46 protein-coding genes and 1 pseudogene (1 of these 47 running past the window's edge) are annotated in these 57,671 nt (G+C 61.1%); 27 read left to right on the top strand and 20 right to left on the bottom strand.

The genetic code is table 11. The features are described 5' to 3' along the window. Positions 1-1,811, bottom strand: the 5' portion of a protein-coding gene (locus BM317_RS24740; RefSeq protein ID WP_092476601.1) for an efflux RND transporter permease subunit. It extends 1,270 nt beyond the left edge of the window; 1,811 of the gene's 3,081 nt are visible here — the first part of the coding sequence; the start codon lies at positions 1,809-1,811; the stop codon falls past the left edge of the window. Next, positions 1,808-2,917 carry an efflux RND transporter periplasmic adaptor subunit gene (locus BM317_RS24735; RefSeq protein ID WP_092164740.1) on the bottom strand — a complete coding sequence of 370 codons (1,110 nt, stop codon included), beginning with the start codon at positions 2,915-2,917 and terminating at the stop codon, positions 1,808-1,810. The genes BM317_RS24740 and BM317_RS24735 overlap by 4 nt, the downstream gene beginning before the upstream one ends. A gap of 219 nt (positions 2,918-3,136) precedes the next feature. Between BM317_RS24735 and BM317_RS24730 the strand changes: the two genes are divergently transcribed. Together BM317_RS24730 and BM317_RS24725 are read left to right on the top strand one after the other, a co-directional pair. Beyond that, positions 3,137-4,600, top strand: a complete 1,464-nt coding sequence (locus BM317_RS24730) for an efflux transporter outer membrane subunit (protein ID WP_092476599.1) — start codon at positions 3,137-3,139, stop codon at positions 4,598-4,600. Positions 4,601-4,733: 133 nt separating this feature from the next. Next, positions 4,734-5,519: an SDR family NAD(P)-dependent oxidoreductase gene (locus BM317_RS24725; protein ID WP_092164744.1), complete on the top strand. Its 786-nt coding sequence runs from the start codon at positions 4,734-4,736 to the stop codon at positions 5,517-5,519. 57 nt (positions 5,520-5,576) lie between these two features. On the opposite strand, the pseudogene BM317_RS24720 reads toward BM317_RS24725, so the two are convergent. The 4 genes and pseudogenes from BM317_RS24720 to BM317_RS24705 all read right to left on the bottom strand — a co-directional run. Then, positions 5,577-6,386, bottom strand: a pseudogene (locus BM317_RS24720) (OmpP1/FadL family transporter); the annotation flags it as partial. Beyond that, positions 6,367-6,840: an acyl-CoA thioesterase domain-containing protein gene (locus BM317_RS24715; protein ID WP_256574232.1), complete on the bottom strand. Its 474-nt coding sequence runs from the start codon at positions 6,838-6,840 to the stop codon at positions 6,367-6,369. The gene BM317_RS24715 and the pseudogene BM317_RS24720, both read right to left, overlap by 20 nt. Positions 6,841-7,041: 201 nt before the next feature. Continuing rightward, positions 7,042-7,662, bottom strand: coding sequence for a TetR/AcrR family transcriptional regulator (locus tag BM317_RS24710; RefSeq protein ID WP_092164746.1), 621 nt, complete (start codon positions 7,660-7,662; stop codon positions 7,042-7,044). Positions 7,663-7,787: 125 nt separating this feature from the next. Beyond that, positions 7,788-8,213, bottom strand: coding sequence for a VOC family protein (locus BM317_RS24705; RefSeq protein WP_092164748.1), 426 nt, complete (start codon positions 8,211-8,213; stop codon positions 7,788-7,790). Between the two features lie 366 nt (positions 8,214-8,579). Between BM317_RS24705 and BM317_RS24700 the strand changes: the two genes are divergently transcribed. The 7 genes from BM317_RS24700 (at position 8,580) to BM317_RS24670 (ending at position 20,129) form a co-directional block, all read left to right on the top strand. After that, entirely contained in the window at positions 8,580-9,341 is a 762-nt protein-coding gene (locus tag BM317_RS24700) for a substrate-binding periplasmic protein (protein ID WP_092164750.1), read from the top strand. 145 nt (positions 9,342-9,486) lie between these two features. After that, a complete protein-coding gene (gene mexE, locus BM317_RS24695) occupies positions 9,487-10,740 on the top strand; it encodes a multidrug efflux RND transporter periplasmic adaptor subunit MexE (RefSeq protein WP_092164752.1) in 1,254 nt (417 codons plus the stop codon). 15 nt (positions 10,741-10,755) lie between these two features. Then, positions 10,756-13,935, top strand: coding sequence for an efflux RND transporter permease subunit (locus BM317_RS24690; protein WP_092164754.1), 3,180 nt, complete (start codon positions 10,756-10,758; stop codon positions 13,933-13,935). Then, a complete protein-coding gene (locus tag BM317_RS24685) occupies positions 13,932-15,353 on the top strand; it encodes an efflux transporter outer membrane subunit (protein WP_092164756.1) in 1,422 nt (473 codons plus the stop codon). Before BM317_RS24690 ends, BM317_RS24685 begins: the two co-directional genes overlap by 4 nt. A 299-nt stretch (positions 15,354-15,652) precedes the next feature. Further along, complete coding sequence (locus BM317_RS24680; RefSeq protein WP_092164758.1) at positions 15,653-16,711, top strand: tetratricopeptide repeat protein; 1,059 nt, start codon at positions 15,653-15,655, stop codon at positions 16,709-16,711. 248 nt (positions 16,712-16,959) lie between these two features. Further along, positions 16,960-18,462 carry an ATPase domain-containing protein gene (locus BM317_RS24675; RefSeq protein WP_092164760.1) on the top strand — a complete coding sequence of 501 codons (1,503 nt, stop codon included), beginning with the start codon at positions 16,960-16,962 and terminating at the stop codon, positions 18,460-18,462. After that, complete coding sequence (locus BM317_RS24670; RefSeq protein ID WP_092164762.1) at positions 18,459-20,129, top strand: response regulator; 1,671 nt, start codon at positions 18,459-18,461, stop codon at positions 20,127-20,129. Before BM317_RS24675 ends, BM317_RS24670 begins: the two co-directional genes overlap by 4 nt. Positions 20,130-20,354: 225 nt before the next feature. Here the strand turns inward: BM317_RS24670 and BM317_RS24665 are convergent, their stop codons facing one another. From BM317_RS24665 to BM317_RS24645, 5 genes are read right to left on the bottom strand one after another with little or no spacing between them, the layout of a single operon-like run. After that, entirely contained in the window at positions 20,355-20,732 is a 378-nt protein-coding gene (locus BM317_RS24665) for a response regulator (protein WP_060742522.1), read from the bottom strand. Beyond that, a complete protein-coding gene (locus BM317_RS24660; RefSeq protein ID WP_092164764.1) occupies positions 20,725-22,005 on the bottom strand; it encodes a hybrid sensor histidine kinase/response regulator in 1,281 nt (426 codons plus the stop codon). The genes BM317_RS24665 and BM317_RS24660 overlap by 8 nt, the downstream gene beginning before the upstream one ends. Positions 22,006-22,010: 5 nt before the next feature. After that, a complete protein-coding gene (locus BM317_RS24655; RefSeq protein ID WP_060742524.1) occupies positions 22,011-22,598 on the bottom strand; it encodes a chemotaxis protein CheB in 588 nt (195 codons plus the stop codon). Continuing rightward, positions 22,595-23,410, bottom strand: coding sequence for a CheR family methyltransferase (locus BM317_RS24650; protein ID WP_092164766.1), 816 nt, complete (start codon positions 23,408-23,410; stop codon positions 22,595-22,597). The genes BM317_RS24655 and BM317_RS24650 overlap by 4 nt, the downstream gene beginning before the upstream one ends. Then, complete coding sequence (locus BM317_RS24645) at positions 23,410-26,895, bottom strand: response regulator (RefSeq protein WP_092164767.1); 3,486 nt, start codon at positions 26,893-26,895, stop codon at positions 23,410-23,412. The genes BM317_RS24650 and BM317_RS24645 overlap by 1 nt, the downstream gene beginning before the upstream one ends. Positions 26,896-27,147: 252 nt before the next feature. On the opposite strand from BM317_RS24645, the gene BM317_RS24640 reads away from it, so the two are divergent. The 10 genes from BM317_RS24640 to BM317_RS24595 all read left to right on the top strand — a co-directional run bounded on the left by BM317_RS24640 (position 27,148) and on the right by BM317_RS24595 (position 38,804). Next, a complete protein-coding gene (locus BM317_RS24640; RefSeq protein ID WP_092164768.1) occupies positions 27,148-27,528 on the top strand; it encodes a response regulator in 381 nt (126 codons plus the stop codon). Positions 27,529-27,605: 77 nt separating this feature from the next. Further along, positions 27,606-28,889, top strand: a complete 1,284-nt coding sequence (locus BM317_RS24635; RefSeq protein WP_092476596.1) for a glycosyltransferase — start codon at positions 27,606-27,608, stop codon at positions 28,887-28,889. 70 nt (positions 28,890-28,959) lie between these two features. Next, positions 28,960-29,865 (top strand): AraC family transcriptional regulator, encoded by a 906-nt coding sequence (locus tag BM317_RS24630; protein ID WP_092164770.1) that lies wholly within the window; start codon positions 28,960-28,962, stop codon positions 29,863-29,865. A 307-nt stretch (positions 29,866-30,172) separates the two neighbouring features. Further along, complete coding sequence (locus tag BM317_RS24625; protein WP_092476594.1) at positions 30,173-31,483, top strand: ABC transporter substrate-binding protein; 1,311 nt, start codon at positions 30,173-30,175, stop codon at positions 31,481-31,483. A 150-nt stretch (positions 31,484-31,633) separates the two neighbouring features. Beyond that, entirely contained in the window at positions 31,634-32,569 is a 936-nt protein-coding gene (locus BM317_RS24620; RefSeq protein WP_053184628.1) for a carbohydrate ABC transporter permease, read from the top strand. A gap of 10 nt (positions 32,570-32,579) precedes the next feature. Further along, positions 32,580-33,410, top strand: a complete 831-nt coding sequence (locus BM317_RS24615) for a carbohydrate ABC transporter permease (RefSeq protein WP_060742531.1) — start codon at positions 32,580-32,582, stop codon at positions 33,408-33,410. 138 nt (positions 33,411-33,548) lie between these two features. Then, on the top strand, positions 33,549-34,652 hold the full coding sequence (locus tag BM317_RS24610) for an ABC transporter ATP-binding protein (protein ID WP_060742532.1): 1,104 nt from the start codon (positions 33,549-33,551) through the stop codon (positions 34,650-34,652). A gap of 15 nt (positions 34,653-34,667) precedes the next feature. Next, a complete protein-coding gene (locus BM317_RS24605; RefSeq protein ID WP_092476593.1) occupies positions 34,668-36,149 on the top strand; it encodes a mannitol dehydrogenase family protein in 1,482 nt (493 codons plus the stop codon). A 216-nt stretch (positions 36,150-36,365) separates the two neighbouring features. Next, entirely contained in the window at positions 36,366-37,853 is a 1,488-nt protein-coding gene (gene xylB, locus BM317_RS24600) for a xylulokinase (protein WP_092476591.1), read from the top strand. A gap of 12 nt (positions 37,854-37,865) precedes the next feature. Continuing rightward, positions 37,866-38,804, top strand: a complete 939-nt coding sequence (locus BM317_RS24595; protein WP_092476589.1) for a carbohydrate kinase family protein — start codon at positions 37,866-37,868, stop codon at positions 38,802-38,804. Between the two features lie 84 nt (positions 38,805-38,888). Here BM317_RS24595 and BM317_RS24590 read toward each other — a convergent pair whose 3' ends face one another. From BM317_RS24590 to BM317_RS24575, 4 genes are all read right to left on the bottom strand, one after another. Next, the gene (locus BM317_RS24590) at positions 38,889-39,170 is read right to left on the bottom strand and encodes a DUF1652 domain-containing protein (RefSeq protein WP_060742536.1); all 282 of its coding nucleotides are present in this window, start codon (positions 39,168-39,170) and stop codon (positions 38,889-38,891) included. 379 nt (positions 39,171-39,549) lie between these two features. After that, the gene (gene ilvA, locus BM317_RS24585) at positions 39,550-40,557 is read right to left on the bottom strand and encodes a threonine ammonia-lyase, biosynthetic (RefSeq protein ID WP_092164776.1); all 1,008 of its coding nucleotides are present in this window, start codon (positions 40,555-40,557) and stop codon (positions 39,550-39,552) included. Between the two features lie 304 nt (positions 40,558-40,861). Beyond that, entirely contained in the window at positions 40,862-42,010 is a 1,149-nt protein-coding gene (locus BM317_RS24580; RefSeq protein ID WP_092164777.1) for a PQQ-dependent sugar dehydrogenase, read from the bottom strand. A 47-nt stretch (positions 42,011-42,057) separates the two neighbouring features. After that, positions 42,058-42,399 (bottom strand): hypothetical protein, encoded by a 342-nt coding sequence (locus tag BM317_RS24575; protein ID WP_092476587.1) that lies wholly within the window; start codon positions 42,397-42,399, stop codon positions 42,058-42,060. Positions 42,400-42,598: 199 nt separating this feature from the next. Between BM317_RS24575 and BM317_RS24570 the strand changes: the two genes are divergently transcribed. After that, a complete protein-coding gene (locus BM317_RS24570; RefSeq protein WP_092164779.1) occupies positions 42,599-43,489 on the top strand; it encodes a non-homologous end joining protein Ku in 891 nt (296 codons plus the stop codon). 33 nt (positions 43,490-43,522) lie between these two features. Beyond that, positions 43,523-45,511 carry a DNA ligase D gene (gene ligD / locus BM317_RS24565; protein WP_092164780.1) on the top strand — a complete coding sequence of 663 codons (1,989 nt, stop codon included), beginning with the start codon at positions 43,523-43,525 and terminating at the stop codon, positions 45,509-45,511. A 15-nt stretch (positions 45,512-45,526) separates the two neighbouring features. On the opposite strand, the gene lpxO is transcribed toward ligD, so the two are convergent. Further along, the gene (gene lpxO / locus BM317_RS24560; RefSeq protein WP_092164781.1) at positions 45,527-46,426 is read right to left on the bottom strand and encodes a lipid A hydroxylase LpxO; all 900 of its coding nucleotides are present in this window, start codon (positions 46,424-46,426) and stop codon (positions 45,527-45,529) included. A 404-nt stretch (positions 46,427-46,830) separates the two neighbouring features. Here lpxO and BM317_RS24555 point away from each other — a divergent pair, with 404 nt between their 5' ends. Together BM317_RS24555 and BM317_RS24550 are read left to right on the top strand one after the other, a co-directional pair. Then, positions 46,831-48,420 carry an ABC-F family ATPase gene (locus BM317_RS24555; RefSeq protein ID WP_003181279.1) on the top strand — a complete coding sequence of 530 codons (1,590 nt, stop codon included), beginning with the start codon at positions 46,831-46,833 and terminating at the stop codon, positions 48,418-48,420. 246 nt (positions 48,421-48,666) lie between these two features. Further along, on the top strand, positions 48,667-49,860 hold the full coding sequence (locus BM317_RS24550) for an MFS transporter (RefSeq protein ID WP_092164782.1): 1,194 nt from the start codon (positions 48,667-48,669) through the stop codon (positions 49,858-49,860). Here the strand turns inward: BM317_RS24550 and BM317_RS24545 are convergent. Both BM317_RS24545 and BM317_RS24540 read right to left on the bottom strand, forming a co-directional pair. Further along, on the bottom strand, positions 49,854-50,891 hold the full coding sequence (locus tag BM317_RS24545; RefSeq protein WP_060742543.1) for an alpha/beta hydrolase family protein: 1,038 nt from the start codon (positions 50,889-50,891) through the stop codon (positions 49,854-49,856). The two genes, BM317_RS24550 and BM317_RS24545, sit on opposite strands and share 7 nt — an antisense overlap. A gap of 184 nt (positions 50,892-51,075) precedes the next feature. After that, on the bottom strand, positions 51,076-51,684 hold the full coding sequence (locus BM317_RS24540) for an FMN-dependent NADH-azoreductase (RefSeq protein ID WP_092164783.1): 609 nt from the start codon (positions 51,682-51,684) through the stop codon (positions 51,076-51,078). 129 nt (positions 51,685-51,813) lie between these two features. On the opposite strand from BM317_RS24540, the gene BM317_RS24535 reads away from it, so the two are divergent. Beyond that, complete coding sequence (locus BM317_RS24535; protein WP_092164794.1) at positions 51,814-52,722, top strand: LysR substrate-binding domain-containing protein; 909 nt, start codon at positions 51,814-51,816, stop codon at positions 52,720-52,722. Further along, positions 52,719-53,069, top strand: coding sequence for an MmcQ/YjbR family DNA-binding protein (locus BM317_RS24530; RefSeq protein WP_092476585.1), 351 nt, complete (start codon positions 52,719-52,721; stop codon positions 53,067-53,069). Before BM317_RS24535 ends, BM317_RS24530 begins: the two co-directional genes overlap by 4 nt. Before the next feature lie 66 nt (positions 53,070-53,135). On the opposite strand, the gene BM317_RS24525 is transcribed toward BM317_RS24530, so the two are convergent. Then, entirely contained in the window at positions 53,136-53,558 is a 423-nt protein-coding gene (locus BM317_RS24525) for a DUF1294 domain-containing protein (protein ID WP_092164795.1), read from the bottom strand. After that, positions 53,555-54,385, bottom strand: coding sequence for an undecaprenyl-diphosphate phosphatase (locus tag BM317_RS24520; RefSeq protein WP_092476583.1), 831 nt, complete (start codon positions 54,383-54,385; stop codon positions 53,555-53,557). The genes BM317_RS24525 and BM317_RS24520 overlap by 4 nt, the downstream gene beginning before the upstream one ends. 273 nt (positions 54,386-54,658) lie before the next feature. On the opposite strand from BM317_RS24520, the gene BM317_RS24515 reads away from it, so the two are divergent. Both BM317_RS24515 and BM317_RS24510 read left to right on the top strand, forming a co-directional pair. Then, the gene (locus BM317_RS24515) at positions 54,659-56,293 is read left to right on the top strand and encodes a methyl-accepting chemotaxis protein (RefSeq protein WP_092476582.1); all 1,635 of its coding nucleotides are present in this window, start codon (positions 54,659-54,661) and stop codon (positions 56,291-56,293) included. A 94-nt stretch (positions 56,294-56,387) separates the two neighbouring features. Beyond that, positions 56,388-57,419, top strand: a complete 1,032-nt coding sequence (locus BM317_RS24510) for an IS110 family RNA-guided transposase (protein WP_092475404.1) — start codon at positions 56,388-56,390, stop codon at positions 57,417-57,419. The last annotated feature ends 252 nt before the right edge of the window (positions 57,420-57,671 follow it).

The following is a 57,671-nucleotide window of genomic DNA, read 5'->3' as shown; positions in this document are numbered from 1 at the left end:
AAGCGCGGTGCGCCCTGCCCTATATAAGCCGTGACGATTTTGGCTTGCTCCTGTTTCTGCAGCCACGCCTCAACCTTGGCGGTGGCGGCGCTGGTCTGCTCGATGGAGGTGCCATAGGGCATTTGTACTTCGATCATGACCTCGGGACGGTCCGACGTCGGGAAGAACTGCTTCTTGACCTGGCCCATGCCCAGGATGGCGACCACAAACAGTGTGATGACGGTGCCGGCCACCAGCCATTTGCGGGCGATCACCCGCGTCAGGATTCGCCGGAAGCGGTTGTAGCGTGGGGTGTCGTAGATGGCCGCCTGTCCGCCTTCGACCTTCTTGATGTCCGGCAACATCTTCACCCCCAGGTAGGGGGTGAACGCTACTGCGACCACCCAGGAGGCAATCAGGGCAATGCCGACGATCCAGAACATGTTGCTGGTGTATTCGCCAGCAGTGGACTGGGCGAAGCCGTTGGGCATGAAGCCGATCGCCGTCACCAGCGTACCGGAGAGCATCGGTGCGGCCGTATGGCTCCAGGCGTACGCAGAGGCCTTGATCCGGTCGTAGCCCTCCTCCATCTTCACCACCATCATTTCGATCGCGATGATGGCGTCATCCACCAGCAGCCCGAGGGCCAGAATCAGCGAACCCAGCGTGATCCGGTCGAAGTTCTTGCCGGTGGCCGCCATCACCACAAACACCATGGCCAGGGTCAAGGGTACTGCCGCCGCGACCACGATCCCGACGTGCCAGCCCATACTGATGAAGCAGACCACCATCACCACCAGCAAGGCCACGAAGAACTTGATCATGAATTCGTCGACCGCCGAGTTGATGTTCACCGCCTGATCGGTCACCTTGGTCAGCGTCATGCCCAGCGGCATGTCTTCATTGATCCTGCTCGTCTCGGCATCGAGCGCCTTGCCCAGATCGAGGCCGTTCCACCCCTCGCGCATGATCACGCCCAGCAACAACGCTTCTTCGCCGTTGTTGCGCACCAGGAAGGTGGCCGGATCTTCATAGCCACGCTCAACCGTCGCCACGTCCGAGAGTTTCAACGTGCGCCCCTGGATGGCCAGCGGCGTATCGCGGATTTTCTCCAAGGTATCGAAGGCGCCCTCCACCCGCAGGAAAACCTGCGGCCCCTTGGTTTCGATGGAGCCGGCAGGCGTCAGTACGTTCTGGCTGTTCAGTGCGGCGAAGATGTCCTGGGGAGAAACACCCAAGGTCGCCAGCCGGTCATGGGAGAAGGAAACGAAAATGCGCTCGGCCTGTTCGCCGATGATGTTGACCTTCTTGACACCCGCCACATGCAACAGGCGCTGGCGCAGAACCTCGGCATCACGCACCAGCAGGCGCTGCGGCTCACCCTTGGCCTTGAGGGCAAACAGCGCAAACGTCACGTCCGAGTACTCGTCGTTGACCAGTGGCCCGATCACCCCCGCCGGCAACTTGGTGGCTTCGTCGTCGAGCTTCTTGCGCGCCTGGTAGAACTCTTCCTGCACCTGCGAGGGTGGCGTGCGGTCCAGCAGCGAGACCATGGTGAAAGCCAGGCCGGGTCGGGTGTAGGTTTCCGAACGGTCATACCATTTCAGTTCCTGCAGGCGTTTTTCCAGGGGCTCGGTGACCTGGTCTTGCATCTCCTGCGCCGTCGCCCCCGGCCATGCCGTGATGACGGTCAGTTGCTTGACCGTGAATGGCGGATCCTCCGCGCGGCCAAGCTTGAAGAACGCCAGGGTCCCGGCGACGGCGATCAGGAAAATCAGAAATACCGTGATAGCGCGCTCGCGCACGGCGAGCGCCGAAAGATTGAAGCTCATTGGCGAGTCCCCGCGACGTTCACATCGCCCTGTGCAAGCAGCCGGACGGGCTCGCCTTCACGCAGCAGATGTGCACCCAGGGCGACAATCCGCTCACCAACGTTGAGACGGCCTGCAACGCGCGCCGCGTCGTCGCTCAAGCCCAAGACCTGGACGGGACGCCAAGTCACTTTTGCCGGCTCGCCGTCGATGACCCACACGCCAGTGCCATTGCCGGGGTCGTACAGCGCCGCAATCGGCACTTGCAGCACCGGCCCCTGGGCCACGCCCTCGGCGATACGCAGTGTGACGGTCGAGCCCAGCGGTGCATTCGCCAGGGCGCCCTCCAGGACATAGCGCGCTTCAAAGGTACGGGTCACCCGGTCAGCCGAATCGGAAAGCAGCCTGAGCCTGGCAGCGACCGCCCCGCTGGTGTTGCCATACAGCGTCGCCTGGGCACTGGACCCGACGACTGGCCGCAGGGTCTCGGGCAGTTGCACGACGGCTTCGCGCTGCCCGGCTCGGGCCAGTCGGACCACCGGTTGACCCGGACTGACGACCTGCCCCGGCTCGGCGAGCGTTTCCATCACCACGCCATCGGCGTCGGCGAGAAGCACCGCATAGCCGGACGCATTGCGGGCCACGTCGGCTTGCGCCTCGGCGGCGCTGAGCTGCGCCTTCGCGGTATCGGCGGCGGCTTTGATCTGGTCATAACCCGACGCCGAAATCGCCCCGGCGGCCACCAGCTCGCGATATCGAGCTTCATCGTCAGCGGTCTGCTTGGCCCGGGCGCGTGCGGCCGTGACAGCTTCCTGCTGGGCTCGCGCCTGCAAGCCCAGATCGATGGGGTCCAGACGCATCAGCGGCTGGCCCTTCTTGACGGTCTGACCGGCATCCACCAACCGCTCCAGGACCTTGCCCGACACACGAAAGCCCAGGTCGCTCTGGACGCGGGCCGCCACGACGCCGGTGAAGGAACGCGCGCCGGCGGAGGAACCCTGTACTTGCGCAACCCTCACCAGAGGAGCAAGCGTGCGTGGATCGGTGGCGGTGTATGAGTCGTCACACGCCGTGAGGACAAGAGGCAACAAGCAAGCGGCAAGGGTGACAGGTCGAAGCCGGAGCATAGGTTCCCTTTACTGAACGGAGGATTGGGAACTCATTCTTGCGCTCGTGACCAATACTGTCAATGGTCACATATCGGCGCGAATTTCCTAAGTATCAATTTTTTAATGGACACACAGTAAACACTGCCACTTATATCCAAAAGGCTACCTCCACCACCAATTGACAGAGTGTGACCACCATATAATATGGTCACCACTATCGACCCCAAGGAAACTTCAATGCCACCCCTGCGACCCCTTGCTTTTTTAGTAAGCGCCAGCTTGATGACCGGCTGCGCGGTCGGTCCGGACTATCAGCGCCCCGATGCCGCGCTTTCGGATCGTTTCCTGGGCCAGTCATCTGTCGAACAAAGGACCGGCACCGCGCGGACCAATCTCACAGTCTGGTGGGAGGGGTTTGGCGACCCGGTGCTGACCGATTTCATCACCAAGGCGCTGGAGCAGAACCTCGACCTTGCCCAGGCCTCAGCGCGCGTTGCCCAGGCGCGGGCAGGTCTCGGTGCCGCCAACGCCGCCTTGCTGCCGTCGGGAAACATCAGCGGCCAGGCCGCACGGGCCTATCAATCCGTCGAGACGCCGCTGGGCCAGGTGCTCGATTCAAACCCCGGCTATGATCGATATGGAAATACCTACTCGATGGACCTGGGCGCGAGCTGGGAGCTGGATGTCTTTGGTGGCCTGCGACGCGGACGCGAAGCTGCATTGGCCGAGTACCAGGCCTCCGAGGCCGGAGCCGCGGCGACAAGGCTGGCAGTCGCCGCGCAGACCGCTGACATCTACATCACCCTGCGCGGCTTGCAAGCGCGGCTGGATATTGCGAACCACCAGGTCAAGACCCAGCAGGACCTGCTGGAAAAAGTCCAGTTGCTTTACAGCAAAGGGCTCGCAGCCAGCTATCAGGTCCGCCAGACCGAGGGCGCGCTTGCCCAGGTCCAGGCAACGGTACCGTTCCTGCAAACCGGGCTGGATGCCGCCATGAATGCACTGGATGTCATGCTCGGCACGCCGCCAGGCACCCACCGCCCGCAACTGACCGAGACGGCTAGCATTCCCCTGCCCCCACAAATCAGCGAGATGGGTACGCCGGCCGATCTGCTGCGCCGACGGCCGGACCTCATTGTCGCCGAGCGCCGTCTCGCCGCCTCCAATGCCCGCATCGGTGAAGCCGTCGCTGAGTACTATCCGAAATTTTCCCTCAGCGCGTTGCTCGGCAGCGCCACTACGGTCTCTGCCGGGCACCTTTTCTCCGGCGGCGCCAGTCAGGCGTCGGGGGCGCTGGGACTGCGCTGGAGGCTGTTCGATTTTGGCCGGATCAACGCCCAGATCGACCAGGCCAAGGGACAGGAAGCCGAGGCCCTGGCCGCTTACCGCCAGTCCGCCTTGCGCGCCACCGAGGATGTCGAGAATGCCTTCTCCGCCTTGGTCAACCGAGAAGCCCAGGCCACCACGCTCAGCGCGGGCGAAGCGTCATTGAGCGAGGCGCGTCGATCATCCTTTATCGCCTATCAGAAAGGCACGGCCAGCCTGATCGATGTCCTCAACGCCGACGAGACGCTGCTCCAGGCATCCGATGCCCGGGCACAAGCACGGACGGAATCGGCACGGGCAGCGGTCGCGGCATTCAGGGCCCTCGGTGGCGGCTGGCAAGCGCCGCAACCACCACCGCCGGTAGCGAGCCGATGATCTGACCTGAATCAGGCCTTCATCGCGAGCAAGCTCGCTCCCACAGGGTTAGCGCTCATTCCCTGTGGGAGCGAGCTTGCTCGCGATCAGGCAAACACAGCTTTTTCAATCTTTACCACCGGAGTCCAGCCACATGAAAACCAACGAGAATTCCTGGGTGCTCATCACGGGCGCTTCAAGCGGCTTTGGCGAGGAGTTCGCCCGGCAATACGCAGCGCAGGGAAAATCCCTTGTTCTGGTAGCCCGCAGGCTGGAGAAACTAGAAGCGCTGTCAAAAGAACTGCGTGAGCGTTTTGGCATCGAGGTGATCAACGAACTAGTCGACCTGTCTTCGATTCCGGCAGTCATCGCGCTGCACAAGCGGCTGGTTCAACAAGGTATTGCGGTTGATGTGCTCATCAACAACGCCGGCCATGGATTGCAGGGCCCGTTCCTGGACCACGCCATTGACCAATCCCTGGCAATGATCGATCTGGATATCGCCAGCCTGACCACCATGACTCGCCTCTTTGCCCAGGACATGCGCATCCGCCGCCGCGGCCACATTTTGCAGGTCGCCAGCTTGCTTTCCTATCAAGGCGTGAAAAATTTCGCGGTCTATTCAGCGGCCAAGGCCTACGTGCTGCGCTTCTCCGAAGCACTGCATCAGGAGCTCAAGGGCGACGGTGTCGTCGTGACCGCACTGTGCCCAGGCATGTCGGATACCGGGTTTGCGCAGAGTGCCAACCAGACCCTCACGCCAGCGCTGAAAATGGTGATGATGCAACCCGAGCCAGTGGTTCGCGCAGGCATCCGTGCCCTGCAAGCCGGGCGCATGAGTGTGGTACCCGGCTTCGGCAACAAGGCGCTCACGGTGTTGACCTGGGCCACGCCACGCCGATTTCACCAGCGTCTCATGGCGAATGTCATGGGGGCATGAATGCGCTGCTGCGAAGGACCTGGAGCTGCAAGAGTTCCCGGCACACGCCCTATTGCGTTAGAAGCGATAACTGACTGAAGTACCAAAACCGCTGGCACTGTTCCGGTATTTGGAACTGTATGCGCCACGGGTCGATGAGGTTTCGTTGATGCGCACGCTCTCTTCCTGCAAGTAGGAGTAAGCCACGTCGATCGTCACCTCTTCCAGCGGCGTCCAGCCGGCACCGAAGCTGAGCACCGTTCGGTCACCGGTTGGTATCCGAGGCCCACGGTTGGTGTCATTGGCGGGCGACTGGTCGACCGACAAGCCCGCGCGCAGGAGCCATTGATCGTTGAGCCTATACGCGGCACCGATGGCATGGGCCCAGGTGTCATGCCAGTTCTGTTCTTCACTGACGGTGCCCAGCGCACCGCTCAGCAGCGCAGGCAGGCCGGAGTTCTCGATGGTCAACTCCTTGAAGCGGCTCCAGCGCGTCCAGGTACTTCCCAGGTACATTGTCCAGTCGACATTGAGCTGATGAGTGACCGAGATGTCCACGGACTCTGGAGTATCCACGTCCAACGACGCGTCGTAGCTGCGGCCACTTACCCCCAACAGACTGAAAATGCCGCCGGTGAGCTTGGACTTGGCATCCAGGTGATAACTGACCTTGGAGTGGTAAGTGAGCCCCAGGCGAGTCCGGTCCGTCGCCTGCACCAGGATGCCGGCGTTGAAGCCGAGCGCCGTATCGTCGCCGTTGCTTTTCAACTTCCCATCGTTGCTGCCGGGACTGAGGGGATTGGGCACCATCCCGGAGATCTCACCGCTGATCCGGCTGATGGTCGGACCAAACCCGATCGACACCTTGTCATTGAAGGCATAGCTGACGTGACCCACCTGCGGGACGCATTTCGAAGTTGAAGGCGCAGGCAGGCGCAATGGTGCTGTCCAGCGCCAGCGTGGTGTACCGCGACGCCTCCTCCAGCAACGGGCATCCCCACGCTTCATGGGTAATCCTGCTGGCTCGTGGTTGAGCGAACAGCAAGGTCGTGCGCAACGCCAGCTCATCGCCCGACTTGCAGTCGACAGACACCGAAGTCACGGATCGCCCTTCGCGCAACACGCTTGTATCGAATGTCTGGGCTTGCGTGACCGGACCTATGAATGACACCTGCGCAGACTTGAACGGAGGAAAGCCCTGTGGGCGCTCGCGCAGAACCGCCTCCAACGACAACGCCGCCGAAATGCCACCGAAGATCGTGCGACCCTGCTGCCAATTGGCTGGAGCAACGAACGGCACGCTCGGATCAAACTGCGCCAGCACCTGAGCAAAGCTGGTCATTTAGACGTCCTCCGACGGCCTGAACGTGAACCCGCAGAAGCCTCGCAAGAGGGATCACTTGGAAGTCGATGCCATACTTATTCATGTGACCATTTGTTCCAATAGTCACTCAACAGACAAAAAGAGACCACTCGGTCAGGTACAACCCGAATGCAAGGAAGTCGTTTTTGAAGCGGGACGGCTGCTCGTCGCAGCCGTCCCTCAGGGCATCAGGCTACGCAGGATGAGGTTGGCGGTGAGCGTCGGCGCCACCTCGACATGATCGAGGCTGTACTGCAGCAATAGAGGATTGACGAAAGGCCGGAGGGTCAGGTGTATCGCCTCAACGGTTTCATCCAAGGGCGTCTTGCGTTCGAACTCACCGCTTTCGCGCCCTTCCCGTACGACCTGCACCACGAACTGCTTGATCCGTGCGTCATACACCTGGGAGCTGGGCCAGCGTTCCGACGCGGAGAATGCGGCAATGTCGTAGAGCTTGCGATCATTGAAGAACAGGTCGATCCCCGTGGTGATCAGGGTCTTGACCAGGCGGCGAAAGCGCTCGGTCGAAGAAAGCCCTTCCTCGCTGATGGCCTCCTCCACGGCCGCAACGATCTTCGCAAGACAGCCGGAGCAAATGGCTTCACCAATCGCCTGCTTGGAATCGAAGAACTTGTAGATGTACGCCTTGGAAAAGCCGATGGCCTTGGCCAGATCGGACACGGTGGTCTTGGCGTAGCCATATTGGCTGAAATGCTCGTTGGCCGCCGCGACAATCTGGTCGCGAATGTCATGATCGGCTGGGCCGCGAGTGCTGGGCGAAGGTAATGTTGGCTGATTCATGGGAGCAGCTTACGCATCCCCGCAGGGGATGACAACTTGTGACCACCTATGAATATCGTCACAAAACAGCCGTCCGTCAGTTACACATCTTGCCCCCTCGCTACAAGGGCTTCGATTTGTCCGTGTCATTTGGCAAAAAGCTGGCTCATATCCTTGAACGCCTTGAATTCAAGGGCATTGCCACAAGGATCGAACAGGAACATCGTGGCCTGCTCACCAACCTGCCCTTTGAAGCGGACGTAGGGTTCGATCACAAACTCCGCGCCGAAAGATCTCAGTCGTTCAGCCAGTGCCTCCCACGCCTCCCAAGCCAAAACAACACCAAAGTGCGGGACCGGCACATCGTGCCCGTCCACCGGATTGCTCTGGGCGTTTTCCTGGTAAGCGGTCTTGGGTTGCTGATGAATCACCAGTTGGTGCCCGTAGAAATTGAAATCGACCCACTGGCTGCTGGAACGGCCTTCTTCCAGGCCAAACACTTCACCGTAGAAAGTACGGGCGGCGGCAAGATCGTAGACCGGAATCGCCAGGTGGAACGGAGAAAGGCTCATCGAGAATCCTCTTGACGTGTGAGGTTGGGCCATCGTAGCGCCGCGCTTGCAGCAAGAAAACCCTACAGACCGTGTCCAAGCGACGCTGGGAGAGGACGGTTTTTTCGCGGCAGGACCTTGCAGCGCAGGTCCGCCGTGCAGGTACACATCCAAATTGACGGCTTGCGCCGAGCAAATGATCTATACCTTCAGAAGCACAGTCGGGCCAAGGCGGCACTGACGTGATGGGATGGAGCGGTTGTGGCGAATCCCGCTGGATCGCTGCATCATGCGCTGCCTTATATAAGAAGCTGGCCTGTAGACGTTGTTCCCGGCGCCCCGTACGCCGGGATTGGCGCACCCCTTTCAATGCCTGAAGTATCGTCCATGAGCCAGACCACACGCGTTTTGAACGCATCAACCAAAGCGCTTTACCGGCTTTGTCTGTTACTGCTGCTGGCTAGCCATGAGGCAAGCGCTGAGCCTCCGGTCATTGAACTGCACATTCCCGACGCACCGCCGCTGACCTTCGTCAACGATCCCAGGGGCCACGGCATCGTCGGCGATGTCGCCGTGGCGGCGATGACCAGGGCCGGGTACACCGTAAAGATCCATGTGCTTCCCTGGGCCCGGGCACAAAAGCATGTCAGTGAAGAACATGACCACTTGATCACCCCCCTGTCGCGCATCCCCACTCGTGAGGATCGCTTTACCTGGATCGCCTCGATCATGCCCATGGAGCGCGCCTTTTTCAGCCTCGAGCGGCGGGTGAGCAGCTTCGCCCAAGCGAAAGAAACCTACCGCAAGATCGGTGTCGGCCTGGGCAGTGCACAGGAAGATATCCTGCACAGCGAAGGGTTCAGCGATGAGCAGATCTATCCGTTGGCCATCGGCGACAATCCCGCCCAGATGCTGCTGATGGGACGTATCGATGCCTGGTTCAACGGCGTGCCGGAGAGTCGTTACATCTGGCCGAAGGTGTCCAAGCGCAAACTGCTCATGAGTTCGGTTGGCAGCAACGCCGACCTTTACCTGGCCTGCTCCAAGCAATGCTCGCCGGAAATGGTCGAGCATTTGCGCGACGCGGTCGAAGCGCTTCGCGCGGATGGGACCGTCAAGCGTGTCCATGACCTTTATTTGCCGCAATAGGCTGTGGCGAGGGAAGCCGGACTAGAGCCCTCATCGATGGCTTATATCATTCTGAATGATAGTTACCTTTGCTTCATTCGATTCGTTCCTGTGCCTGGCGCCACGCATCATCCGCCCATTCTCAATACATTGGCGGATGCTATCCATGGAACATTCACTTTCAAAACTGCGTTTTCCCCTCGCGCTGCTGGCGGTGCTGGTGATGAGCGCCTGCGGCAAGACTCCCGACACGGCAGCGTCCATGCCGCCGGCCAAAGTCAGTGTGGCCAAGGTGTTGGAGCAGCCCGTCAACGAATGGGATGAGTTCACCGGCCGCCTCGAGGCGCCAGAAACCGTCGAGATCCGCCCGCGGGTTTCCGGGCAGATCGACGAAGTGGCCTTCACCGAAGGCGCACTGGTCAAGAAAGGCGACCTGCTGTTCCAGATCGACCCACGCCCCTTCCAGGCTGAAGTGCGTCGTCTCGAAGCCCAACTGGCCCAAGCCCGCGCCACCGCTACCCGCAGCGAGAACGAAGCCCAGCGTGGCGAGCGCCTGCGCTTGAGCAACGCCATTTCCGCCGAGCTGGCGGATTCGCGCACCACCACCGCCCAGGAAGCCCGTGCCGCCGTCGCGGCTATCCAGGCGCAATTGGACCTGGCCAAGCTGAATCTGAGCTTCACCCGCGTCACCTCGCCCATCAGCGGTCGCGTCAGTCGGGCGGACATCACCGCCGGCAACCTGGTGACCGCCGACGTCACACGGCTGACCAGCGTGGTATCCACCGACAAGGTCTACGCCTACTTCGACGCCGACGAGCGCGTCTTCCTCAAGTACACCCAACTCGCCCGCCAGGGCCAGCGCGGCCAGGCCACGCCGGTCTACATGGGCCTGTCCAACGAGGACGGCAACCCGCACCTGGGCCAGATGAACTTCGTCGACAACCAGGTCAACCCGCAGACCGGCACCATCCGTGGTCGCGCCGTGTTCGACAACAAGGACGGCGCCTACACCCCAGGCCTGTACGCCCGCCTGAAGCTGGTAGGCAGCGGCACTTACGCCGCCGTGCTGATCAACGACGAAGCCGTGGGCACCGACCTGGGCAAGAAATTCGTGCTGGTGATGGACGCCGACAACAAGCCGGCCTACCGCGCCGTCGAGCTGGGGCCGAAGATCGAAGGCCTGCGCATCGTGCGCAGCGGCCTGAGCAAGGACGACACCATCATCGTCAAGGGGCTGCAACGGGCTCGTCCGGGTGCACCGGTCACGCCTGAAACCGTGCCGATGGCCAGCGACGAAACCATTGCCGCCCTGGCACAACAACGTAAAGCGCTCGAAGCCAGCAACCTGCCCCAAGTCGCGCCATCCAAGGCAGCGTCAGGCTCGGCAGGCAAACTGGCCGCTGCGACCCCACGCGGTTAAGGGACTGAATCCAAGATGAAATTTTCCCAGTTCTTCATTTCGCGGCCGATCTTCGCAGCAGTGCTCTCACTGCTGATCCTGATCGCCGGCGCCATCTCGCTGTTCCAGCTACCGATCAGCGAATACCCGGAAGTCGTACCGCCGACCGTGGTCGTACGTGCCAACTTCCCCGGCGCCAACCCCAAGGTCATCGGCGAAACCGTGGCCGCGCCCCTGGAACAAGCCATCACCGGCGTCGAGAACATGTTGTACATGTCCTCGCAGTCTACCGCTGACGGCAAGATCACCTTGACCATCACCTTCGCCCTGGGCACCGACCTGGACAACGCCCAGGTGCAGGTGCAGAACCGTGTCACCCGGACCGAGCCCAAGCTGCCGGAAGAAGTGACCCGGATCGGCATCACGGTGGACAAGGCATCGCCCGACCTGACCATGGTCGTGCACTTGACCTCCCCGGACAAACGCTACGACATGCTCTACCTGTCCAACTACGCCCTGCTCAACATCAAGGATGAGCTGGCGCGCCTGGGTGGCGTAGGTGACGTGCAACTGTTCGGCATGGGTGACTACTCCCTGCGGGTCTGGCTGGATCCGAACAAGACCGCTTCGCGCAACCTGACCGCCACTGACGTGGTCACCGCGATCCGTGAACAGAACCGCCAGGTGGCGGCCGGTGCCCTGGGGGCGCCGCCAGCGCCGAATGCCCAGGCGTTCCAGCTGTCGATCAACACCCAGGGCCGCCTGGTGAACGAGGAAGAGTTCGAGAACATCATCATTCGCTCCGGCGCCGACGGCGAGATCACGCGCCTGAAGGACATCGCCCGGGTCGAGTTGGGTTCCAGCCAATACGCCCTGCGCTCGTTGCTGGACAACCAGCCGGCCGTGGCGATCCCGATCTTCCAGCGTCCGGGCTCCAACGCCATCCAGATCTCCAACGACGTTCGCGAGAAGATGGAAGAGCTGAAGAAGGGCTTCCCCGCCGGGATGGACTACAGCATCGTCTATGACCCGACGATCTTCGTCCGTGGCTCCATCGAGGCCGTGGTTCACACCCTGTTCGAAGCGTTGATCCTCGTGGTGCTGGTGGTGATCCTGTTCCTGCAGACCTGGCGAGCCTCGATCATTCCCCTGGTGGCGGTGCCGGTATCGCTGATCGGTACGTTCGCGGTGATGCACCTGTTCGGCTTCTCGTTGAACGCCCTGTCGCTGTTCGGCCTGGTTCTGGCCATCGGTATTGTGGTGGACGATGCCATCGTGGTGGTGGAGAACGTCGAGCGAAACATCGAGCTGGGGCTCACCCCCGTGGAGGCCACCAAACGCGCCATGGGCGAAGTGACCGGCCCGATCATCGCCACCGCCCTGGTGCTGTGCGCGGTCTTCGTTCCGGCGGCGTTCATCAGCGGCCTGACCGGCCAGTTCTATAAACAGTTCGCCCTGACCATTGCCATCTCCACGGTCATCTCGGCGATCAACTCCCTGACCCTGTCGCCGGCCTTGGCCGCGGTGCTGCTCAAGGGCCATGACGCGCCCAAGGACCGTTTCTCCAAGTTCCTGGACAAGGTGTTCGGTGGCTGGCTGTTCCGTCCGTTCAACCGCTTCTTCGAGCGTGCCAGTCATGGCTACGTGGGCACCGTCGCGCGGGTGATCCGCAGCAGCGGCATCGCCCTGGTGCTCTACGCCGGCCTGATGGTGCTGACGTTCTTCGGCTTCTCCACCACCCCGACCGGCTTCGTGCCCGGCCAGGACAAGCAATACCTGGTGGCCTTCGCCCAATTGCCGGACGCCGCGAGCCTGGATCGCACCGAAGACGTAATCAAGCGCATGTCCGACCTGGCCCTCAAGCAACCGGGTGTTGAGAGCGCCGTGGCCTTCCCTGGCCTGTCGATCAACGGTTTCACCAACAGCCCGAACGCCGGCATCGTGTTCGTGACTCTCAAGCCCTTCGACGAGCGCAAGGACCCGAGCATGTCGGCCGGCGCCATCGCCGGTGCCTTGAACGGCAAGTACTCGGAGATCCAGGAAGCCTACATGGCGATCTTCCCGCCGCCGCCGGTACAGGGCCTGGGCACGATCGGTGGTTTCCGCCTGCAAATCGAGGACCGGGGCAACCTGGGCTACGACGAGCTGTACAAAGAAACCATGAACATCATCACCAAGAGCCGCAGCGTGCCGGAACTGGCCGGGTTGTTCACCAGCTACACCGTGAACGTGCCCCAGGTCGATGCCGCCATCGACCGTGAAAAAGCCAAGACCCACGGCGTGGCCGTCAGCGACATCTTCGACACCCTGCAAATCTACCTGGGTTCGCTGTATGCCAACGACTTCAACCGCTTCGGTCGCACCTACCAGGTCAACGTCCAGGCCGAGCAGCAGTTCCGTCTCGAATCGGACCAGATCGGCCAGCTCAAGGTGCGCAACAACCGTGGCGAGATGATCCCGCTGGCGACCTTCATCAAGGTCAGCGACACCTCGGGGCCAGATCGTGTGATGCACTACAACGGCTTCATCACCGCTGAAATCAACGGTGCCGCTGCCCCGGGCTACAGTTCCGGCCAGGCTGAAAAGGCCATCGAGAAACTGCTCAAGGACGAACTGCCCAACGGCATGACGTACGAGTGGACCGACCTGACCTACCAGCAGATCCTCTCGGGCAACACCGCGCTGTTCGTGTTCCCGCTCTGCGTACTGCTGGCGTTCCTGGTGCTCGCGGCCCAGTACGAAAGCTGGAGCCTGCCATTGGCGGTGATCCTGATCGTACCGATGACCCTGCTGTCGGCGATTACCGGGGTGATTCTCTCCGGTGGCGACAACAACATCTTTACCCAGATCGGCTTGATCGTACTGGTGGGACTTGCCTGCAAGAACGCGATTCTGATCGTAGAGTTCGCCAAGGATAAACAGCTCGAAGGCATGAACCCGCTGGCGGCGGTCCTCGAAGCATGCCGTCTGCGTCTGCGGCCGATCCTGATGACCTCCTTCGCCTTCATCATGGGCGTGGTGCCCCTGGTGTTCTCCAGCGGCGCAGGTGCGGAAATGCGTCATGCCATGGGTGTGGCAGTGTTCTCCGGGATGCTCGGCGTGACCTTCTTCGGTCTGCTGCTCACCCCTGTGTTCTATGTACTGATCCGCAACTTCGTCGAGCGCAGCGAGGCCCGCAAGGCGGCCCGGGCTTTGAAACTGGAGGCGCAACAATGAGTTTGAAAGCGTTCGTTCCGAGCTTGCTGGCCCTGGCGTTGAGCGCCTGCGCCGTGGGTCCGGACTACAAGGCACCACAAACGGAGGCGGCGACCATCACCACCGCCACCGACGGTGCCGCCGGCCAGAAGAATTTCGACCGGGCCCGCTTCGAAGGCGTCTGGTGGCAGCAGTTCGAAGATCCGACGCTCAACGCGTTGGTGACTCGCTCACTGGAAGGCAACCGCGAGTTGCGTGTGGCCTTCGCCCGTTTGCGGGCCGCCCGGGCGATTCGCGATGACGCCAGCAATGACGTGATGCCCACCATCACCAGCCGTGCCAGCAGTGACCTGGGCAAAGGCCAGATTCCCGGGCAGACCACCGACCGGGTCAACACCGAGCGCTACGACCTGGGCCTGGACATGGCCTGGGAGCTGGACCTGTTCGGCCGCATCCGGCGCAACCTGGAAGCCACCGATGCCGATCAGCAGGCGGTCGAAGCCGACCTCTATCAGTTGCAGGTGACGATGATCGCCGAACTGGTGGACGCCTACGGTCAACTGCGCGGCGCGCAACTGCGGGAAAAGATCGCCTTGGCCAACCTGAAGAACCAGCAGGATTCGCGCAAGATCACCGAAAGCCTGCGTGATGCCGGCGTCGGCGATCAGCTCGATGTGGTGCGTGCCGATGCCCGCCTGGCGTCTGTAGAAGCCAGCGTGCCGCAACTGCAGGCCGAACAGGTGCGCCAACGCAATCGCATCGCCACGTTGCTGGGCGAGCGCCCGGACAGACTCAGTGTGGACCTGAGCCCGAAACAGTTGCCGGCCATCGCCAAGGCCCTGCCCATCGGCGATCCGGGTGAACTGCTGCAACGACGCCCGGACATTCTCAGTGCCGAACGCCAACTGGCCGCCGCCACGGCGCGCATCGGCGTGGCCAAGGCCGATCTGTTCCCCCGGGTCAGCCTGAGCGGTTTCCTTGGCTTCACGGCTGGACGCGGTTCGCAGATCGGCTCCTCGGCCGCCAACGCCTGGGCGCTGGGCCCGAGCATTACCTGGGCCGCCTTCGACCTGGGCAGCGTGCGGGCGCGCTTGCGCGGTGCCGACGCCGAGGCGGACGGCGCCCTGGCGACTTACGAACAGCAAGTGCTGCTGGCCCTGGAAGAATCGGAAAATGCCTTCAGTGACTACGGCAAGCGCCAGCAACGGCTGATTTCGCTGATCCGTCAGAGTGAATCGAGCCGCGCCGCCGCCGACCTGGCCGAGATTCGCTATCGCGAAGGCACCGTGGACTTCCTCGTGCTGCTCGATGCCCAACGTGAACGCCTGGCCGCCGAAGACACCCAGGCCCAGGCCGAAGTGGACCTGTACCGCGGCATCGTCGCGATCTACAAGGCCCTGGGTGGCGGCTGGAAACCAGAAACCGTTGCCAGCAACTGACCCGCCCTGCTCAACCGAGCTCCTTTGGTTGGCCGCAACCAACCAATTCTTTGCCCCGCGCTCATTTGGACGCGGGGCTTTTTTTGCCTATCGCCCACAACCCACCGTGAAAGAGCCCATCGTGGGAGCGAGCTTGCTCGCGATAGCGGTGGATCAGTTGGCGGTGATGTCGGCGGCTCAACCGCCATCGCGAGCGAGCTCGCTCCCACAGGTCCGCTACCGCTGTGACAAGGTTTGACTCAAGCCGCCACCTGACCGAAGCTTGCGACATTTCACGCTTCTGGTAATGGATTCCCTGCATGCCCTCGCCTCGCCGCCGCTATCTGCTCCTAAGCCTCTGTGTCCTGTTGTTGATCGGTCTTGTCGCGCTATGGCTACGCAGCACTACGCCGCAAATCCCCGAAGCGATCAAGCGTGGTTACAGTGAAGCCCTGGAAAGCGCCCGCAACGGACAGCCGGGGGCGGCGCGCATGCTTTACCAGCAACTGGGGCGTCCGGACCTCTCGCCCAAGCGCCGTGTGTGGCTGCACGCCGAACTGCCCAACTACCCCAGCCCGCAAGCCCTGAAACTGGCCGATGCTGACCTGCACAACGAATCACCGGACGTGCGTCGGGCCGCCATCGGCAGCGTCGTCGGGCTGGTGCCGACGGGCCAGCGCAGCCTGTTGCTCGGCCCGCTTCTGGATGATGACGACCCGAATGTCCGCTTTGCTGCCGTGAATGCGCTGCTGGGCCTCTCGCCGGATGACCTCGGTTTGTATTTCGGTGCGATGCAGATCGCCATCGATACTTGGGAGCAGGTGCTCGAGGATGGCCCGAAAACCGCGGACGCCCACTACCAGCTGGCCCGGCTGCACCTGCACAACGCCGAATTGAAGAAAGCCCAATTGGCCCTTGAGCAAGCCTTGCGCTTGCAACCGGACAATCTCCCGGCGCTGGTCATGCAGATCGAAGTGCTGGACAAACAAGGCCAGAGCGAAGCCGCACGACAATTGCTCGCCCGACAGTTGCAAACCCAACCACAGTCCGCTTATCTGCAACATGCGCTGGGCATGTGGCTGCTGCAACACGGCCAGAGCGAGTATGCGGTGCTCGGCCTGGCAAAAGCCGTGGAACTGGAACCCGAGAACCGGCATTACCGCTATGACCTGGCGACCACCTTGCACGCCGAACAGGAAGTGGAAGCCGCGCAGAAACAGTTGCAGGAAATCGTCCAGCGCTACCCCGCCGACCGCAAGGCACGAGTGTTGCTGATCAACTATTGGAAGGAGACCGGTCAGCTGCAGAACGTTCAAATCCTGTTGGCGAAACTGGAACAATTGAACCCCGATGACCCGGCACTGCAACAAGGTCTGTAGGAGCTGCCGAAGGCTGCGATCTTTTTGTTGATTGTTCAACTGCGACTCAATTGCCTGGAGGACTCAATTGCCTGGAGAAAGATCGCAGCCTCGCTTCGCTCGACAGCTCCTACAAAAGTTGTGCAGTACACCGCGTTTTGTCGATGTAAGCGGAACCGCCATCACCGCCAAAGGTCAAGTGTTCAGGCAGTCGATTTCAGGCGTTACCCCGCCTGCTGCCCACTTCCCTAGTCATGAGAGGGCTATTTTTGTCTACATCTAACGAGTTGATCAGTGCAAAAGCCGCCACCGGTATCGAAGGACTGGACGATGTCCTTTCCGGTGGTTTGTCCCGCAGCCATGTGTTCCTGCTAGAGGGGGAGCCTGGGACTGGTAAGACCACGGTCGCGTTGCATTTTCTGTTAGCCGGCGCCAAGGCTGGCGAGCGCTCGTTGTACATCACGCTATCGGAAACCGAGCGTGAACTGCGTCAGGGCGCGGCCTCCCACGGGTGGACGCTGGATGACAATATTCATATTTTCGAGCTGACACCGCCCGAAAGCCTGCTCAATGCCGAGCACCAGCAGAGCCTGCTGTACTCCTCGGACCTGGAACTGGGCGAAGCGACGCGGCAGATTTTCGAAGTGGTCGAACGGGTCAAGCCGACCCGGGTCGTGCTCGACAGCCTGTCGGAGATCCGTCTGCTGGCGCAAAGCTCCCTGCGCTATCGTCGCCAGATCCTGGCAATCAAGCATTATTTCGTGCGCTACGACGCCACGGTCCTGTTGCTCGACGACCTGACCACCGAATCCCTGGACAAGACCGTGCACAGCGTCGCCCACGGGGTGATTCGCCTGGAGGAACTGACCCCCAGCTACGGCGCCGAACGGCGGCGGATCCGGGTGGTCAAGTATCGCGGACAGAAATACCGCGGCGGTTACCATGATTTCACCATCATGGGCGACGGCGTGCACGTCTTCCCGCGCCTGGTAGCCGCCGAACACCGTGGGCAGTACCTGCGCCAGCAACTCTCCAGCGGCATAGGCGAAATGGATGCGTTGCTGGGCGGCGGTATCGAGACGGGGTCCAGTACCTTGATCCTGGGCCCGGCGGGTACCGGCAAGTCGCTGATCGCGCTGATTTTTGCCGCAGCCGCCGTACAGCGCGGCGAGAAGGCCGCGCTGTTCATCTTCGACGAAGAGCTGGGCTTGCTGTTCGAGCGCATGAAAAACATCGGCATCGATCTGCAAGCCCTGCTAGAGACCGGCAACCTGTTGATCGAACAGGTCGACGCCGCCGAGTTGTCCCCCGGCGAGTTCTCACACCGCGTGCGCCGTTGCGTCGATGAGGGCAACATCAAGACCGTGGTCATCGACAGTATCAACGGCTATCAGGCGGCCATGCCGGAAGAGAACGCCCTGGTGCTGCACATGCATGAATTGCTGCTCTATCTCAACCGCAAGGGCGCGGCGACCTTCATGACCGTCGCCCAGCACGGCCTGGTCGGCGACATGCAGGCGCCCGTGGACATTACTTATCTGGCCGACACGGTGATTCTGTTGCGTTATTTCGAAGCACTGGGCAAGGTTCGCCGGGCGATCTCCATCATCAAGAAACGCACCGGCAGCCACGAGTCGACCATCCGCGAATACCGCATCAGCGGCGTGGGCATGACCATCGGCGAGCCACTGGAGGCGTTCCAAGGTGTCTTGCGCGGGGTCCCCACCTACATGGGCGAGAGCAACCCGCTGCTCAAGGATGAACACCGGTGACGCTGGCCGAGCCGCTGGCCGAGCGGGCGCTGATCCTCGCGCCGCTGGGACGGGACAGCCAGATTGCCTTGATGATCCTCAATGAAGCCGGTTTTGCCGGCCTCATCTGCCGTCACCTGGGCCATTTGTGCGAAGAGTTGGAAAGCGGTGCCGGCCTGCTGGTGATTTCTTCGGAAGCCTTGGTAGGGCCCGAACTGGAAACGCTGTTCCAGCAAATCGAACAGCAGCCAGCCTGGTCCGACCTGCCCATTGTCTTGCTGACCCATCACGGCGGGCCGGAACAGAACCCGGCGGCCCGGGTCGGTACGCAATTGGGCAACGTGACCTTTCTCGAGCGTCCTTTCCATCCAGTGACCCTGATCAGCCTGGTGACCACCGCCCTGCGGGGTCGTCGAAGGCAGTACGAAGCCCGCGACCGCCTGATCGACCTCAGCAACAGTGAACTGCGCCTGCAGACCACCCTTGAAACCCTCGAGCAGCAGGTAGAAGAACGTACCGCCCAGTTGCGCCACAATGAGGAGGCCCTGCGCCAATCGCAAAAAATGGAAGCGGTCGGCCAGTTGACCGGCGGTATCGCCCACGACTTCAACAACATGCTCACCGGGATCATCGGCAGCCTCGAACTGCTGCGTCGGCGCCTGGCCCGGGGCCGTACCGAGGACCTGGACAGCCTGATCGACCTGGGCGTGACCTCGGCCAACCGCGCCGCCGGCCTGACCCATCGCCTGCTGGCGTTTTCCCGACGGCAATCGCTGGACTCCAAGGCCGTCCAGATGAATACGCTGGTGCTGTCCATGGGCGAGTTGCTGCAACGCAGCCTCAACGAAAGCATTCGCCTGGACATGCGATTGGATGAACAGCTCTGGATCGCCGAAGCCGACCCCAACCAACTGGAAAGCGCCCTGCTCAACCTGGTGCTCAACGCCCGGGATGCCATGCCCAACGGCGGAAACCTGGTGGTGCAGACCTGCAACCGACACCTGGACGCCGACTTCACCGATGCCTACAGCAACCTGGAGCCCGGCGACTATGTGGTGCTGAGCGTGCAGGACACCGGTTATGGCATGCCCGAAGCGGTGATCGGCCGCGCTTTCGACCCGTTTTTCACCACCAAACCGATCGGCCAGGGCACCGGGCTGGGCCTGTCGATGATCTATGGCTTCAGCAAGCAATCGCGCGGACATGTGACCATCGACAGCGAAGTCGACAAAGGCACCACCGTGAACCTGTACCTGCCGCGCTTCCGCGGTGAAGAAGTCCACGAGCCCCAGGTCACCACCCAACATGCGCCGTATGCGCAGGACGGCGAAACCGTACTGATCGTCGAGGACGATCCGGCGGTGCGGGTGCTGGTGAGCGCGGTGTTGAGCGAACTGGGTTATGCCTTTGTGGAAGCGGCCGACGCCAATGGCGCGGTTCCGATTCTCCAGTCAAGCCAACGCATCGACCTGCTGATCAGCGACGTAGGCCTGCCGGGCATGAACGGTCGGCAGTTGGCGGAAATCGGCAGGCAGGTACGCCCGGACCTGCGGGTGCTGTTCATCACCGGCTACGCCGAGCATGCGGCGGTACGCGGCGGCTTCCTTGACCCGGGGATGCAGATGATCACCAAGCCGTTCACGTTTGATTTGTTGACGGCCAAGGTACGGGAGATGATCAAGGTCTGAGGTGATGGGCAGGCGTTGTGGCGAGCAAGCTGGCTTCCGCAAGGGGGGGCGCGGTAGGAGCTGTCGAGCGGAGCGAGGCTGCGATCTTTCCCCGGACACTTGAGTCTCAAGCTAAAGATCAAAAGATCGCAGGCTTCGCCAGCTCCTACATAGCCCAGCGGGAGCAAGCGCCCTCGCCGCAGGGTTTTGCCTGATCTGCCGGGACATGCTCCCGCACCCGGCCTACTACGACAACATCGACTGCATGATGCGCTGTAGCTCATCCAGGTCGAACGGTTTATCCAGGATCGGGGCCTTGCGGGTAATGGGGCTATCGGTGTCGCGCACTTCCTGCGCGTAGCCGCTGATGAAGATGACCTTCAGTTCGGGTCGCAGCTTGACCGCAGGCTCGGCGATCTGCACCCCGGAAATACCGCCCGGCAGGCGGAAGTCGGTAATCATCATGTCCAGATGCGGCTTGCTCGCCAGGATCTCGAACGCCTGGTCACCGTTTTCGGCCTGCAGCACCCGATATCCCTCGCCCGACAGGTAGGCCGACAGCACCATCAGGATCGACGGGTCATCCTCGACGATCAATACAACATCTTGCGCATCTTCACTCATGAGAAGCCTTTGTTCGATCAATAGCTGCTGATACGACCTTAGGGTCTCTCAGAGGTTGCGTCTGTTCGGCGGTTTTGTCCAAGACAGTTTTCTGCAAGGGCAGGCAAACACGAAACAACGCCCCCTCATTGAGGCGACTGTCGACCGTGATCGTCCCGCCATGGGCCGTGACAATCTGCTCGGAGATGAACAGCCCCAGCCCCAGGCCTGAAGCGGCCGCCTTGGACGATACGCGCTCGAACTGCTGGAAGATACGTTTCTGGTTCTCCTCGCTGATGCCGATGCCGTGGTCCCGGACCTCGATGCAGGCATGCTCGGGCGTCCGGTAGACGCGCACTTCGATCGGGCTCTTGCCACCGTAGCGCAGCGCATTGGTCAACAGGTTCGACACCACTTGTTCGATGCGAAACTCATCCCACAGCCCCTCCACCGCCGGCTCGGCCAGGCAGGTCAATGAGCACTCGGCGATGGCAAACTGCGGCTGGAAGTTGCGCAGCAGGTTTTCCACCAGTGCCGTCAAGTTGAAGCGGGTCGGACGGATCGACAGCTTGCCAGTACGAATCCGCGACACATCCAGCATGTCCTCGATCAGCCGGATCAGGCTCTTGATCTGGCGCTCATCGCGCTCGACCATCGCCCGTACCTTGTCCAGGCTGAAGGCCGCGGCATTGTCCCGGGCCAGGTGCATCTTGCGCAGTTGGGTCTCGAGAATCAGGCCATTGAGGGGCGTGCGCACCTCGTGGGCGACAATGGACATGAAGTCGTCACGCATACGCACTGCTTGCTCCAGCTCGCCGCGGGTGGCCTCCAGTTGCTGCAACAGGACCTCCTGTTCCCGCCGGCTCTGCTCAAGGGCAACGACTTGCTCCTTCATGGCCTTTCGCTGGCGATACAGCTCGACGAACACATTGACCTTGCTCTTGACGGCCTGGGTGTCCAGCGGCTTGTGCAGGAAGTCCACCGCGCCGGTTTCATAACCGGTGAAGGCATAGTTGCGTTCACGACCGGCGGCGCTGACGAAAATGATCGGGATGCTGCGGGTCTTCTCCGTGCCGCGCATCAGCTCGGCCAGCCCGAAACCGTTCATCTCGGGCATCTGCACATCGATGATGGCCAGGGCAAAGTCGTGTTGCAGCAGCAGGGACAGTGCTTCGTCCGCCGACAGGGCCTTGAAGACCTCGCGGTCAGGCCCCCTGATCAACGCTTCCAGGGCCAACAGATTCTCAGGCAGATCGTCGACGATCAGCAGTTTGGCTTGAACATCTCTTGGCATGTGGTTCATTCCAGCCCGGCCAGCAATTGGCCGATGCCTTGCAAAGTAAGGATATGGTCGGGCTCATGCAGGGCCAGCGCCGCTTCGGGCATGGTCGCGACTTGGGCTTCAGCGGGGTCCTGGACCACGGTGATGCCACCCAGCGCCCTGACCTTCGCCAGGCCCCGGGCGCCATCGCCATTGGCACCGGTCATTACCACGGCCAGCAACTTCTCGCCGTAGACATCGGCGGCCGACTCGAACAGCACGTCGATGGACGGTCGCGAATGATGTACGGGCTCCTCCAGGCTCAACGACAGGCAACGGTCGGCCTCGACCGACAAGTGATAGCCGGGCGTGGCGACGTACAAGGTACCCGGTGCGATGTCCAGCTTGTCCCGGGCCTCCTCCACCGGCACCGCCAGGCGATGGCCGAGCACGGAGGCCAGCTGGCTGTCGCGCTCATTCGGCAAATGCAATACCACCAGGATGGGCAGGCCGAAACCTTTGCGCAGGTGTCCGAATACCCTGAGCAACGCTTCGACGCCGCCGGCCGATGCACCGACGACAATGGCCTCGATGGGCGGGTTGGATCTGTCCTTGGTCTGATTCATAACTTGCGATAGATCCGTTCCTGTTTGACCAACGGCTCGAATCGATGACCGTAAGCCGAAAAATCCAATGTCTCCTTACTGCCCAATACCAGGAAACCACGGTGACAAAGGGACTCATGGAACAGTCCAAACGCACGATCTTGCAGCTTTTTATTGAAATATATCAATACATTGCGACACGAAATTAATTGAGTTTCTGAAAAAACACTGTCGGTCGCCAGGCTGTGATCGGCAAAGGTCACGTTCTCGCACAGGGTTTTATCGAACATCGCGTAATCGTAGGCGGCTGTGTAGTAATCGGCAAACGATCGCCGTCCTCCAGCATTCTGGTAGTTCTGCGTATAGTTGCGCACGTTTTCCAGGGAGAAAATGCCCTGCTTGGCTTTTTCCAACGAGCGCGGATTGATATCGGTGGCGTAGATCAATGTGCGGTCCAGCAGGCCTTCTTCTCGCAGCAGGATCGCCATGGAGTAGACCTCCTCTCCCGTGCTGCAACCGGCGATCCAGATCTTGATCGAGGGGTACGTCCTGAGCAGTGGTACGACTTCCTCGCGTATCGCCAGGAAATGCGAGGGGTCGCGAAACATCTCGCTGACAGGGATCGTCAGCAGTTGCAGCAACTGCATGAATACACCCGAGTCGTGCAGCACGCGCTCCTGCAAGGCCGAAATGGTCTTGCACTCGAACTGACTCAACGCATGGTGGACCCGGCGCTTGATGGAGGCCCCGGAATAATCGCGAAAATCGTAGCTGTACTTGAGGTAAATCGCTTCGATCAACAAACGAAGTTCAATGTCAGTGTCACGTTCCACTAAATTCTTTCCATATTCGGCAACCACACGCGAATCAGCGAGAACAGACGATCCAGATCGATCGGCTTGGCCAGGTAGTCATTGGAACCCGCCGCCAGGCAGCGTTCCTGATCGTCCTTCATGGCCTTGGCCGTCACGGCGATGATAGGCAGCTTGCGCCAGCGCGGATCCTTGCGGATCAGCGTGGTGGCTTCGAAACCGTCCATCTCCGGCATCATCACATCCATCAGCACCAGGTCGATGTCGTCGAATTCATTCAGGCGATCGATCGCCTCCAAGCCGTTACGGCCGATGACCACGATCGCCCCCTTCGCCTCCAGGGCGCTGGTCAGGGCAAAGATGTTGCGCACATCGTCGTCCACCAACAGTACCTTGCGGCCTTCGAACACCTTGTCGCGGCTGCGGGCGGTCTTGAGCATCCGCTGTCGTTCATGGGACAACCGGGATTCGACTTTGTGCAAAAAGAGTGTCACCTCGTCCAGCAAGCGCTCTGGCGAACGGGCGCCCTTGATGATGATCGAGCGTGAATACTTGCGCAGTTCGGCTTCTTCGTCCCGTGTCAGGTTGCGCCCGGTGTAGACGATCACCGGCGGGAAGGAACAGATGTCTTCGTTGGACATGCGCTTGAGCAGGTCATTGCCGAGCATATCCGGCAACTTCAGGTCGATGATCATGCAGTCGTAGACATTGGTCCGCAGCAGGTCCAGGGCCTGTTGGGCCAAGCCAACGGCGGTGATCTCAATGTCATCGTCGCCGATCAGGCGGGTAATACTGTCGCGCTGCAGATCATCGTCTTCCACCAGCAGCACCCGCTTGACCTTCTGGGTCAGCTTGGCCTCCAGGCGGGCGAACACGTCCTTGAGTTCTTCACGGGTAGTCGGCTTGACGGCATAGCCGATGGCGCCCATGTGCATCGCGGCTTCGACACGGTCTTCGACGGAAATCACGTGCACGGGGATGTGCCGGGTTTCGGCCTGTTCCTTGAGTCGCTGCAACACCGTCAGTCCGGAATGGTCCGGCAGGCGCATGTCCAGCAGGATCGCGTCGGGAGCCAGTTGCAGAGCCAAGTCGAAACCTTCGTCGGCACCGTGGGCCACCAGGCACTGGTAACCGAGCTCGTGGGCCAGGTCGAACAGAATGCGGGCGAACTTGGGCTCGTCTTCGATCACCAGGATGCATCGGGTGTCGAACGGCGCCTTGTCGCGGTCGTCGGCGAACCGGGTAATCGGCGTCGTGTCCACGTCGGCGACCAGCGGCGCCGGTGCGGCTTTTGGCGCAACAGGCGCCGGCGCGGAGGCCGTCGGGGTGAAGGTCATCGGCGCTATCGGCATATCACCGGGCTCGACATAACGCTCAGGCAATACCAGCGTAAACACACTGCCCTGCCCCGGCTCGCTGGAGACCGAAATCGAGCCGCCCAGCAACATGGCCAGGTCCCGGGAAATCGACAACCCCAGGCCGGTGCCGCCGTAGCGACGGTTGGTGGTGCCATCGGCCTGGCGGAACGCTTCGAAAATGCTTTGCTGTTGATCGGCGGCGATGCCGATCCCGGAGTCCCGCACCATGAACGCGATGCCCGAGCCTGGCTGACCGGCCACGGACAGGCTGACGGAACCTTGCTCGGTGAACTTCACGGCGTTGGACAGCAGGTTCTTGATCACCTGCTCCAGGCGCTGGCGGTCGGTGTAGAGCATCGCCGGCACATCGGGCAGCACCTGGACCTCGAAATTCAGGCCCTTGTCCGCCGCCAACGGCTTGAACATATCCTGCAGCCCTTCCACCAGACGCTGCACGCTGGTGTTTTCCGGACGCACTTCCAGCTTTCCGGCCTCGACCTTGGAGATGTCGAGGATGTCGTTGATCAGGTTCAGCAGGTCGTTGCCGGCGGAGTAGATCGACTCGGCAAACTTGACCTGCTCCTCGCTGAGGTTGTGCTGCGGGTTCTCCGCCAGCAGCTTGGACAGGATCAGCGAGCTGTTGAGCGGCGTGCGCAACTCGTGGGACATATTGGCCAGGAACTCGGACTTGTACTTGCTCGAGCGCTGCAACTCTTCGGCGCGCTCCTGCAATTGGATCTGGGCCAGGTTCAATTCGCTGTTCTTCTGGTCCATGGCGTCGCGCTGCTCGGCCAATTGCTCGTTGGTCTGCTCCAGTTCCTGTTGCTGGGCTTCCAGGTGGGCCTGGGACTCCTTGAGGATGCGCGACTGTTCTTCCAGCTCTTCGTTGGCGGTCTTGAGTTCTTCCTGCTGGACTTGCAGCTCTTCGTTCAACTGCTGGGTTTCGGCCAGTACTTCCTGCAGACGCTGGCGATAACGGGCGGCTTCGATGGAAGTGCCGATATTACCGGCGATCAGTTCCAGCAACTCGATGTCACGCTCGGTCAATGGCCGCAGGAATCCCAGTTCAATGACACCGTTGATCCGGTCATCGTCACTGGTGGGCACTACCAGCACGCTGTTGGGCAGACCTTGCCCCAATCCGGAGCTGACTTTCAGGTAATCGTCCGGTACATCGTCCAGACGGATAAGGCGCCCCTGCTGCACGGCCTGACCAGCGATGCCTTCGCCGGCGACGATCACTTGCTGTTGTTCTTCATCCTCCCGGGAGAGCCCGTAGGTGGCGACACGCCTTAAGACGCCACTTTCTTCCCGCGCATAAAGCGCAGCGACAGCGACACCCAGGTACTTCGCACAGAACTGCAGGATATTGCGGCCCAACAGGTTCAGCGACAATTGCCCCAGGACCTGCTCGGCCAGTTGCGTCTGGCCGCTTCGCAGCCAGGCCTGCTTTTCCAAGTGCAAGGCGCTGCGTTGCTGGACTTTCAGGCTGGCACTGTAGCTTTCGGACAGGTTCAACAGATCCCGGCGACCGACATAGGCCAGAAGCCCGCTGACCGCTGCGACGAACAACAGGTAAAAGGCAATGCTCCAGACGGTCGTGGTGCGCACGTCCTGGTTGCGCGCCGCACGCAATTGTTGCTCGGTCTCGACGACCTCTTCGAAGGACTGGCGAATTTCGTCGGTCAGGCGCTTACCGCGCCCGGCCTTCACCGCCCCCCGGTAATCGCCGCTGCTGCGTTGCAGGTCGATCATGCTTTGGGCGTAATTGGCCCACTCCGTCTGGAGTGCTTGGATCTTGTGCAGGCGGTCGGTCTGGACAGGGTTATCGGCTGTCAATTCCAGCAATGTGTCCAATGCCACGGCAATCCGTGGCTTGGCCACTTCATAGGGGTCGAGGAAGTGTTCGTCACCACTCAACAGGTAGCCGCGCATGCCGGTTTCCAGGTCCACGCTCAGCTTGAGCGCTTCGTTGGCGTTATTGATCACCCTGTCGGTATGGCCGACCCATTGGATCACCGACAGCAGGTACGTGATAAGGATGACGAAAAACACCGCGCTGAGGGCGCCTATGCCCAACGGCAGGCTGATATTGCGGCTCAGGAGCTTGCGAAAACTTTGCTCGTCGACCGAAGACGAAGGAGTCATGGAAAGGGGCCTTGGTGGACAGTTGAAATCGGTGGAGTTTGCCCGAAAAACCGCGCCTGGATCCACATTTTCTGACAAGTCAAGGAGGCAAATCCCACGACAATCCGTCTTATAGCAGGGAAGCGACTATCCTTGTCAGCTCTTGTACTATAGATCCTTTCTTGTACAACCCAGGGAACTTGTGCTGCCTTGGCACTTACTCATGAATGAGGCCATTTTTTTTCGTGCCCCTCCCGCTCCCATCTTTCGAGAATGTCGACTATGCCCACCACCCCTGCCGCCACCCAGCCCACCATCCTGGTAGTCGAAGACGATGACATCGTGCGGATGTTGATCGTCGACGTGCTGGAGGAACTGGAGTACCAGGTGCTGGAGGCGGACGGCTGTGAGCAAGCGCTGAGTTTTTTGCGTGACCACCAACAGAACATCGCCCTGATGATGACCGACGTCGGCCTGCCGGTAATGGACGGACGCGAATTGGCCAAGCAGGCTCGACTCGAGCGTCCACAGCTGCCGGTGCTGTTTGCCAGCGGCTATGCCGAAAGCATCGATGTGCCTGAAGGCATGTCGGTGATCGGCAAACCCTTCTCCATCGATCAATTGCGGGACAAGGTCAAACGCATTCTTGCTTGAGCCGGATCGCATTCTTGGTCACTATCGGCGCCCCGCGCGCCGATGGCGCCTGATTCGCTCCGAGGCCCCCCTTGCTCATGACTGCCACCAAAGTCCTGGTTATCGGCTATGTCTGGCCCGAGCCGCGCTCATCGGCGGCCAGTGGGCATGTCATGCAGATCCTCGACACCTTCCTCGGCCAAGGCTGGGACATCACCTTCAGCAGCCCGGCCGGCCCGGGGGAGCAGCGCGCCGACCTGGTCGCGCTGGGCATCCGCGAAGTGCCCATCGAGCTCAATAACAGCAGTTTCGACGCGTTCATCCATGCACTTGCGCCGGACATCGTGCTGTTCGACCAGTTCATGATGGAAGAACAGTTCGGCTGGCGCGTCGAAAAGCACTGCCCCGGGGCCCTGCGGGTGCTGGAGACCTCCGACCTGCAAAGCCTGCGTCACGCCCGGCATCAACGCCTGAAAGAGCGCCTGAAGCGCGATGAGGCGAGCGAGGACTTCAGCGATCTTTTCGCCCCGGCCCTGGGCGAGGAGTTCCAATGGATGGCCGACACCGACCTGGCCAAGCGAGAAATCGCCGCCCTGTACCGCTGCGACCTCAACCTGATGGTGTCCGAGGTTGAAATCGAACTGTTGGTGGAGCACTTCAAGCTGCCTCGCAACCTGCTGCATTGGTGCCCGCTGATGCTGGACCTGCCCAGTGAACCGTCGCCACCGTTCGAGGACCGGGCGCATTTCCTGAGTATCGGCAACTTTCGCCACGCGCCGAACTGGGACGCCGTGCTCTGGATGAAGAACGCCATCTGGCCGCTGATCCGCCAGCAATTGCCCGGCGCACAACTGCACCTGTACGGCGCCTATACCCCGCCCAAGGCCGCCGCACTGCACAATCCGGCCCAGGGCTTTCACATCATGAACTGGGCCGAGGACGCCTTGCAGGTCATGTCGGCGGCACGCATCTGCCTGGCGCCGTTGCGTTTCGGCGCCGGGATCAAGGGCAAGCTGATCGAGGCCATGCTCTGTGGTACCCCCAACGTCACCACGCCCGTGGGAGCCGAAGCCATGCACGGCGACATGCCCTGGCCCGGGTCGATTGCCCAGAGCGCCGTAGGCATCGCCGGCGCGGCGGTGCAGTTGTATAGCGACCAGGCGCGCTGGACCCAGGCCCAGCACGCCGGCCGGGCGCTGCTGGCGAGCCGCTACCGGCAACAGGTGCATGGGCCGGCGCTGATCGACAGCATCAACGCTTGCCGGGCAGACCTGGCACAACGACGCCGGGACAATTTCACCGGCAGCATGCTGCGTCACCACCAGCACAAAAGCACCCAATACATGTCCCAGTGGATCGAAGAAAAAAACCGCAACGGTTAGACACCAGGGTGGCACCTGCCTGGCGAAGGGGGCATTATCCAGTGGCGATAACAATAAAAGCGCCAGGCCCATGACCCGAACAGCCAGAGTCACCGACCCCTCCTACGAGTTGATGGACGACCATAACGGGCTGTCCATCATCTACCGCCAGCACGGCTTTCCCTGCCCGCTGGTGCGCTGGCATTTCCACAAGGAATACGAGCTGCACTTGATCGTCGCCAGTTCCGGCAAGGTGTTCATTGGCGACTACATCGGCAACTTCTACCCCCAATCGCTGTTTCTCACCGGGCCCAACCTCCCCCACAACTGGATCAGCCAGGTGGCCGAGGACGAAGTGGTACCCAAGCGCGATATGTTGGTGAACTTCACCGACGAGTTGTTCGAAAGCGGCCACCAGGTATTCGCCGAACTCAAGACGGTCGCACCGCTGCTCGAACGCGCCCAGTATGGCATCGAGTTCCGCTGCAAGCGCACCATCCGCCAGGCCATGATCCTGATGCAGCGCATCGCCGATTCCCAGGGCATGAGCCGCCTGGGGCACTTTTTCATCCTGATGGAACTGCTGGCCGCCACGGATGACTACCAACTGCTGTCCGGCGCGACCGCCCCGCAAACGGCGGACGAACACAGCATCGACCGCACCAACCGCGCGGTGGACTACATCTTTGCCCATTACGCCCGGGAGTTGCCCCTGGAAGAAGTCGCCGAACACCTGGGCATGAAACCCACCTACTTCAGCCGAGTATTCAAACAGGCCACTGGCCGTTGCTTCATCGAATTCGTCAATCGCCTGCGCATCAGCAAATCCTGCGAATTGCTGGCCGACGGCGACAAACCGGTAACGGACGTGTGTTTTGAATCCGGCTTCAACAACATCTCCAATTTCAATCGGCGTTTCCAGCAGCTCAAGGGCATGACGCCCTCCCACTACCGGCGGCTGGCGGTGCAGCGGTTGACCGAGCAGAACCAGGGCTGACCCTGTGGCGAGGGGATTTATCCCCGCTGGGGCGCGAAGCGGCCCCCTGGGTTTTCTGATCCGCCTCCAGGGTAGATACATTTTTGGGGCTGCTTTGCAGCCCAGCGGGGATAAATCCCCTCGCCAGAGATGAATTCCCCACCAGAAATTTTCTTAAGTGCAAAAAAGTATCAGTGCAAGTGCGACGGATGATTTGTCACACCGTCCATTGAAGGCTGTAATCAGCGCACATTCTTCCCTTCATCCGGAAGACACAAAAACAATAACTGTCCTTCCGCAGCTTTCGAGCGCGGAAAAGGAGTGCGCGATGAAACCTTCGGTAAAAGCTCTGCTTGTTTCCACCTGCATGACCCTCAGTAGCGTCAGCTTCGGCGCACAGACCCTCACCATTGCCACCGTCAACAACAGCGACATGATCCGCATGCAAAAGCTCTCGAAAACCTTCGAGGCCGAGCACCCGGACATCAAGCTGAACTGGGTGGTGCTCGAAGAAAACGTCCTGCGCCAGCGCCTGACCACCGACATCGCCACCCAAGGCGGGCAGTTTGACGTGCTGACCATTGGCATGTACGAAGCAGCACTCTGGGGCGCCAAGGGCTGGCTGGAGCCGATGAAGGATTTGCCGGCCTCCTACGACCTGGACGACATCTTCCCCTCCGTGCGCGATGGTTTGTCCGTCAAAGGCTCGCTGTACGCCCTGCCGTTCTATGCGGAAAGCTCGATCACCTATTACCGCACGGACCTGTTCAAGGACGCCGGGCTGACCATGCCCGAACACCCGACCTGGAGCCAGATCGGTGAATTCGCGGAAAAACTCACCGACAAATCCAAGGAGCAATATGGCCTGTGCCTGCGGGGCAAGGCCGGTTGGGGCGAGAACATGGCGCTCATCACCACCCTGGCCAACGGTTATGGCGCGCGCTGGTTCGATGAGAAGTGGCAGCCGCAATTCAATGGCCCCGAGTGGAAAGACGCACTCAACTTCTATGTCGACAACATGAAGAAATCCGGCCCGCCGGGCGCCTCCAGCAACGGTTTCAACGAAAACCTGGCGCTGTTCAACAGCGGCAAATGCGCGATCTGGGTGGATGCCAGCGTCGCCGGCTCGTTCGTCACCGACAAGACCCAGAGCAAGGTGTCCGATCACGTCGGATTCACCTTCGCCCCCCACGAAAAAACCGACAAAGGCACCTCGTGGATGTACTCCTGGTCGCTGGCCATCCCTACCAGCTCCAAAGCCAAGGAAGCCGCCACGGTCTTTACCACGTGGGCGACGTCCAAGGAGTACAGCCAATTGGTCGCCAAGACCGACGGGATTGCCAACGTACCGCCAGGCACCCGCACCTCGACCTACAGCGACGAGTACATGAAGGCCGCGCCGTTTGCCAAGGTGACCCTGGAATCGTTGAAAGTCGCCGATCCGAAAGCGCCAACCCTCAAACCTGTGCCCTACATCGGCATCCAGTTGGTGACCATTCCCGAATTCCAGGCCATCGGTACCCAGGTGGGCAAGTTCTTTTCGGGCGCGCTGACCGGCCAGCAGACCGTGGACCAGGCGTTGACCGCCGCGCAGTCCACCACCGAACGCGAGATGAAACGCGCTGGGTATCCCAAGTAACCCGCGCCGCCGCTCTGTCTTTTGTGGGAGCGGGCTTGCTCGCGAAAGCGATCTGTCAGTCACATTGATGTTGAATGTGCTGCCCTATTCGCGAGCAAGCCCGCTCCCACAGGGACTTTTTGTAGGCCTGCACAAAATCGGTTCAATGCCATGAATAGCTCAACTACAACCGCCAAAGCCCCCATCGAGATTGCCCCGCCGCCGGCGCGCAAGATCCGCCTGGCCAACCCCGGCTGGTTCCTGGTCAGCCCTTCGGTGGCCTTGTTGCTGCTGTGGATGATCGTGCCGCTGGGCATGACCGTCTACTTCTCGATGATCCGCTACAACCTGCTCTACCCCGGCGAAAACGAATTCGTCGGGCTGGAGAACTTCACCTATTTCCTGACCGACTCGGGTTTCATGCCCGGCGCCACCAATACCTTGTTGCTGGTGGGCAGCGTGCTGTTGATCAGTATCGTCCTCGGGGTATTGATCAGCGCGCTACTGGAAGCCAGTGAGTTTTTTGGTCGCGGCATCGTCCGCGTGCTGCTGATCTCGCCGTTCTTCATCATGCCCACCGTCGGTGCGCTGATCTGGAAGAACCTGATCTTCCATCCGGTCTCGGGCATCCTCGCCTCGGTGTGGAAGCTGTTCGGCGCCCAGCCGGTGGACTGGCTGGCCCATTACCCGCTGCTATCGATCATCATCATCGTGAGCTGGCAATGGCTGCCCTTTGCGATTCTGATCCTGATGACTGCCATGCAGTCGCTGGACCAGGAACAGAAAGAAGCCGCCCGCCTGGACGGTGCCGGCCCCATTGCGATCTTCTGGCACCTGACCCTGCCGCACCTGGCTCGCCCGATTGCCGTGGTGCTGATGATCGAAACCATCTTCCTGCTGTCGGTGTTCGCCGAGATCTTCACCACCACCAACGGTGGCCCCGGCTATGCCTCCACCAACCTTGCCTATCTGATCTACAACCAGGCGCTGGTGCAGTTCGACGTCGGCATGGCTTCGGCCGGTGGCTTGATCGCCGTAGTCATTGCCAACATCGCCGCCATCATCCTCGTCCGGATGATCGGCAAAAACCTCACCGACAAGCATTGAGGCCGTCGCCATGACTCTTCAACAATCCCGTCGTCTGCAAAGCCTGCTGCTGGGCACGCTGGCCTGGGCCATCGCGATCCTGATCTTCTTTCCGATCTTCTGGATGGTGCTGACCAGCTTCAAGACCGAAATCGATGCGTTCGCCACGCCGCCGCAGTTCATCTTCACACCGACCCTGGAGAACTACCTGCACATCAACGAGCGTAGCAATTACTTCAGCTTCGCCTGGAACTCCGTGGTGATTTCCTTCAGCGCCACCGCCCTGTGCCTGCTGATCGCGGTACCGGCGGCCTATTCCATGGCGTTCTATGAAACCCAGCGCACCAAAGGCACGTTGTTGTGGATGCTCTCCACCAAAATGCTGCCACCGGTGGGCGTGCTGATGCCGATCTACCTGCTGGCCAAGCAATTTGGCCTGCTGGACACGCGTATCGCGCTGATCATCATCTACACACTGATCAACCTGCCCATTGTGGTCTGGATGATTTACACCTACTTCAAGGACATTCCTCGCGACATCCTCGAGGCCGCGCGCCTGGATGGCGCCACGCTCTGGCAGGAAATGGTCCGTGTGCTGCTGCCGATTGCCAAGGGCGGCCTGGCGTCCACCGTGCTGCTGTCGCTGATCCTGTGCTGGAACGAGGCGTTCTGGTCGCTGAACCTCACCTCCTCCAAGGCCGCGCCCCTGACGGCGTTGATCGCTTCCTACTCCAGCCCGGAAGGTTTGTTCTGGGCCAAATTGTCGGCCGTCTCGACCCTGGCCTGCGCGCCGATCCTGATCTTTGGCTGGATCAGCCAGAAACAGCTGGTGCGCGGTTTGTCCTTCGGCGCAGTGAAATGAACCGTCAAAAGATCGCAGGCTTCGCCAGCTCCTACGCACAGCCCACAGCCTTCAAGAGCCCTGTAGGAGCTGTCGAGTGCAGCGAGGCTGCGATCTTTCCCAGTCAACTGAATAAATGACAAGTGGAGGCCCATCATCATGGCCAACCTGAAAATCAAGAATTTGCAAAAGGGTTTCGAAGGCTTCTCCATCATCAAGGGCATCGACCTTGAGGTGAACGACCGCGAGTTCGTGGTCTTCGTCGGCCCGTCGGGCTGTGGCAAATCCACACTGCTGCGGCTGATCGCTGGTCTGGAAGAGGTCAGCGACGGCACCATCGAACTGGATGGCCGGGACATTACCGAGGTCAGCCCGGCCAAGCGCGACCTGGCCATGGTGTTCCAGACCTACGCCTTGTATCCGCACATGAGCGTACGCAAGAACATGTCCTTCGCCCTCGACCTGGCCGGTGTGCCCAAGGCCGAAGTCGAGAAGAAGGTCAACGAAGCGGCGCGCATCCTCGAATTGGGGCCGATGCTCGAGCGCAAGCCCAAGCAACTGTCCGGCGGCCAGCGCCAGCGCGTGGCGATCGGCCGGGCCATCGTGCGCAACCCGAAAATCTTCCTGTTCGACGAACCGCTGTCCAACCTCGACGCCGCCCTGCGGGTGCAGATGCGCCTGGAACTGGCACGCCTGCACAAGGAACTGCAGGCGACCATGATCTACGTGACTCACGACCAGGTCGAAGCCATGACCCTGGCCGACAAGGTGGTGGTGCTCAATGGCGGGCGCATCGAACAGGTCGGCTCGCCGCTGGAGCTGTATCACCAGCCGGCCAACCTGTTTGTCGCCGGGTTCCTCGGCACACCGAAAATGGGCTTCCTCAAAGGCAAGGTCACCGCCCTGGACAGCCAGGGCTGCGAGGTGCTGCTGGACGCCGGCACGCGTATCAACCTGCCGCGCAGCGGTGCCAACCTGAGCGTCGGCGGCGCGGTGACCCTGGGGATTCGTCCGGAACACCTGAACCTGGCGCAACCGGGCGATTGCACGTTGCAAGTCACCGCCGACGTCAGCGAGCGGCTGGGCAGCGACACCTTCTGCCATGTCGTCACGACGTCCGGCGAAGCCTTGACCATGCGGGTTCGCGGCGACCTGGCGAGCCGTTTCGGCGAGCAACTGAACCTGCACCTGGACGCCGAACACTGCCACTTATTCGATGCCGAGGGCGTGGCGGTGAGCCGCGCGCTGCGCGCCGCTGCCTGATTGCCGAGAATTGCGATGAAACTCAACCGACAAAACCTGCACAACCTCAACCCTGACGTAGCCCTGCCTGCCTACCCGTTGGGCGATATCCGCCAAGGCATCGCCCATATCGGCGTCGGCGGTTTCCACCGGGCTCACCAGGCCTACTACACCGATGCGCTGATGAACACCGGTGTCGACCTGGACTGGGCCATCTGCGGCGTGGGCCTGCGGGCCGAGGATCGCCGTGCCCGGGACGACTTGGCCAGCCAGGATTACCTGTTCACCCTGTACGAACTGGGCGACACCGATGACACCGAAGTCCGGGTGATTGGCGCGATCAATGACATGTTGCTGGCCGAAGACGGCGCCCAGGCGCTGATCGACAAACTGGCCGATCCGCAGATCCGCATCGTTTCGCTGACCATTACCGAAGGTGGCTATTGCATCGACGACAGCAATGGCGAATTCATGGCCCATCTGCCGCAGATCCAGCACGACCTGAGCCATCCCGAGGCACCGAAAACCGTCTTCGGCTTCCTCTGCGCCGCCCTGGCCAAGCGTCGCGCCGCCGGTATCCCGGCGTTCACGTTGATGTCTTGCGATAACCTGCCCCACAACGGCGCCGTGACCCGCAAGGCATTGCTGGCCTTCGCCGCGTTGCGCGACGCGGAGCTGGGGCAATGGATCGACCGCAACGTCAGCTTCCCCAATGCCATGGTCGACCGCATCACACCCATGACCAGCGTCGCCCATCGCCTGCAACTGCATGACGAACATGGCATCGACGACGCTTGGCCGGTGGTCTGCGAACCGTTCGTGCAATGGGTGCTGGAAGACAAATTCGTCAACGGTCGCCCGGCCTGGGAAAAGGTCGGCGTGCAGTTTACCGATGACGTTTCTCCCTATGAAGAAATGAAAATCAAGTTGCTCAACGGCAGCCATCTGGCGCTGACCTACCTGGGCTTTCTCAAGGGTTATCGCTTCGTCCACGAAACCATGAACGACCCGCTGTTCGTGCGTTACATGCGCGCCTACATGGACCTGGACGTGACACCGCAACTGGCACCTGTACCAGGCATCAACCTGACCGACTACAAGAACACCCTGGTGGAACGCTTTTCCAACCAGGCGATTGCCGACCAGTTGGAGCGTGTCTGTTCGGACGGCTCGTCGAAGTTTCCAAAATTCACCGTCCCGACCATCAACCGTTTGATTGCCGACGGCGGCGAAACCCGCCGTGCAGCACTGGTCGTGGCGGCCTGGGCCGTGTACCTGAAGGGCGTGGACGAGAACGGCGTGACTTATTCGATCCCCGATCCACGGGCGGCGTTCTGCCAGGCGCTGGTGGCTGACGATGCGCTGGTGACCCAGCGGATGTTGGAAGTCGAAGAAATCTTTGGCACGGCGATCCCACGTTCGCCGGAGTTCGTGGCAGCATTCGAATGGTGCTGCAACAGCTTGCGCGAGCACGGGGTAACACGAACACTTGAGCGGGTATTGGCTGACGCAGACTGAGCTTGCGGACGCGGTCGCTTTTTGTGGCGAGGGGATTTATCCCCGCTGGGACGCGAAGCGTCCCCAAGACACGAACAACTCAGTGAATCTGACACACCGAGTCGTCAGTGTCAGGGCTGCTTCGCAGCCCAGCGGGGATAAATCCCCTCGCCACAGTCCACCATGTCCCGGTCCAAACAGTTCTGTGCTGACGGTTCATTGATATCAAGGATTTCTATGGCAAACCAACAACTGTTCCTGGGCATCGACTGTGGCACCCAAGGCACCAAGGCGTTGATCCTGGATGCGATCAGCGGTCAGGTACTCGGCCAGGGCGCGGCTGCCCACAGCATGATCAGCGGGGCCAACGGTCGTCGTGAACAAGACACCCAGCAATGGCTCGATGCATTCACCCAGGCGACTCATCAAGCCTTGGCCGCCGCCGGGGTCGATGGCCAGGCGATCCTCGGCGTCGGCGTGTCCGGCCAGCAGCACGGCCTGGTGCTGCTTGACGACCAGGGCCAGGTCTTGCGCCCGGCCAAGCTCTGGTGCGACACCGAGACGACGCCGGAAAACGATCGGCTCCTGGCGCACCTGGGTGGTGAAGACGGTAGCCTCGAACGCCTCGGCGTGGTGATCGCGCCGGGCTACACGGTTTCCAAATTGCTCTGGACGCGGGAGCAGCATCCCCAGGTGTTCGAACGCATCGCCAGCGTCCTGCTGCCCCACGACTTCCTCAACTACTGGCTCACCGGCCGCCATTGCAGCGAATACGGCGATGCCTCGGGGACTGGCTATTTCAACGTGCGCACCCGCCAATGGGACGTGCAGTTGTTGCAATACATCGATCCCAGCGCGCGCTTGCAAGCGGCGCTGCCGGAGCTGATCGAGGCCCATCAGCCCGTCGGACGCATCCTGCCGGCCATTGCCGCGCACCTGGGCATCAACCCCGACGCGGTGGTGGCCAGTGGGGGCGGCGACAACATGATGGGCGCCATCGGCACCGGCAATATCCAGCCCGGCGTGATCACCATGAGTCTCGGTTCCTCCGGCACGGTCTATGCCTTTGCCGCCGAACCCGCGGTCAGCCCGCAACCGTCAGTGGCGACGTTCTGCTCCTCCAGCGGTGGCTGGCTGCCATTGATTTGCACCATGAACCTGACCAACGCCACCGGGGCGATTCGCGAGTTGCTGGGCCTGGACATCGACGCCTTCAACGCCCTGGTCGTCCAGGCCCCGATTGGTGCCGAGGGTGTCTGCATGCTGCCGTTCCTCAACGGCGAGCGGGTGCCTGCCCTGCCCCATGCCACCGGTAGCCTGCTGGGCCTGACCACTACCAACCTGACCCGGGCCAACCTGTGCCGCGCCGTGGTCGAAGGCACGACCTTCGGTTTGCGCTACGGTTTGGACCTGTTGCGGGCCAACGGGCTCAAGGCCCAGAGCATTCGCCTGATCGGCGGCGGCTCGAAGAGCCCGGTGTGGCGGCAGATCGTCGCCGACATCATGGACACCACGGTCATTTGCACTGAACAAAGCGAAGCGGCGGCGTTGGGTGCGGCGATCCAGGCGGCGTGGTGTCATTCAGGCGCGCAAGACAGCCTCGCCGAACTGTGCGAGCGCTGCGTCAAGCTCGACCCGGCCAGCGAAACCCGGCCAATCGCCGCCCATGTCACGGCGTCCCAGCAGGCCTATGAACGTTACCGACAACACGTCGCAACCCTTTGAGAGCGGGCAACTATGTATCTGGTGTGTGGTGAAGCGCTGTTTGATTTTTTCAGTGAAACCGAGGCGGATGGCCCTGCCTCGCAAGTGAACTACAAGGCGATTGCCGGTGGCTCGCCGTTCAACGTGGCGGTGGGGTTGCGCCGCCTGGGTATTGAGTCGGCGCTGTTTACCGGATTGTCCACCGACTACCTGGGCCGTCGCTTGCAGCAGGTGCTGCTCAACGAAGGTGTCAGTACCCGATACCTGCTGGACTTCGACGCGCCGACCACCCTGGCGATGGTTGCCGTAGGCGCCAATGGTTCGCCCCACTACAGCTTTCGCGGCGAAGGGTGTGCCGACCGGCAACTGAGCCTGGCCCATCTACCGGAGCTGGGCCCTGAAGTGCGTGGTTTGCATGTCGGCTCGTTCTCACTGGTGGTCCAGCCCATTGCCGACACGCTCCTGGCCCTGGTGCAACGGGAAAGTGGCCGGCGCCTGATCAGTCTCGACCCGAACGTGCGGCTCAACCCGCAACCGGATATAGAATTGTGGCGCTCGCGGATTGCGGCACTGGTGCAATACGCAGACCTGATCAAGGTCAGTGACGAGGATCTGGGCCTGCTCTACCCAGGGATCGAGCCCCAGGCGGTCATCGAAGGTTGGCTGAAGCACCGTTGCCAAGTGGTCTTCCTGACCCGTGGCGGCCAGGGGGCGACGGTCTTCAGTCGCCAGCACGGCACATGGTCGCTGCCCGCGTGCCCGGTGAAGATCGCCGACACCGTGGGTGCAGGCGACACCTTCCAGGCCGCGCTGATTGCGTGGCTGACTGAGCAACAACTGGATTCGATCGAGGGCCTGCAGACACTGACCCGCGAGCAGGTCAGCGCCATGCTTGAGTTCGCCATTCGCGCCGCAGCACTGACGTGCGGCAAAACCGGGCCGGACCTGCCCTATCGGCAGCAACTGGCCTGACTTGCGCGTTATAACAGAAAAGCTGGACGCCGGGTTCGGACATCACCGGACCCGAGCGTCAGAGGGAAAATGACAAGGCCGTAATCAGCGCCCAGTCATTCGATGGTGTTGCTGATGAAAGTGATTGCCTGCGGCAGGGTTGTGGTCAAGCTCCGTACGCAACTCGGCAATCAGATCGTTGATGGCTCGGCACCCGGTGAGTTTCCTGGCATCGATGTTCGTTTTGAGCAAGGCCACATGATCGGTCCTGTGGTCATCGAAGATCTTGATCGTCATCGTCAGCTCAGGTGACAACGTGCATTGCGAGCGCTTGGGCAGCAAGCTGCTTTCAATGATGTTTCGCATTTCGAGGGCAGATAAAAACATGGCGACTCTCTCCTGTTGAGGCGGCCAATTTATGTTCACGACGGCGGTATCTTCGTCCGTTTTCTTCCCTGCGGACTGGGACTATGAATACCGTGCCGTTCTCTTTCTTGGCATTTTCAGTTAACAAGCTCGTCAAGCGAACTCCTGAACCATCCCGCAAAAAATATGCCTGTATTGACGACCTTCCAGATTGATATGAATCAAGCGTTTAGCTTCGTCCCGCGCCAGAGGGCTCGTGCAAAGTGCAAGGAAAGGTGGTTTTTTCCATGCAAACTGCAATCACTTTTATCCTGTTCGCAACCTAGATTAGCCCCTATTGCGAAGGAGAAAGCGGGCATCCGTCGCCTGGCATGAAAAAAGTGTGACGTAGCGTAAAAACTCAAAGAGCTCCCACCGCCGCCCGCTCCGCCACGTGGCGCAAACTGTCGAAATTGATGTTGGCCCCCGAATCGATCGCTACCAAGGTCTCGCCACGCGCGCCCGTGCGCGCCACGTATTGCTTGATGCCCGCCACCGCCAAGGCCCCTGACGGCTCGGTGATGGAACGGGTGTCGTCATAGATGTCCTTGATCGCGACGCACAACTGGTCGTTGGTCACGGTCATCACCTCATCGACGCAGAAACGGCAGATGTCCAGGCCATGGGCGCCGATCTGCGCAACGGCCACGCCATCGGCGAAGGTTCCCACCTCGGGCAAGATCACCCGCTCCCCGGCGATCAGTGCAGCCTGGAGACAGGCCGAGTGCTGCGACTCGACGCCAATGATGCGAACTTCCGGGCGCAGGTATTTGACGTAGGCCGCGATCCCGGCGATCAGCCCCCCGCCTCCGACCGGAACGAAAATCGCGTCCAGCCGGCCGGGATGCTGGCGCAGGATTTCCATGGCGACGGTGCCTTGCCCGGCAATCACCTCCGGATCGTCGAATGGCGAGACGAACTCCCGCCCGGTCTGCTCGGCCAATTCCAGCGCATGGGCCAAGGCAAACGGAAAACTGTCCCCATATAGCAAGGCCTCGGCGCCGCGATTGCGCACGCCCAGCACTTTCAGTTGGGGGGTGGTCACGGGCATGACGATGCTGGCCGAAATACCCAGCTCCCGTGCCGCCAGCGCGACGCCCTGGGCGTGATTGCCGGCTGACGCGGTGATGACGCCCCGGGCCCGCTGCTCCGGGGTCAGGTGCACGAGCTTGTTGTAGGCACCGCGGATCTTGAAGGAAAAAGTCGGTTGCAAGTCTTCGCGCTTGAGCAGGATCCGGTTGCCCAGGGCCTCGGACAGTGCTGGCGCCGCTTGCAGTGGCGTGCGCACGGCCAGTTCGTAGACCGGCGCGGCGAGGATTTTCTTTACATAGTGCTCAAGCAGGGTTTGCTCGGTGTGGGCAGCGGTCATGGTCATGACGATCTCCTGGTTCGCTCGGAGCCCAGGAGACAGAAAGAAAAAACCCGCCTCGAGGGCGGGTTCGGTGCAGCCGTCAGCTAGCCCGCCAAATAAGGAATGGCGGTAATAATGCTTGGCTGGCTGCGCAGTACGGTTGAGTTCATGCCTGGAAATTAGCGGTGCGTTGGCGGCAAGTCAATGGCAAATACGTAGGAGCTGGCGAAGCCTGCGATCTTTTGATCTTTCGCTGGAGACTCAAGTGTCTGGGGAAAGATCGCAGCCTCGTTGCACTCGACAGCTCCTACATGGCGTTGTGTCACTTGAGGCCGACTTTGTACAAGGCTCCGTCGTCCTCATCCGTCAACACATAGAGGTACCCATCCGGCCCCTGGCGAACATCACGGATTCGCGCCTTGAGCTCGCCCAACAGGCGCTCTTCATGGACGACCTTGTCGTCTTGCAATTGCAGGCGGATCAGCTCCCCCGACACCAAGGCGCCGATGAACACATTGTGTTGCCAGGCCTTGAAGCGCCCATGGTCGTAGAACGCCATACCGCTGAGCCCCGGTGAGACCTGCCAGACGTGGTGAGGGTCAAGGGCGCCTTCGACGGTCTTGCCCTGGGCCTCGGGAATCGGGGCGCCGGAGTAATTGATGCCGTGGGTCGCCAGTGGCCAGCCATAGTTCTTGCCGCGCTCGATGATGTTCAATTCATCGCCGCCCCGGGGCCCATGTTCGTTTTCCCAGAGGGTGCCACTCCAAGGATTGAGGGCTGCGCCCTGGGGGTTACGCATGCCGTAGGACCAGATCTCGGGACGCACGCCTTTCTGGCCGACGAAAGGGTTGTCGTCGGGCACCTTGCCATCGGGGTAGATGCGCACGACCTTGCCTTGCAGTTTGTCCAGGTCCTGAGCGGTGGGCCGGTCGTTGTTTTCCCCCAGGGTAATGAACAGATAGCCGTCGCGGTCGAAGACCAGTCGCGAGCCAAAGTGGTTGCCCGTGGACAGCTTGGGTTGCTGGCGGAAGACCACGTCGAAGTTCTTCAGGCTCTTGAGGTCTTCGGCCAGTTGCCCCCGCCCCACGGCGGTGCCGGCCTTGCCGTCTGCACCCGCTTCAGCATAGGACAGGTAGACGGTGCGATCCTGCTTGAAGTCCGGCGACAGCACCACGTCCAGCAAGCCGCCCTGGCCCTTGGCCCACACTTCTGGCACGCCGCTCAAGGGGGCGGACAATTGGCCGTCGGGGCTGACCACGCGCAGGTTGCCCCCTCGCTCCGTCACCAACATGCCCTGTTGGCCAGGCAGGAATGCAACGGACCAAGGGTGCTCCAGCCCCTTGACCACGGTGGTCACTTCCAGCGTGCCCTCCTCACTCTTGAATGACTGGGTTGGCGCGGCATTGGCCGGGTTGGCAAGGGCCAGGACAGCGCTGGCGCAGAATGCGGCCAGGAGTGTTTTACGCAACATGCACATTTCCTTCTGCGGTGTTGAAAGAGAACAACGGGCGCCAGCGCCTAGCGGTTGCCATTCTGGCTGTTGCGCGGTGGCGCAGGAGACTCGATGGTGGGTCGCGGCGAACCCGACGGCTGGCCGGAACGGGGGTAGCCATTGCCGATGCCGCCATTTTCCAGGGTCGGTGGCCGTGGTATTGGCACTGTCGGATTGTTATGAATCGTCGGCACGTTGGGCCGGGTGCCCTGCATGCTGTTGGGATTGGCCCGGCGTGTCGGGCTGTTATAGGGATTGTTGTTGCCCGGCAGGTTCTGGGCCAGGACCGTTGGGCCTGCGCTGGGCGTGGTGGCCTGGGCAGCGGCAGTCAGTAATAGCGTCATGATGACGAGCATCAGCCTGTTCATTGGGACACCTCTTGGGTTCAGGCATATCGAAAGCACGCTACGCCGCAGGTTCGCCCTTGTTAAGCGAAATATCCCGGTGAAGATGTAACGAAGCGTCTCCGAACACAGCTGGGAGCAAGCTTGCTCGCCCCACTGTGGAAACTTTTCCCGAGGCGCGAAGGTCACCAGAGAGACATCCACCGGCAAGGAAAACACCACCATGGCTCGGGCAATCTGGAAAGGCGCAATCAGTTTCGGGCTGGTCCACATCCCCGTCGCGCTGGTGTCGGCCACCTCTTCCCAGGGTGTGGATTTCGACTGGCTGGACAAACGCAGCATGGACCCGGTGGGCTACAAGCGGATCAACAAGACCACGGGCAAGGAAGTGACCAAGGAAGACATCGTCAAGGGCGTCCAGTACCAGAAAGGCCAGTACGTGCTGCTCAGCGAAGAGGAAATCCGCTCCGCCCACCCCAAGTCCACCCAGACCATCGAGATCTTTTCCTTTGTCGACAGCGAGGAGATCCCCCTGCAAAACATCGACACGCCCTACTTTCTCGCCCCCGACAAGCGTGGCGGCAAAGTCTACGCCCTGCTGCGCGAAACCCTGGTCAAGACCAACAAGGTGGCCCTGGCCTACGTCGTGCTGCATACCCGCCAGCACCTGGCCGCCCTCATGCCCCTTGAGTCGGCCCTGGTGCTGGTGCTGCTGCGCTGGCCCGCGGAGGTGCGCGAGCTGGATATCCTGGAATTGGGCGACGAGGTCACGAACCCGACCCTGGCCAAGGGCGAGCTGGAAATGGCCAAGCGTCTCGTGGAGGACATGAGCGCCGACTGGGAGCCGCAAGAATACCGGGACAGTTTCGCAGACAAGATCATGGAGCTGGTGGAGAAAAAGGCCAACGAAGGCCGCCTCGAAGCCGTGGAGACCGATCCGGGCGAAGAACAACGCAAGACCGCCGATGTCATCGACCTGACCGAGTTGCTCAAGCGCAGCCTGGGCGGCAAGGGCAAGGCCAGCGACAAATCCGCCGGGAAGCCCCCGGCAAAATCCGCGAAAACCGGTAAATCCGCTCCTGCCAAAAAAGCCACCAAGGCCTCCCGGGGCTAAAACCCTGGCGTGTGCAATACAAGGGAATCTGTCATGGCCAACGCCGAGAGTGAATCTGCTCGTTTGTCCAATGCCGAGTCGGACGCAACGACGCCCCGCAACCCTGGCCGAGGGGGCAAGTCAGCCCCGGGCACCCGCCTGCCCGAGCGCCTGTCGCCGCAGCTGGCCACGCCCGTGGAGGAGCCGCCTACCGGTGAATGGCGCTACGAAGTCCAGTTCCACGGTTATCGCCTGCTGACCCGCATCGAACACGGTGAAGTGCGGTTATACAACCGCAATCACCAGGACTGGACCGATCGGCTGAAGCTGCATGCCGACGCCTTGGCCGGGTTGGACCTGGGGGACAGTTGGCTGGACGGCGAACTGGTCCTGCTCGATGAAACCGGCCACAGCGATTTCGCCGCCCTGCGCGAGGCCTTCGAAATCAGCCGCACCGTCGACATGGTGTATTTCCTGTTCGATGCGCCCTTTCTCAATGGCGTCGACCTGCGCCAGGCGCCAGTGGAAGAACGCCGTGCTGCACTGAAAAAAGCCCTCGGCAACAACGCCAGCAAGCGCCTGCGCTTTTCCGAGTCGTTTTCCGCCAGCCAGCACGACATGTTCGAAAGCGCCATTGCGCTCTCACTGGACAGCGTGGTCGGCAAGCGCCTGGGCAGCCCTTATATGTCCCGCCGGAGCGCCGACTGGGTAAAACTCAAGTGCCGGTTGCGCCAAGCCTTCGTCATCGTCGGATTCACCCGCCCCCAAGGCAAGCGCAGCGGTTTCGGCGCGCTGCTGCTGGCCGTCAACGGAGCAACGGGGCTGGTGTATGCCGGCCGGGTCGGCACAGGGTTCAGCCAGGTACAAATCAAGCAATTGCATGAGCAACTGTGTACCCAGCAGCGCGAGACCTCGCCACTGGCTGAGCCACTCAACGGTACCCAGGGACGCGGCGTGCAATGGGTCGAGCCGACCCTGACCTGTGAAGTGGAATTCACCGAGTGGACCCGCGATAACCAGGTGCGGCAGGCTATTTTCCTTGGGTTGCCGTCCCATACGCTCGCCAGCACAGTGGTTCGGGAGCAGCCCCTGCCGATAAAGCCCTCCACGCCAAAACCCCAGCGTCGCAAAAAAGCCGGCACCGCCAGAGTCGACGGGGTGACGATCACCCACCCCGAGCGGGTCATCGACAGTGTCAGCGGCGTGCAAAAGGCCGAGCTGGCGCAGTATTACCTGGACATCGCCCCTTGGATCCTGCCGCACCTCAAGTTGCGCCCGGTCGCGCTGCTGCGGGCACCGGACGGTATCGGCGAAGAACTGTTCTTTCAAAAACACGCCGATCGCCTGGAGATTCCCCACATCAAGCAGCTGGATCCGCAACTGGACCCGGGCCATGCCGCCCTGATGGAGATCGATGATATCCACGCGCTGGTCGGCGCGGCGCAGATGGGCACGGTGGAATTGCACACGTGGGCCGCGACCCACGACCGGATCGAGACGCCTGACTTGTTTGTCCTGGATTTGGACCCGGACCCGTCACTGCCCTGGAGCGCCATGATCGAGGCGACCCGCATGACCTTGGCGGTGCTCGACGAACTGGGCTTGCAGGCCTTCCTCAAGACCAGCGGTGGCAAAGGCATGCATGTGATCGTACCATTGGCGAGAAATGAAGGCTGGGACACCACCAAGGCGTTCGCCAAAGCCATCTCTCAGTTCCTGACCCGGCAAATGCCCGAGCGCATCACCGCCACCATGGGACCGAAGAACCGCGTCGGGAAAATATTCGTCGATTACCTGCGCAACGCCCGTGGAGCCAGCACAGTAGCCGCCTATTCGGTACGTGCCAGGCCAGGCCTGCCGGTCTCGGTGCCGATCGCCCGGGCCGAGCTGTCGACCCTGCGCAACGCCCAGCAATGGGACATGTATACCGCGCTGGAACGGGCCAAAAGCTTGGGCGCCGATCCTTGGGAGGGCTATAACCACCGCCAGCGGATTACCGCCAGGATGTGGGAGCAACTGGATGCGCAAAAACCCGAGGCATGAGGCCCAATCCAGGGTTCAAATCCAGACGAAGATCGCTAGTAAACCACCGAAAAAAGCCCACTTCTGCAGGTAATACAGCGTGCGGTTGCGCTTCTTCAGGGCCTTGCCTTGCAACCGGATCTTGTAGAGCCTGGAGAACGCACGGTTCAGGCCGCCCGTCCTGTCGCCCGCGTCGTTGGGCGCACCGGCGGCCGCCATCACGGTACGGCTGAACCAGCGGTTGAAGGCGGTGGCCCAGCGAAACCTCATCGGCCGCTCCACGTCGCAGAACAGGATAATGCGATTATGGGCGGTGGTGTTCTCCGCGTAATGGATGAACGTTTCGTCGAAAATCACCGCTTCGCCATCACGCCAATGATAAGGCTCGCCATCGACATTGATGTAGCAGCCAGCATCGTTGGGGGTTTCCAGGCCCAGGTGATACCGATAGGACCCGGCGTAAGGGTCGCGGTGGCGGACCAGCTTCGACCCCGGCGGCAACTCGGCAAACATCGCCGCCTTGATCGAACCGATGCTTTGCACCAGTTCCGTGGTGCGTGGGCACAGCTTCATGGCCGAGGGATGGCTGTCGCCGTACCACTTCAGGTAGAAACGCTTCCAGCCGGTCTTGAAGAACGAGTTGAAGCCCACGTCGTCATACTGATTTGAGCGTTTGATCTCCCCGGCGCGCAGCAGGCTCTGGCCTTCGGCCCGGATCTCTTCCCAATGGGCCTGCAACGGGCTCAGGTCGGGGAACTGCACCGGGCTCAGGAAAGGCCTGTTCGGCAGTTTCGAGCATAGGTAAAGCAGGCAATTGATCGGCGCAAGAAAAGACGAATGATCGCTCAACTGGCGCCCGATCTTATGCCGCACGCGTCCGCGCAGGTGAACGTAGCCAATGGAGAGGAGGTAGATCGCGACAATGATGAGCTTCACGAAAGTCCGTCACATGCAGGAGTGAACAGGTTGCGGCTCCAGGCCAGCCAAGCGGCAAAGGAGATGGCATCGGGTGAGATGGCATTTTAGCCACAGGTTGTAAGCAAAAGTTATCCCAAAGTTGTGAAAAACTGTCTTGCCCGGGCAATCCCCTATCGTTTATGCGGCCAGATCAGTACAATCGCCGCCAATTATCACGCGCCCCCTTTGGCCGATACCGCAAACCGCGGCTTCGGCGTACATCTACCCGGACCAGGCGCTCCGTATGCTGCTGTCCTCTTATGCCGGATGGACCCTTGCGCTTGCGACCACGACGCCTTTGCGCGGTCGGAACGTGCGCAAACAGGTACTGAACAGGTACTGCCGCACCCTTAGCTACTCTGAATGTTCCGCAGGATAAACCTTTGATCTCTACAGCTAACATCACGATGCAGTTCGGCGCCAAGCCACTGTTCGAAAACGTCTCTGTCAAGTTCGGCGCGGGTAACCGCTACGGCCTGATCGGTGCCAACGGTTGCGGCAAGTCGACCTTCATGAAAATCCTCGGCGGCGACCTCGAGCCGTCCGGCGGCCAGGTCATGCTCGAGCCGAACGTACGCCTGGGTAAACTTCGCCAGGATCAGTTCGCCTACGAAGAATTCACCGTGATCGACACCGTGATCATGGGTCACGAAGAGCTGTGGAAGGTCAAGGCCGAGCGCGACCGCATCTATTCGCTGCCGGAAATGACCGAAGAAGACGGCATGGCCGTGGCCGAGCTGGAAACCGAATTTGCCGAGATGGACGGCTACACCGCCGAATCCCGCGCCGGTGAACTGCTGTTGGGCCTGGGGATTGGCATCGAGCAGCATTTCGGCCCGATGAGCGAAGTGTCGCCAGGCTGGAAACTGCGTGTGCTGCTGGCCCAGGCGCTGTTCTCCGACCCGGAAGTGCTGCTGCTCGACGAGCCGACCAACCACCTGGATATCAACACCATCCGCTGGCTGGAAAACGTGCTGACCCAGCGTTCGAGCCTGATGATCATCATCTCTCACGACCGTCACTTCCTGAACAGTGTCTGCACCCACATGGCGGACCTGGACTACGGCGAGCTGCGCCTGTTCCCGGGCAACTACGACGAGTACATGACCGTGGCGACCCAGTCCCGCGAGCAACTGCTGTCGGACAACGCCAAGAAGAAAGCGCAGATTTCCGAATTGCAATCGTTCGTCAGCCGTTTCTCGGCCAACGCCTCGAAAGCCAAGCAAGCCACCTCCCGCGCCAAGCAGATCGACAAGATCCAACTGGCCGAGGTCAAGCCATCGAGCCGCGTCAGCCCGTTCATCCGTTTCGAGCAGACCAAGAAACTGCACCGCCAGGCGGTCATTGTCGAACGCATGGCCAAGGGCTTCGACGGCAAGCCGCTGTTCAAGGACTTCAGCTTCACCGTCGAAGCCGGTGAGCGCGTGGCGATCATTGGCCCGAACGGTATCGGCAAGACCACCTTGCTGCGCACCCTGGTCAATGAACTGGAACCGGATGCCGGTACCGTGAAATGGACCGACGCCGCGGAACTGGGCTACTACGCACAGGATCACGCCCATGACTTCGAAGACGACGTCAACCTGTTCGACTGGATGGGCCAATGGACCCAGGGCGGCGAACAACTGGTGCGTGGCACCTTGGGCCGCATGCTGTTCTCCAACGACGAGATCCTCAAGTCGGTCAAGGTCATTTCCGGTGGTGAACAGGGCCGCATGCTGTTCGGCAAGTTGATCCTGCAGAAGCCAAACGTGTTGGTCATGGACGAACCGACCAACCACTTGGACATGGAATCCATCGAAGCACTGAACCTGGCGCTGGAAAACTACCCGGGCACCTTGATCTTCGTCAGCCATGACCGGGAGTTCGTATCGTCCCTGGCCACCCGCATCATCGAACTGAGCGCCGATGGCGTGGTCGACTTCAGCGGCACCTATGACGACTACCTGCGCAGTCAGGGTGTGGTGTTCTAAGGCCCGCTCCGAGTTGCAAGCTTCAAGCGGCAAGTAAAAAGCCCTGTCCACTGTGACGGGGCTTTTTTTGTATTTCAGCGGGGTAAAAACCTGTGGGAGCGAGCTTGCTCGCGATGGCGGCAGCACATACCCCATCAATCCCGCCTGAACACCCAGTCTCCCCAACACATTTAGTTAGCCTGCTTTCTTTTATTCCCACCTCGCGCCATGATGAGGCTCTCTTACCGCTGCCCGCGAACGAGCCCCATGCCCACGCCCGCCTCTGCCCCCAGTTCCCTGTCGATCACCCTGCAGATCGTCTCCATCGTGTTCTACACCTTCATCGCCTTCCTCTGCATCGGCCTGCCGATTGCCGTACTGCCCGGTTATGTCCATGAACAGTTAGGCTTCAGCGCGGTGGTGGCCGGCCTGACCATCGGTTCACAGTATCTGGCGACCTTGCTCAGCCGCCCCATGGCCGGGCGGCTGTCGGACAGCGTCGGCACCAAGCGGGCGATCGTCTACGGGCTGTCGGGGATTGTGCTCAGTGGCGTGCTGACGCTGATCTCGACCTTGCTGCAAAGCTTTGCGCTACCCAGCCTGTTGATTCTGATCGCCGGCCGCTTGCTGCTCGGCGTGGCCCAGGGGCTGATTGGCGTGGGCACCATCAGTTGGTGCATGGGCCAGGTGGGGGTGGAACACACGGCCCGCTCGATTTCCTGGAACGGCATCGCTTCGTACGGGGCCATCGCTATTGGCGCGCCGTTGGGGGTGGTGATGGTCGGTGAGCTGGGTTTCGCCAGCCTGGGTATTGCGTTGTCGTTGCTGGCGGGCGCTGCGCTGTTGATGATTCGCGACAAGCCGTCGGTGCCGGTCATTCGCGGCGAGCGCTTGCCTTTCTGGGCGGTGTTTGCGCGCATTGCGCCGTACGGAGCGGGCCTGAGCCTGGCGTCGATCGGCTACGGCACGCTCACCACGTTCATCACACTGTTTTACATCAGCCGCGGCTGGACCGGCGCGGCGTGGTGCCTGACGGTATTCGGCGTCTGCTTCATCCTCGCGCGGTTACTGTTCATTTCCAGCATTGCCCGCTTCGGTGGCTTCAACTCGGCCATAGCCTGCATGAGCATCGAAACCCTCGGACTGGCATTGCTGTGGCTGGCGCCGTCCACCCCGTTCGCCCTGGTCGGTGCCGGATTGGCCGGTTTCGGGTTGTCGCTGGTGTATCCCGCGCTCGGGGTGGAGGCCATCAAGCAAGTGCCCAACACCAGTCGTGGCGCGGGCCTGAGCGCCTACGCGGTGTTCTTTGACCTGGCACTGGCGATTGCCGGCCCGTTGATGGGCGCGGTGGCATTGAACCTGGGCTATTCGTCGATCTTCTTTTGCGCCGCCTTGCTGTCAGTCAGCGGACTGGGGCTGACCCTGCTGCTGCGTCGCCGAGCGACAAACGCCCTTTATTGATCGGCCGTCTTCAGCCCTGCCCGGGTCGGCTTGCCCAGCGCCTCGCCGAAGAAGCGGCCGGCCTCGGAAATCATGGTGCGGTGGATGTCCTTGCGATCGACACCGTCGGCATCCGTGCAGAGCGCGGGCATCGCGGCGATCTGCTCGTCGGTGCACGGTGCCAGGAAGACAAAGTGGCCCGCGCCGGCCAAGGTCTTGAAATCCGGTGCGGTGGGCAGCTTGCGGGCCAAGGCGGCGGCATTCTTGTCGAAAGCCACCAATTTGTCGCCATCGCCGCTGTACAGCAGCACCGGCACATGGACATCGGCCAATGTATGACGACCGAATTTCAGGCTCAACGGCGCCATCAGCAGCAGCGCCCGGACCCTGGGGTCGGCCACGGGTTGCAGGTCATCGCGGTCGGCGATCAGTTCGCCTTGGGTGTTACAGGCGTCATGATCGTCCGGCCGTTCCGCGCAGTAGCGGCGCAGACGATTGAGGTCCGGCGTCGCACCGGACAGGATCAGCGCGGTTTCGCCACCGGCCGAGTAACCGATCACCCCGACCTGCCCGGCGTTGACGAACGGCGACAGCATCGGATCATTGAGCGTTGCGGTGATGGCTTCGGAAATCTGGATCGGCCGCCCGTACAGGTTGCTCAGGGTACCAAGCCGGCTGTGATCCTGGGCATTGTCGCCAGGATGAATCACCGCCACCACGACAAACCCCTTGCGCGCCAGCGAGGTGGCCAGGTCATGCAGGGCCAACGGCGTGCCGGTGTTGCCATGGGACAACATCAATAGCGGGAAGCGGCCGATGGCGATCTGGGCGTCCGGCGCGGCATCGATCTGGTAGCCACCCAGCAGGCTGGATTGTTCCCGGTCGGTGGACGGATAGAAGGCGATGGCGTGCATCGGCTGCTGATCCAGCGGATCGAGAAAGCTCAACTCATGGAAACCCGCGCTCCAATGCGGATGCGGCCCTGGAGCGGCCTGCACGGAACCGAGACTGGCTAACCAGCAAAGCAGCAGCGCTGCACCAAAACGTGTCATCGAATCTTCCACCTTCACCAGCGCCCGGGAAGGCCCCGTCGCTCGCACACTTGGCCGTGCATAACCTGCGCCACAATCCTCGGCGCCGAATGCAGCAAAACCCTGCATCCCAGCCATCCAATGACGACGAGAATACAGGGTTTTGCGAAGGTTGCCCGAAGCGCTTGCTGCCTTTACGCAGGTTTTACGCAGCGGCGAACTGCTGACCGATCTGCAACGAGGCTTCGCCCATGGCTTTGGTCCGCATGTCGTCACCGTAGGCCAGACCTTCGGCACGGACGAATTCGATATCGGTGATGCCAAGGAAACCGAACATCAGCTTGAGATATTCCTCGTGACCCACGCCGCTCGGTTGGCCAGCATGCAAGCCGCCCGCAGTGGAGACGATCACCAGTTTCTTGCCGCCACACAAGCCTTCTGGACCGGCTTCGGTGTAGCGGAACGTCTGGCCGGCGACGGCAATGCGGTCAATCCAGGCCTTGAGTTGGGTCGGAATGCTGAAGTTGTACATCGGAGCGGCGATGACCACCGCATCAGCGGCCAAGAACTCGGCCATCGCCGACGCGCTGAGATCCGCTTCATGCTTCAGGGCCGCGTCACGCAGTTCAGCGCTGGTACCGGCGGCAACCAGCGTCTGGGCGGAAAAATGGCTGATGGCGTCGGCGGCCAGGTCACGGTAAGTGACGGTGATACCTGGCTCGGCGGCTTTCCAGGCTTCAACCACTTCACGGCTCAATTGGCGGGAAGCGGAGTTGTCACCGAGGATGCTCGAATCGATGTGCAGCAGTTTCATATCAATGCTCTCCAAATGAGGACCGCAACCAGGCGATCAATTGACGACCATCCTATCGATGAAGCCAATGATCGATAAGTCAGCATAAATGCGATAGTTTGTCCCACTGACAGGACAATCGAGTTCATCATGCAAGACCTCAATGACTTGTACTATTTCGCCAAAGTCGTCGAAGCCGGTGGTTTCGCGGCAGCCGGGCGCTTGCTGGGCATTCCCAAGTCGCGACTGTCGCGGCGTATCGCCGAGCTGGAAGAGCGCCTGGGCGCCCGGCTGCTCCAGCGCACCACCCGCCAGTTGAAATTGACGGCGGTCGGCGAACGTTATCTGCGCCATTGCCAGGCCATGTTGCTGGAGGCCGAGATGGCCGACGAAGCGGTGGCGAGCATGTCCAGCGAGCCCCGCGGCCGATTGCGGGTGTCCAGCCCGGTGGGCCTGGCCCACCAGTTCCTGCCGGTGGTAATCGAAACCTTCCTGGTGAAATATCCCTTGGTGCAACTGGACATGACCCTGCTCAACCGCCGTGTGGACTTGATCGGTGAAGGCATCGACGTGGCGTTGCGCGTGCGCGACCTGGGGGACGAAGACCCGCTGTTGATGACCCGGCGTTTGCGCCGGGCACGACTGATGCTGGTGGCCAGCCCGGCCTTCGTCGAAGGACGGCGGATCGAGACCCCGAACGATCTGGAGGCGTTGCCGGTGCTGGGGGCCTTGGAAGCCGATCGCCTGGTGCATCTGCGCCTGGTCAAGAGCGATGGACAGCGTGTGGAACTGAGCCTGGAGGCCCGCCTGGGCATCGATGACTTCATTGTGCGTCGAGCCTGCACCCTCGCCGGCCTGGGCTTCACTTTATTGCCAAGCATGTATTGCGAGCAGGAATTGCGGGACGGCACACTGGTGGAACTGCTGCCAGGATGGTCGTTGCCCGACGGCTGGCTACAGGCGGTCTACCCCCACCGGCGCGGCATGTTGCCAGCGGTGCGCGCCTGGATCGATCATTTGGTGGAAGCCTTCGAGGGCTGTGGAGATAGAACGCTATGAGTTTGAGCGAAGAGGATGTCGCGCAGTTCTGCCTGGGCTTGCCCGGTGCCAGGGAAGACTACAAATGGGGCGGCGTGCGGGTGTTTTCCATCGCCGGGAACAAGATGTTCGCCCTCCAGGGCCTGCGGGGCGACTCGTTGGCGTTCAAGGTCGACAAGGATCTGTTCCTGGGTCACTGCGACCGGCCAGGCATCCACCCCGCGCCTTACCTGGCACGGGCCCAGTGGGTCATCATGCAGATGCCCTACCCGCTGGGGGCCGAAGAGCTGCGTGGCCTGCTGCAACGCTCGCACCAATTGGTGGTCGGCAAGTTACCGAAGCGTACCCAAGTTGGGTTGTTGCTGTAGTGGCGGCGCGACTGAACCACCGCCATCGCGAGCGAGCTCGCTCCCACAGGTTTGAACTGTCCAGGACTACGCCAACAGATAACCGCCCAGGAACAACTGGTCGATCCAGAACACCTGGTGCAACAGCACGATGAACCAGAACACCACTTGGAACGAGACTTTGCGGGTCTTGTGGCGAAACAGCTGCTGGGCCAGCAAGGCTCCAGGCCAACCACCGGCCAGCTCCAGTGCATGCAGCACGTTCTCCGGGGTGCGCCAGGCCTCGGCGCGCGCCTTGCGCTTGTCGCTCCAGTACAGCAGGAACGCCACCACACTGACGACCCCGTAGGCTGCCATCGGCACCCACGACACCGCCCGCAGCCCGAACAGCAGCGAACCGCACAGCGGCAAGGCGCAAAGCAGCGCAAAGACCATCAGCTTGAGCCGCAGGTGCTGCACGGCGCCGCCGGCATTGCCCCCTGCGCGTTTACGGGCGCCTGAATCGTTCATGGCTTGGCGGCGGTCCAGTCCACCCAGCCGAACTGCCAGGTGGCCAGGATCAACAGGCCAAAGGCGATGCGATACCAAGCGAACACGGCATAGCTGTGACTGGCGATGAACCGCAGCAGGCCCTTGACCGCGATCATGGCGAAAATGAACGCCGTGACAAAACCAATGGCGAACACCGGGAAATCCGCCGGGACGAACAGCTCGCGGTACTTGTAGCCCGAGTAGACGGCTGCGCCGACCATGGTGGGCATCGCCAGGAAGAACGAGAACTCGGTAGCGGTTTTACGCGACAGGCCAAACAGCAAGCCGCCAATGATGGTCGCACCGGAACGGGAGGTGCCCGGGATCATCGCAATGCACTGGGCCAAGCCAACCTTCAACGCATCCTTCCAGGAGATATCGTCCACCGTTTCGGCATGCACCTGGTGCTGGCGCTTCTCGGCCCAGAGCATCACCACACCGCCCACCACCAGCGCGGCGGCTACGGTGATCGGGTTGAACAGATAGTGGTGAATCCAGTCGGCAAGCAGCACGCCCAAGACCACGGCAGGCAGGAAGGCGATCAGCAGGTTGGCGGTGAACCGGCGGGCGCCGGGTTGCGTCGGCAGGCCCAGCACCACGTCGAAGATCTTGCGCCGAAACTCCCAGACCACCGCGAGGATCGCGCCAAGCTGGATGATGATGTTGAATGCCATCGCTCGTTCGCCACCGAACTCGAGCAAGTCGGCGACAATGATCTGGTGCCCCGTGCTGGAAATCGGCAGAAATTCCGTCAAACCTTCCACTACGCCAAGAATCAGTGCCGAAAAGGCGGTCCACAAATCCATTCATCCCCCAAAAAAGACGCTGTTCATGCAGGTCTTATCAATATTCAAGTGTCATGCAGGTACACGCAGCGGCTGCACGATAACCGCGACCTTTCAAAAAAACCCAATGAAAAATCAGAACAGGCTCAGGTTTTGCGCTGCGGGGCCGAAATCCTATCAGACAAGCCCTGATAGCGCTGCCGCGTTATGACCCAGATCAATCATGGATAGCCGCCGGGCGCTAAAGTGCCGGCCGTCGTTAATGACAAGAATAAAAAACCGGAGTGACAGCGTATGAATAGCTTGCGCAGTGTGTCGATCAGCCGACGCTTGTGGCTCATCCTGATCGTGGCCATCGTGATGTTATTCACGCTCGGTGCCTTCATGCTCAAGCAGATCCACACGGACCTGTATCAGGCCAAGGTGCAGAAGACCCAGCATGTGGTGCAGACCGCCAGTGGTGTACTGAGCTACTACCATGGCCTGGAAACCGCTGGGACCCTGACCCGCGAGGCGGCGCAGAAGCAAGCCCTCAGCGCGGTACGAGGCCTGCGCTATGATCAGAGCGACTATTTCTGGATCAACGATCTGACGCCGGTCATGGTCATGCACCCGACCAACCCGAAGCTCGAAGGCCAGAATCTCTCGACGATCCGCGACCCGAACGGTTTTGCGCTGTTCAACGAGATGGTCGCCATCGCCAAGGCCAAGGGAGCAGGGATCATCGATTATCTCTGGCCCAAGCCGGGCGCCGAAGCGCCCGTCGGCAAGACCTCCTACGTCAAATTGTTCGAACCGTGGGGCTGGATCATCGGTTCCGGTGTGTACGTGGACGACGTCCAGGCAGAATTCCGGTCCCAGTTGATCAAGGCTTCGTTGATTGGGTTGGCGATCACCCTGGTCATGGGCCTGCTGTTGACCCTGATCGTACGCAGCATCGTCGGTCCGTTGCAGGAAACGGTAAACGCCATGGCCGATATCGCCAGCGGCGAGAGCGACCTGACCCGCACCCTCGACACCCACGGCCAGGACGAAGTCACTCAACTGGCCCGGCACTTCAACGCCTTTACCGCCAAATTGCGCCAGGTGGTGAGCCAGTTGCAGGAGTCGGCCACTGCACTGGGGCAATCTTCCAGCGAGTTGGGCAACGACGCGGCTCAAGCCCAGGAGCGCAGCCAACAGCAGTCCCAACAAATGGAACTGGTGGCCACCGCGATCAATGAAGTGACCTATGGCGTGCAGGATGTGGCCAAGAATGCCGAGCACGCGGCCAGTGAGATGCGCGACGCCGAATCCCAGGCCCAGCAAGGCCAGGTCAACATCGATGGCAGCTTGCAGCAGATCGACCGCCTGTCCCAGACGATCGATCAAGCCGTGGAAGTGATTCGTACCCTGGCCAGTGAAAGCACCCAGATCGGCAGCGTGCTGGAGGTGATTCGCTCCATCGCCGAACAAACCAACCTGTTGGCCCTCAACGCCGCGATCGAGGCCGCCCGTGCCGGCGAGCAAGGCCGAGGCTTTGCGGTGGTTGCCGATGAAGTGCGGTTGCTGGCCCAACGTACACAGAAATCCACCGCCGAGATCCAGGCGATGATCGAGCGCCTGCAAACTCATTCCGAAGCCGCCGTGAAAGTCATCGGCGACAGCAGCCGTGCCTCGCAACTGACCATCGAACAGGCCGGCCTCGCCGGTGCCAGCCTCAACGCCATCGGCCAGGCCCTGCGCAACCTCAACAGCCTGAACGCCTCCATCGCCAGCGCCACCCTGCAACAGGCCCATGTGGTGGAAGACATCAACCAAAACGTCACCCAGGCCGCCGGACTGTCCCACAGCACCGCCATGGCCGCCGAACAATCCAGCCAGGCAAGCAGCCGCCTCAAGGCACTGAGTGAACAATTGAACGGCTTGCTCAAGCAATTCCGGGTCTAAAGATCGGTAGATGGTCCCTAATGAAATGGTCCTCTCAGACCTCCCCCCAGTGAAAGCTAAGCTTTCACTGGGGGATCTACCGGAGACCGCCGCCATGAATACTGACAATCTTGCTATTACCAGCTTGGATCTAGGCAAAAACTGCTTCCACTTCTACGGTCAAGATAACCGCGGGCGCCACCTGTTCCGTGCCAAGGTTTCACGCGCTCAGGTTTTTGCCTTCATTGCTCAACTGCCCCCTTGCACCCTGGCTATGGAAGCCTGCGGCGGTGCGCATTTCATGGGCCGATTCGCAGTCAGTTGTGGCCATCAACCCAAACTCATAGCAGCCCAACATGTACGTCCTTACGTCAAAAGCAACAAGAACGACTATGTCGATGCAGAGGCTATTGGCGAAGCCGCCAGTCGATCTGCGATGCGCTTCGTTGCGCTAAAAACCGAGGCTCAGCAAGCACTCAGCATGCTCAATATGACCCGTGAAGCGTTCATGCGAGATCGGACCGCCACGGTCAATCGCATTCACGCTTTTCTGCTTGAGTGGGGGGTTAGCTTGAAGCCGACCTTCAAATCAATCAGAGAACTGCCCAAAGTCCTGGAGGAGCTCCGCGCACCTGTGCCGGTCATTCGTCTCTTTGAGCAATTTCACGCTCATTTCAGCTATCTCGATGAACGAGTTAAGGCGTTAACCAAAGAATTGGAAGGCCAGGTCGCTGAAGACGATCTGGCTACACGGTTGATGACGATGCCGTGCGTCGGCCCGATCACCTCCAGCGCCCTGGCTGCAGAAATAGGTGACGGCAAACAGTACAAACGGGGCCGTGACTACTCCGCCTCGATAGGCCTGGTACCCAAGCAACTCACTACTGGCGGGAAGCCGCATTTACTAGGCATCAGCAAGCGTGGCGACCGTAATCAGCGACGATTGCTTGTGCAATGCAGCCAGACCTTTATCAATCACCTGGATAAACAAACCGGGCACTTGGCGGATTGGGTACGCGGGCTGTTAGCTCGTCACCACCGCAATGTTGTGGTGTGTGCGTTGGCGAATAAATTGGCGCGCATAGCCTGGGCCTTAGCGCACACCCATGGAATATATGAGGCAGGGCCAAGCGCACAGAACGCTTGACCCTGCGTTACCGAGCACCACCCACCTGGTTTTGCGATGCTGGATAACAGATGACGTAAACGGCCTACCGACCTGACAGAAAACCTGGGCTCCCACACGGCTCTAAAGCCGATCTACCCTAATCAGGACTGTCAGGCGCGATTTTCATCGCGGCGCGAATTTATCTTTTCGACGCCGAATAGATTGCGGCAAGCCAATCACGCATCCAAATTCAGTATTGCAGAAACTGAGAGGACCATAGATGTGGGAGCG

Source organism: Pseudomonas sp. NFACC24-1 (assembly GCF_900115235.1).
Taxonomy (GTDB): Bacteria; Pseudomonadota; Gammaproteobacteria; order Pseudomonadales; family Pseudomonadaceae; genus Aquipseudomonas; species Aquipseudomonas fluorescens_AA.
This window is presented reverse-complemented; position numbering and strand designations above follow the sequence as displayed.

Bases quoted from the DNA above. Each gene is read 5' to 3' on its own strand.
- BM317_RS24730 (WP_092476599.1), top strand. From the start codon at position 3,137: ATGCCACCCCTGCGACCCCTTGCTTTTTTAGTAAGCGCCAGCTTGATG.
- BM317_RS24685 (WP_092164756.1), top strand. From the start codon at position 13,932: ATGAGTTTGAAAGCGTTCGTTCCGAGCTTGCTGGCCCTGGCGTTGAGC.
- BM317_RS24610 (WP_060742532.1), top strand. From the start codon at position 33,549: ATGGCCAACCTGAAAATCAAGAATTTGCAAAAGGGTTTCGAAGGCTTC.
- BM317_RS24680 (WP_092164758.1), top strand. From the start codon at position 15,653: ATGCCCTCGCCTCGCCGCCGCTATCTGCTCCTAAGCCTCTGTGTCCTG.
- BM317_RS24510 (WP_092475404.1), top strand. From the start codon at position 56,388: ATGAATACTGACAATCTTGCTATTACCAGCTTGGATCTAGGCAAAAAC.
- BM317_RS24705 (WP_092164748.1), bottom strand. From the start codon at position 8,213: ATGAGCCTTTCTCCGTTCCACCTGGCGATTCCGGTCTACGATCTTGCC.
- BM317_RS24545 (WP_060742543.1), bottom strand. From the start codon at position 50,891: ATGACACGTTTTGGTGCAGCGCTGCTGCTTTGCTGGTTAGCCAGTCTC.
- BM317_RS24575 (WP_092476587.1), bottom strand. From the start codon at position 42,399: ATGAACAGGCTGATGCTCGTCATCATGACGCTATTACTGACTGCCGCT.
- BM317_RS24550 (WP_092164782.1), top strand. From the start codon at position 48,667: ATGCCCACGCCCGCCTCTGCCCCCAGTTCCCTGTCGATCACCCTGCAG.
- BM317_RS24570 (WP_092164779.1), top strand. From the start codon at position 42,599: ATGGCTCGGGCAATCTGGAAAGGCGCAATCAGTTTCGGGCTGGTCCAC.
- ligD (WP_092164780.1), top strand. From the start codon at position 43,523: ATGGCCAACGCCGAGAGTGAATCTGCTCGTTTGTCCAATGCCGAGTCG.
- BM317_RS24635 (WP_092476596.1), top strand. From the start codon at position 27,606: ATGACTGCCACCAAAGTCCTGGTTATCGGCTATGTCTGGCCCGAGCCG.
- mexE (WP_092164752.1), top strand. From the start codon at position 9,487: ATGGAACATTCACTTTCAAAACTGCGTTTTCCCCTCGCGCTGCTGGCG.
- BM317_RS24660 (WP_092164764.1), bottom strand. From the start codon at position 22,005: ATGCCAAGAGATGTTCAAGCCAAACTGCTGATCGTCGACGATCTGCCT.
- BM317_RS24605 (WP_092476593.1), top strand. From the start codon at position 34,668: ATGAAACTCAACCGACAAAACCTGCACAACCTCAACCCTGACGTAGCC.
- BM317_RS24620 (WP_053184628.1), top strand. From the start codon at position 31,634: ATGAATAGCTCAACTACAACCGCCAAAGCCCCCATCGAGATTGCCCCG.
- BM317_RS24515 (WP_092476582.1), top strand. From the start codon at position 54,659: ATGAATAGCTTGCGCAGTGTGTCGATCAGCCGACGCTTGTGGCTCATC.
- ilvA (WP_092164776.1), bottom strand. From the start codon at position 40,557: ATGACCGCTGCCCACACCGAGCAAACCCTGCTTGAGCACTATGTAAAG.
- BM317_RS24645 (WP_092164767.1), bottom strand. From the start codon at position 26,895: ATGACTCCTTCGTCTTCGGTCGACGAGCAAAGTTTTCGCAAGCTCCTG.
- BM317_RS24590 (WP_060742536.1), bottom strand. From the start codon at position 39,170: ATGTTTTTATCTGCCCTCGAAATGCGAAACATCATTGAAAGCAGCTTG.
- BM317_RS24710 (WP_092164746.1), bottom strand. From the start codon at position 7,662: ATGAATCAGCCAACATTACCTTCGCCCAGCACTCGCGGCCCAGCCGAT.
- BM317_RS24580 (WP_092164777.1), bottom strand. From the start codon at position 42,010: ATGTTGCGTAAAACACTCCTGGCCGCATTCTGCGCCAGCGCTGTCCTG.
- BM317_RS24595 (WP_092476589.1), top strand. From the start codon at position 37,866: ATGTATCTGGTGTGTGGTGAAGCGCTGTTTGATTTTTTCAGTGAAACC.
- BM317_RS24665 (WP_060742522.1), bottom strand. From the start codon at position 20,732: ATGAGTGAAGATGCGCAAGATGTTGTATTGATCGTCGAGGATGACCCG.
- BM317_RS24535 (WP_092164794.1), top strand. From the start codon at position 51,814: ATGCAAGACCTCAATGACTTGTACTATTTCGCCAAAGTCGTCGAAGCC.
- BM317_RS24655 (WP_060742524.1), bottom strand. From the start codon at position 22,598: ATGAATCAGACCAAGGACAGATCCAACCCGCCCATCGAGGCCATTGTC.
- BM317_RS24525 (WP_092164795.1), bottom strand. From the start codon at position 53,558: ATGAACGATTCAGGCGCCCGTAAACGCGCAGGGGGCAATGCCGGCGGC.
- BM317_RS24700 (WP_092164750.1), top strand. From the start codon at position 8,580: ATGAGCCAGACCACACGCGTTTTGAACGCATCAACCAAAGCGCTTTAC.
- BM317_RS24640 (WP_092164768.1), top strand. From the start codon at position 27,148: ATGTCGACTATGCCCACCACCCCTGCCGCCACCCAGCCCACCATCCTG.
- BM317_RS24615 (WP_060742531.1), top strand. From the start codon at position 32,580: ATGACTCTTCAACAATCCCGTCGTCTGCAAAGCCTGCTGCTGGGCACG.
- BM317_RS24715 (WP_256574232.1), bottom strand. From the start codon at position 6,840: ATGACCAGCTTTGCTCAGGTGCTGGCGCAGTTTGATCCGAGCGTGCCG.
- BM317_RS24625 (WP_092476594.1), top strand. From the start codon at position 30,173: ATGAAACCTTCGGTAAAAGCTCTGCTTGTTTCCACCTGCATGACCCTC.
- xylB (WP_092476591.1), top strand. From the start codon at position 36,366: ATGGCAAACCAACAACTGTTCCTGGGCATCGACTGTGGCACCCAAGGC.
- BM317_RS24630 (WP_092164770.1), top strand. From the start codon at position 28,960: ATGACCCGAACAGCCAGAGTCACCGACCCCTCCTACGAGTTGATGGAC.
- BM317_RS24690 (WP_092164754.1), top strand. From the start codon at position 10,756: ATGAAATTTTCCCAGTTCTTCATTTCGCGGCCGATCTTCGCAGCAGTG.
- BM317_RS24540 (WP_092164783.1), bottom strand. From the start codon at position 51,684: ATGAAACTGCTGCACATCGATTCGAGCATCCTCGGTGACAACTCCGCT.
- BM317_RS24735 (WP_092164740.1), bottom strand. From the start codon at position 2,917: ATGCTCCGGCTTCGACCTGTCACCCTTGCCGCTTGCTTGTTGCCTCTT.
- BM317_RS24725 (WP_092164744.1), top strand. From the start codon at position 4,734: ATGAAAACCAACGAGAATTCCTGGGTGCTCATCACGGGCGCTTCAAGC.
- BM317_RS24530 (WP_092476585.1), top strand. From the start codon at position 52,719: ATGAGTTTGAGCGAAGAGGATGTCGCGCAGTTCTGCCTGGGCTTGCCC.
- BM317_RS24520 (WP_092476583.1), bottom strand. From the start codon at position 54,385: ATGGATTTGTGGACCGCCTTTTCGGCACTGATTCTTGGCGTAGTGGAA.